The organism is Bacteroidota bacterium, assembly GCA_018266835.1.
Taxonomy (GTDB): Bacteria; Bacteroidota; Ignavibacteria; order Tepidaquicellales; family Tepidaquicellaceae; genus JAFDZO01.
In genome coordinates, this window is record JAFDZP010000001.1 from 57,672 (window position 1) to 115,342 (window position 57,671).

Consider the following 57,671-nt stretch of genomic DNA (forward strand, 5'->3'; position numbering starts at 1 on the left):
TAAAACTGAGCAAAAATTCGTCAAATTTACAAAAAAATAGTGGTAAAATAAAAACCCGACTAAAATCCGACTTTTTTTAAATACTGAAACAGCTAAACAAAAATGTTACAATAATGTTACTTTCATTTTAAAACCGGAGCGATGGAACGAAGGGATGTATAATATATGATAATTTTGGAAGTCGTAACTTTTGTTTGAGTAAATAATCCGACTATTTCCCGACTATTTTAAATAAAAAGACCTGACGGATTTTAATCCTGTCAGGTCAAATAAATAAAGTTACCTATTAGTAGGAAAGATTATGCCAGTATATATTTTTCTGCCATTCTGTAAGTCGGGCAGCCCATAGAGACGATTCGTTTATGGAATTCTTTAAGCTCTTTATCTTTGTGTTTGTCAAAGAACATCTGCTTAAGCTTTTTGAGGTATATTTTACCCAGTGTATAACTCAGATATCCCGGATCAAATGCTCCACGTTCGGCTTCCTGTCTAGCAGTTGTTTCAGGCATGAATGCGTTCTTCATAAAGAACTGAACTGCCTCCTCTATGGTCATCTTTTCGGTGTGCAGCCCGACTGCGACTAAGTAACGGCAGCAGCGGATAAGCGCTTCAATCAATTGAGCAAGTTTCATTTTGGGATCAAATGAATCGTAACCCATATCTGACATCATTTCTTCCGTATAATGAGCCCATCCTTCAACATAAGTGTAGCTCATGGAAATTTTAGCGAACCTGTTTGCATATTTATTTGAGTAAAGAAAATGTGTATAGTGTCCCGGGAAAGCTTCATGGATAGAGATCATTTTTAAAGTAGGGAAGTTGAAAAGAGTCATCCATTCCTCTGTCTTTTTTTCATCCCATTCTTTCTCAGGAAGGTTCACATAGTAGTAAGATTCATCCGATTTCTCAAAAGGTCCTGCTGTATCCATAGCAGCAAAACCGAAACCCATGTACTTTGGCATTTCAGTTACAATACAATTCATTTTTTCAGGGAACTCGATGATATCTCTTTCTTTTATGAATTCAATCAGGTCATTCAATGTTCCTGTTGTTTCTTCTACAAGTGTAGCAGCAGAAGGATGGTCTTCTTCAAGAACATATGGGTCCAGTCCAGGATGTTTTACATTAACAAGCTCGTTGTATTCATTAAGCAGACGGTGCAATTCCATTTCGCCCAGCTTCTTGATTTTATCAATAGGAAGGTCAATGTGTTCTTTAATGCTTAGCATCTTTTGAAATTTATCCTCTCCTAATCTGAAGTTATCATCTGCATTAGGAACCAATGTTTCTTCTATAAACCTAAGGTACTTTTCAATTGATTCAATAGCTGTTTTAGAAGCAGTATTGTATTTATCAATTAACTCTTCCGATACTTCACGTTTATTAATTTCAGCAGATAAATCATCCCTGAAAAACTGAACATACCCTTCAGTGAAAAGCTTGGCATATTTGCAATGAAGAGCTGCGCATTTGTGTTCAAGATTTTTCTGAGCGTTTTCAAACACCGTAGGAACTCCCCCAAGTAAATTGATTACTGATTGTAAACGTTCTTCAAAGGGTGCATAATCCCGGCTGATGTATTGTCCGATATTTCCTAAAGCGCCTGCATAAAACATTGGATTTTTTTTGTAACTCTGAAGTTCATCGTGCTCAAAAAAATATGATTCAAGTATCCATTTTATAAAATCAAATTCAAGAGGCTGGTCGCCTGATAATTCTTCCTTTTTAAAAGTAAGTAATTCATTGTATAGTTCACCGAATTCTTTCCTTACTGATTCGAGTTCTTCAATTGACAATGTTGATAGTTTGCCGTCATGCTCGTGAAGTCCTAATGAAGAAGCGTGAACGGGATCTTTCTCTAAGAAGGTATTAAATGCTTTATCTGAGAATTCCTGGAAATTGTTTGCCATTATATAGTAGTTTAAATCTCGGAGTATTCGCCGAGGTATAGTTTTTTGCTTTGGTTATGAATTTTACAATGTTCACCGACTAACGATTCGTGCAATATTGAATCAGTAATTGTAGTATGTGAATTAATTATGCTGTCTTTTATTTTACTGTCTTTGATGTGACAGTTATCGTTTATAGTTGCATAAGGACCTATGATGCTGTTTTCAATTTTAACATTTTCTCCTATGTAAACAGGTTCTATAATTTTTACGTCGCCGTCAAAGTTATATTTCTTACTCATCTTTGTAAGTAAGTAACGGTTGGTTTCCAGCATTGTTTCAGGTTTGCCGCAGTCAAGCCATCCTTCAATAGGATAAGTTATCATTTGTTCTTTCTGTGTTGATAGCATATATTCAAGCGCATCTGTTAGCTGATATTCACCTTTAACAGTGATTTCATTGTTGATAACATGTTCAAGCGCCTCGAACAGTTTATCAGAATTCTTTAAATAATAAATACCGGTAATAGCTTCATTGGAAGGGGATACTTCTTTTGATGCAGGTTTCTCTATGAAGCGTGTAATTAATCCTTCCTGATTCGTTTCTACAACTCCGAATCTTCGTGGGTCTTCTACTTTCTTAACAGCAATAACTGATTTATCAGTTGAAGTAAGTTCTTTTAAATTAACATCAAACAGAGTATCACCCAGGATTATAAGTGCGTCTTCATTTTTATCGAAGCCCGGTTTTGCTGAGTGAATTGCATGCCCCAGGCCTTTTGGTTCTTCCTGAATTAAAAATTTATAATTATAATCGAATGTCTTTTTTATATAGTGTTCAAATTTATCACCTAAGTATCCTGTTACAAATATTATTTCATCGACTAACTTTTCTTTTATGAGCTGGTCAACAACGAAATAAATCATCGGCTTGCCGGCAACATTTAATAAAACTTTTGGATTTGTAAGAGTAAACGGTTTAAGTCTTGTGCCAAAGCCTGCAACAGGTATTATTGCTTTCATATTTTATATGATTAAGATAGTAGTTTTTTAATTTCTTCAGAGGTAGAACTTAAAACTTCATCCAATCTTTTAATATCTTTTCCGCCGGCAGTTGCAAGCTGAGGTCTTCCGCCACCGCCACCGCCAAGCTGTTTTGCAGCATCACGGATAATGTTTCCGGCACTGAGTTTTTTATCACTTATTAAATTATCACTGACTGTACATACTAAATTTATTTTATCATCTAATATTGAAGCAAGCAGAGCAATTCCGTTCCTTAATTTTTTTCTGACTTCTTCACCAATGAGTTTAAATTCTTCACTGCTGTGTACGATTATTTTTGATACTAAAACTTTGCTTCCGTTTAATTCAGGAGCTTTATTAATTAATTCATCCAGTAACACAAATGCTTTTTCAAGATTTTGCTTCAACATCTGCTTATCAAGCTCTTTTTTCTCTTCGAGATATTTTTCTTTTAATTCATTTAATTTTAGTAAAATTGAACTATGCTCTTCAACGAGCTTTTTCATTAAATTTATATCTTTGAAATCAGAATCAATAATTTGTATCTGTAAGTTACCAACAATTGCATAATAAATTTGTGAGTAATTTTCAGGTAAAAAATCTAAAATGGAATAAAGTTCTTTATTCTTTTCATTCAGATAATCAATTATACTTTTTCCTGTTATTGCAAAAATTCTTCTGACCCCCGATGAAATACTTTCTTCTTTTATAATTTTGAAAAGGCCTATTTCACCTGTAGACTTTACGTGTGTACCACCGCAGAACTCAACACTGAAATCGGGATCAATTGTAACTACTCTTACTTCATCCCCATATTTTTCAGTAAATAATTTTTTTACATTTGGTATTTTATTGGCTTCTTCAATGGTCTTTATTTCCGTTTTGACAATAATATTTTGGGCGATTTTTTCATTAACCATATCCTCTATTTTCTTTATCTCCTCGGCTTCGACTTTCTTAAAATGGGGGAAATCGAATCTTAAATATTCATCACTAACTAGTGATCCCATTTGTTTAACTGTATCTCCTAAAGTTCTTTTTAATGCTTCATGCATTAAGTGAGTTGCAGAGTGATTACGTTCTATTGATTGTCGTCTATCATAATCTACTTTTACTTTCACATCAAACCCTTTTTTAAATTCATAAGGTCTATCAATTATCACACTATTTTGTAATGACTGTATTACGTTAAGAGTATCTTTATCTTCAGTAATAAGTTTTCCTGTATCCGAAATTTGGCCACCGGACTCCGCAAAAAATGGATTTTTCCATAAATATATTCTCATCTTTTGAGCTTCTTCCACGAGTACAGTTCCAAGTACATTTGTTGCAACTTCACTACCGTCATATTCCCATGGAACATATTTATAATCTATATTAATTTTATGTTCGTCTCCATCTGAAAATTGAAATTGCATAGTTAAGTCTTTCTGTGCTTTCCTTGACATATCTTTTTGCCTTTTCATAGCAAGGTTGAAGGCATCCATGTCAACTTCATAACCATTTTCTTTAGCCATGACTTGAGTTAAATCAACTGGAAAACCATAAGTATCATAAAGTTTAAATGCATCTTCTCCTGAAAATATTTTGTATCCTCCTAATTCTCTATTCACAACATCTTCAACTTGTTTGTGAATATTTCCCCTTAATATATTGTTGAATAACTCAATACCTCTATCAAGAGTAATATTAAAGCTATCTTCTTCTGCTTTTATTATTTTTTTTGAGTCCTCTTTCTTTTGTGCAACTTCTGGAAATATATATCCGAAGTTTTCTGCAACAGTATCAACAAGCTGCCATAAAATTGGTCTGTGAAAATCAAGCTTTCGGGCAAAGCGTGATGCTCTGCGTAAAATTCTTCTTAGTACATATCCTCTACCTTCATTTGAAGGAATTGCTCCGTCGCTTATTGCAAATACAAGTGTGCGTATATGGTCAGCTAAAATATTCATAGGAGAAATATTATCTCCCTCGTATTTTTTTCCTGTAAGTTCAGATATTTTATTTAATATTGGAGTGAAAACATCAGTCTCGTAATTTGATTTTTTCTTTTGCAGAGCGCGGCATACACGTTCAAATCCCATACCTGTATCAACATGTTTATTCGGAAGGGGAGTGAGAACACCGTTTTCATCTCTGTTATATTGGATGAATACATTGTTCCAGATTTCTATTACGTTTTCATTATCCGAATTTACATCGTTGGCAGTGCAGCCGTCTTCAGTCAGGTCAATGTGGATTTCAGAGCACGGACCGCATGGACCCGTGTCGCCCATTTCCCAGAAATTATCTTTTTCATCGAAGCGTAATATATGCGAAGGGTCTATGTCAGTTTCATTTTTCCAGATTTCATATGATTCGTCATCGTCTCTATAAACAGTTGCCCAGAGCCTGTCTTTCGGAATTCCCCATGTTTTTGTGAGAAGCTCCCATGACCATGTTAAAGCTTCTTTTTTATAATAGTCGCCGAACGACCAGTTGCCGAGCATTTCAAAAAATGTATGATGATAACCGTCAAATCCGACTTCTTCCAGGTCATTATGCTTACCGCCTGCACGGATACATTTTTGTGTATCGGCAGCGCGCTTATAGTCGCGGGTTCCTACTCCAAGGAAAACATCCTTGAACTGGTTCATACCTGCATTTGTGAACAGCAATGTAGGGTCGTCATAAGGCACGACAGAAGAAGATGGGACAATTTTATGGCCTCTATCTTCAAAAAACTTTAAAAACGAATCTCTGATTTCTTTAGATTTCAAGTGCTAAAATATTTAATATTTATCAAATTTACGTTTATTTCATTAAAGATTAAATGTAAAGAAAGGGGGATTTAATCAAAAATCAATAAAATAACGGGCTATAGCTGTTTTCCGGAATATTTACACTTCTTCTGCAAAATAAATCTTCCAAACGCACTTCTAAATAGATTGAATAAAACCTATATTTTTAATATATTTGTTACTTACTCAAATCTTATTCAAATTTAACGATTATGAATATCCCCAAAAATTTAAAATATACAAGCGATCACGAATGGGTTAACGTTGATGGCGCAGTTGCAACAATGGGTATCACAGATTTTGCTCAGGGCGAGCTTGGTGATATAATTTATCTTGATGTTACAGCAGCAGTCGGCGATGTGGTTAACGCCGGGGATGTATTGGGTACTATAGAAGCTGTGAAAACAGTTTCAGAAATTTTCAGCCCGATATCAGGTACAATTACGGATATAAACACAGGCATTAATGATGTCCCTTCAATAATTAATCAGGACCCTTATGAAAGAGGCTGGATGATTAAAATTGAACCATCAAATGCAGACGAGCTTGCCAACTTAATGGACAGCACATCTTATTCAGAAACAATCGGACAATAATTTTCATAGGTAAAACAGAAGATAAGAACAGATTAAGAGAAATTTTTTAAGATTTTATTTGGTTAGAGTTTATTTTGAAGCGAAGAGGAGTATTGTAAAATGAAGATTAATGTAGTAAACCTAAAAGACGGTGAACACAATTTTGACTTCCTCGAGAAGTTAGAAAATTTTAAATACGAAGGAATAACTCTTCCTTCAGCAATAGAAGTTAAAGCAGTTCTTTACAAATCCGCGGGACAGATAACCATAAAAGCTGATATCAAAGGTAAATATATTTTAACCTGCGACAGATGCGTTGAAGATTATGAGACGGAGTTTGAAATCCCGTTCTTCATGATTTACAAATTTGAACACGATGAAGAGCTTTTAAAAGAAAACGAAGATGATACAATAAAGTTTGTATCGCCTAAAACAGTTTTTATAAGTCTGGATGAAGATGTTGCAGAGTACATAATTCTTGCAGTGCCCATGAAACACGCTCCCGAAGAGATAAATGATGTCTGCACAAGGTGCGGAAGAGATATAAACGAGCTTTTCAAAAGAGAAGAGCCTGAAGAAGAAAAAGAAAATCCCGTATGGGAGAAACTCAAAAGTTTAAAAAATAAATAAAGTAATCATACTAAAATGCCAAATCCAAAGAAAAGACACTCAAAAACAAGAGGAAGAAAAAGAAGGACTCATTACAAAGCAACTGCGCCTTCAACAATGAAGTGCCCGAATTGCAGTGAGCCGAAAATGATGCACAGAGTTTGCTCAAATTGCGGATTTTATGACGGCAAGAGCATTGTATTGCCAAGAAAATAAGCTTACAACAGACTTCAGAAGACTTTAAATTTTTACATAAGATAAAATTCAGATAATAAACTTGTTATCTGAATTTTTATTTTTAAGAGACGGTTGTAAAAAATATTTCAGTCTAACCAAAATGGATACGTCAAGAGAGTCAAATACAAGTTCAAACAAAAAAGTTAGTGTAGTTGTAGATGCTATGGGAGGGGACTTTGCTCCCGTTAATGAAATTGCCGGCGCAATTATGGCCTGCAAAGACAGAGGTGATGAGCTTAGAATAATTCTTACAGGAAAAAAAGATGTTCTTGAAAAAGAATTGGCTAAGCAGGGCGGAAGTTCCAACATTGAAATTGTTCATGCAGATGAAGTTGTAACAATGGATGACTCTCCGACTGATGTTTATAAGTCAAAGCCCAATTCGTCAATAAACGTAGGGCTCGCTCTTTTAAAAGATAAGAAAGCAGATGCATTTGTAAGCGGCGGTAATACCGGCGCTGTGATGGCAGCAAGCACACTTAAGCTCGGAAGAATAAAAGGTGTAGGAAGACCTACTATCGGTTCAATTTTTCCTTCTAATAATTCCAAGACAATGGTGTTCGATGTAGGCGCTTCAGTTGACTGCAAGCCGATACATCTTAAAGAGTTCGCTATTATGGGAAAGATTTTTATGGAGAGGATTTATAATGTTAAAAATCCTACAGTAGGACTTTTAAGTGTCGGTGAAGAAAAAACAAAAGGCAACGAGTTAACATTTGAAGCTGCAGAGCTGCTTGAAAAAGCTGATGTGAATTTTGTAGGAAATGTTGAAGGAAGAGATGTACTCAACGGTAAAGTTGATATAATTGTTTGTGACGGATTTGTAGGAAATATAATTCTGAAATTTGCTGAGGGAGTTTTAGATCTGCTTAAAGCAAAGTTCAGAAGTTATGCAGATAAGAGTCTGATGAATAAGTTAAAGATGGGAATGATTCAGGGAACTATGCGAACTATCTTAAAAGATTTTGATTATCAGGAGTACGGCGGAGTTCCGTTGCTTGGTGTTGACGGAGTTTCGATTATCGGACATGGAAAATCCTCACCGCTTGCAATCAGGAATATGATTTACAGAGCAGAGGAAGTGGTTAGAAAAGATGTCTGCGGAAAGATAAGAGAAGAGATTAATAAATAAAACAGGAATTCAGTCAGTCCTTATAGACTTTAAAATACAAGTTTAAAATTTTATATTAACAACTACTAATAAACAACAATGGCAAAAGTACAATCATTTGCTGATAAAGCAAACAAAAAGAAACAAGGCGACTTAATTGTTATGTGCCCGGACACAGGCAAAGAAACAAAGATCGTAAACGTAAGACTTGTTGACGCTATTCCGAACGGAAAAGGCTCATTCAGATTCTTAGACAGAAACCAGAGAGTTTACGAGTCAACTTATAAACCATATAAAGGATAAGGAGCGAAAAATGTCAAAAGTATGCGCAGTAACAGGCAAAAGGCCGTTATCAGGGAACAATGTTTCTCACGCTAACAACAAATCAAAAAGAAGACAACTTCCGAATCTACAGGTTAAAAGAATCTGGGACGAAGAAGGAAAAAGATGGGTTAAGATGAGAGTTTCTGCAAGAGGTTTAAAAACTCTTGATAAAGCCGGCATCAAAACCGCTTAAGAAAAGCTCTTTTAACAATACGATTTTTTTAATGGTAAAGGCAAGCGTAATTATCCCTGCCCTTAATGAGGAAAAACTGATATCGAATGTATTAGGACAGTTTACCGATGAGGACATAAAGAAGTACAACTTAGAACTTATAGTCAGCGACGGGGGCAGCACAGATAAGACACTTGAAAAAGTGAAGAACTACGCCTGCAGTGTAATCGAACATAAAGAGAAAGTTAAACAGAACATCTCTCAGGGAAGAAATAATGGTGCATCCATTTCCCGGGGAGATGTTCTTATTTTTTTTAATGCCGATACAAGAATATCTGATAAAAAAAAGTTCTTTGAAAGAATATTTGAAGTTCTGAAGGATGATAAAATCGCAGCTATTGCCTGTCCGATATACGTCTTTCCGGAAGAAGAAAAATTATTCGATAAAGCTTTCCATACATTCTATAATAATTATGTTATAATGCTTAACAAATTTTTTATGGGAATGGGAAGAGGCGAGTGCCATATCGTTAAACGTGAGTTTTACGAGAAGGTCGCCGGTTACGATGAAAAGCTTTTTGCAGGAGAGGATTTTGATTTATACAAACGCCTGCGCAAGCACGGCAAGATTCATTTTATGAGGGATATTCCGATATTTGAATCTCCAAGGCGTTACAGAAAGTTTGGATATACAAGAGTTGTTTATGACTGGCTGAAGAATTCAATCTGGGTAACTCTTTTTCATAAGAGTTCAAGCAGTGAATGGGAAGCAGTACGTTGATGGAATAAGGTCTTTAAAGTTCTTAAGGTTTATAAAGTACAAAGTTTATAAGTTAAGAAGTTTGAAAACCATACACATAGACTTTATGAACTTTAAAAACTTTATTAACTTTTAACTAACACGAAGTGTTTCAGGTTCTTTATAAGTCAGAAGAAAAAGGATGCAAGGCAAGGCTTGGTGTGATAAACACTGACCATAGCGAAATCGAAACTCCTGTATTCATGCCGGTAGGGACTTTAGGCACTGTGAAAGCAATTGAGCAGCGTGAGCTTACCGAAATGGATGCGCGAATAATTCTTGGAAACACATATCATTTATATATGCGTCCCGGAATGGAAGTGATGAATGGTGCAAAAGGACTGCATAAGTTTATGAACTGGAACCGAAGTCTGTTAACAGACAGCGGGGGATTTCAGGTCTTTAGCTTATCAAAGATGAATAAGATTAGTGAGGAAGGTGTTCAGTTCTCCTCGCATTTGGACGGCTCGAAACACATGTTCAGTCCCGAAAAAGTTATTGAGATACAAAGAACAATCGGTTCTGATATAATGATGCCTTTAGATGAATGTATGCCTTATCCAGTTGAAAGAAGCAGAGCTGAGAAATCAATCGAGCTTACTTTACGCTGGGAAAAAAGATGTTTTGATGCTTATAAAAATTCTGAAGACCGATACGGTCACAGACAGTTTTTATTTTCGATTAATCAGGGCGGAACGTATAAGGATTTACGAAAGAGAACGATTGAAGAATTAGATAGTATAGATTTTGCAGGGAATGCCATCGGCGGACTTGCTGTCGGTGAAGAGAATGAGATAATGTACGAGATTACAGACTACTGCACCGATACAATGAGTGAGAATAAGCCGAGATATTTAATGGGAGTCGGAACTCCGATTGATCTGCTCGAGAGTGTTGAAAGAGGTGTCGATATGTTTGACTGTGTAATGCCTACAAGAAATGCAAGACACGGAAGGATTTTTACAACAACAGGCGAGATAAATATTAAAGGCGCCAAGTACAAAAATGACCACAGCTGTATAGATGAAGAGTGCAAGACATATACATCGGAAAATTTTTCATATGCATATTTAAGGCATTTATTTATTGCAGGAGAGATTCTGGGCTCGCAGTTAGCATCAATTCAGAATATAGGATTTTATCTCAACCTGATGCGAAACATAAGAACAGCAATAAAAGAAAAAAGATTTTTAGATTTTAAAAAAGAGTTTTTAGAGAAGTATAAAAGTAAAAGTGCTTAAATTAATTCTATTATATTCCGGAAGTGGATTAGAAACTATTTGGTTAATAAAATGGTTTTTTCTGGTTCCTTATGTATTACTTACAATAATTTATACCACACTTTACATTACAATTGAAAAGTTGGAAGAAAAACAAAATTCAAAATATAAAAAATAAATGAATCATTTAGTATTATTACAGGCAGCTCCCGGCGGCGATATGGGTTCTATAGTATCATCATTACTCCCGTTCGTTTTAATTATAGTTATATTTTATTTCTTAATATTAAGACCTCAGCAAAAGAAACAGAAAGAAAGAATGGCTTTATTGCAGTCACTTAAAAAAGGTGATAAAGTTATTACAAGCTCTGGAATTCACGGAACAGTTGAAGGACTTGAAGAAGCAACAGTATTAGTAAAGGTTGCAGAAAATATGAAATTGAAAATGGATAGAAGCGCAATTGCAACTATTGTTGGTGTTACAGATGTTGTACCTGCTAAAAAATAATAGCAAAGGTTTACAAAATGAAGCTGGTAAAAAATACAAATAAAAATAAGGTCAGTACTATTGAAGCAGCATTAAAAGATTATGCTGAAGGCAAAATAATTATAGTAACTGATGACGAAGACAGAGAGAATGAAGGCGATATGATTTTCTCAGCAGAGAAATCTACTCCTGACCATGTTAATTTCCTTGCAAAATACGGCAGAGGACTGGTATGTGTTCCTATGGAAGAAGACAGACTTGATGAATTGAATTTGAAAATGATGACAAACAATAACACTTCGCTTCATGCTACGCCTTTTACAATAAGCGTTGATTACAGAATAGGAACTACAACAGGAATTTCTACATCGGACAGAGATAAAACTATTAAGGCTTTAATTGACCCTGAAACAAATCCTGATGACTTGGGAAGACCGGGACATATTTTTCCTCTTAAAGCAACTAAAGGCGGTGTGCTTCGCAGAGCGGGACATACTGAAGCAGTTGTTGATATGAGCAAGCTTGCGGGACATTATCCTGCCGGAGTTCTTTGTGAAGTGATGAAAGATAACGGCGAGATGGCACGCATGAACGATTTGTTCGAAATTGCCGCAAAACATGATTTAAAAATTATTACAATTCGTGACCTTATAAAATACAGATTGAAAAGAGAAGTTTTAGTTGAGCGTATGGTAGATTCACATTTACCGTCGAGGTTTGGGGATTTTCAGATTATTCTTTACAGAAGCGTAGTTGATAATAAAGAACACGTTGCTATGGTCAAAGGAAAAATTGACAGCAGTAAACCTGTTCTTGTTAGAGTACATTCAGAGTGTTTAACGGGAGATATTTTCGGTTCACTCAGATGCGATTGCAGAGACCAGCTTACTCAGTCATTAAAAATTATTGAACGAAACGGCAACGGAGTTTTATTATATATGAGACAGGAAGGCAGAGGAATCGGTCTTCTCAATAAATTGAAAGCATACAATTTACAGGAGCAGGGAAGAGATACAGTTGAAGCAAACGAAGAGCTAGGCTTTAAGCCGGACTTAAGAGATTACGGAATCGGCGCGCAGATACTAAGAGATTTAGGAGTAAGAAAAATAAATCTTCTTACTAATAATCCTAAAAAAGTTGTCGGGTTAAATGCTTACGGTCTGGATATAGTAGAAAGAACTCCGATTGAAATAAAAGCTAATAAGACAAACGAGAATTATCTTAAGACAAAAAGAGACAAGATGGGGCATTTGATATTAGTTGATACAAAAGAAAAAAGAGTAAGAAAGAAAGTAAGATAAAAAATCCCATAGGGTAATTAAAATAATTTTTATAAGTAAAATTTTATGCAAAACTAACAATGAAATCTGAAATTATTTATCTGACAAGAAGCAGATTAGTGGAACTCGAAAACGAACTTAGAGAGTTAAAGACTAATGCAAGGAAAAGAATGGCTGAAAAGATTGCCGAGGCACGTTCACATGGAGATTTAAGCGAGAACGCTGAATACGATGCAGCAAAAGAAGAGCAAGGCCATCTTGAAATGAAGATTTCCAAGCTTGAAGAAATGCTTTCAAGAGCAAAGATTGTGGTTCCGGAAGAACTTGCTGAAGGCGAAGTTACAATTCTTTCAAGCGTGAAAGTCAAAGATAAATCTATCAACGAAGTGATAACTTATGTGTTGGTGTCACCTGAAGAAGCAGATTTCGAGCTGGATAAAATTTCAGTTACATCTCCGGTCGGAAGGTCTTTAATGGGAAAGAAAGTCGGTGATAAATTTGAAGTAGAAGTTCCTGTTGGAAAAGTTAAATACGAAATCTTAGAAATTCAAAAACCTGTTTAAAAAATGGCGCAAAGCAACTATGCCGGAGTAAAAGTCGGTATATTCGTATCGGTAGCATTAGTATTAACTATAGCAACATTATTCTGGGCCAAAGGCTCATGGTTCGGCGAACCCGAAAGAAAAATGTCTGTATTCTTTCATAAGATTGATGTGTTGAATGAAGGTGACCCTATGAACGTGAACGGTGTGAAGAAAGGTGTTGTATCAAAAATTGAACTCGTTGGTGATTCTGTGAGAATAGATTTCACGGTTGCTAAGTCTGTTAAGATAAGACAAGATTACAGAATAGAAGTTTCGATTCTTGCGCTTATGGGCGGTAATCAGTTAGCGCTTACTCCGGGAAAATCTCCAAATGAAATTAATTATGATGTACCTTTAAAGGGAACTGAAGGCGGAAGCATTGGTTCAATGATAAGCCAATTCCAGACTATAACAGATACTGTTCAGGGCTTGCTTGGAAAATTCGGAAGTTCCGTTGAGAAGGTAAATGTTATTATGAATGACTTGCATGAGGTAACAGGTGACCAGGGAATGAAGAGTAATTTAAGAATGACTATGAGCAACGTTGAGATGGCAACAAGAAATCTTAATGCTCTCATCAGTGAGAACAGAGGTTCGTTAAGAGGACTTACAACTAAAGTTGATAACACTATCGGAAATGTTGACAGTGTTATTTCAAAAAACAGCGGAGAGCTTAACGGAACAATTAAGAACATAAGAGCTATTACTGAGAAGGTTGACAGCTTAGTTGCAAATCTTGGATTGCTGGTATCTGATACTCAGCAGCAGAAGAATGCTGTAGGGAAGTTTATGTATGATGATAAATTTTATCAGAACATAAACGCTACGGTGAAGGAACTTGAAGCATTAATGAAGAAGATAAGAAAAGACGGTGTAAAGATTAATTTATTCTAAGAAGTATTAAATAAGATTTTGATTAAGTCTTATCACTGAAAAGTGATGAGGCTTTTTTTTGTCTAAATTATTTTATTAAAATCATTTTTTGTGAAGAAACGAATTTTGATTTTCCATTTGTGGCAGTCATTACATAAAAGTAAATCCCGCTCGAAAGCTTAAATTCATCTGCGTTAAAGTCACTCTCATAACTTCCTGAATTTAAATTATCGTTAACAAGTTGAGTAATTAACTTTCCGTTAATGTCATATACTGAAAGCTGAACAAAGCTCTTCGATTGAATATTGAATTTTATGTTTGTAGTTGGATTGAACGGATTCGGGTAATTCTGAAATAATTTAAAATTATCAGGTGTCGATGTTGAAATATTTTTAATCCCTACTATATCTCTGTTCTCATAGTAATAAATCCCGCCCTTTAGATTTCCAATAAATAAATCTTTATCTGTATCGGCATCTATATCAACAAATTCAGGACAAGTCTGCCCGAAGACATTTATGTTCTTATAATTTGTTGTTTGAAGCACAAAATTAGGTGAAGAAGCTGAACCCGCATTTAAATAAAACCAGATTGTCCCGGCGCGGTTTCCGATGAATAAATCGTAATCTCCGTCTCCGTCAATATCTGCAAATCGCGGAGTGCTGTCATCACCGACATCGATACTTGAATAAAAATCCGTGACGAATGCATAATGAGGAACCTGCGGAGTTCCTTCATTTCTGTAATAATAAATTTTTCCGTTTGAGTTACCTAAAAATAAATCCTTATCGCCGTCATTATCTATATCTACAAAAGTCGGAGTGCTTGCCTGACCAAGATTTGTTAAACCTAGTGCCTGCAGACCTGTACCCATATACTGAAAATTATAATTTTCAGGAGTGCCGATATTTTTAAAGTAATAAATTGAATCTTTATAATAAGTGCCGACGAGTAAATCCTGAGTACCGTTCCCGTCTAAATCAGCAAAGGCAGGTGATGCATTATAACCGGCTATTGATAAAGGAAGAGCTTCTGTAATAAGAGTGAATGCAGGAGAAGTTGCTGTTCCTGTATTTTTGAAATATTCAATCTGGCCTAAATCATTACCAATGAACAAATCTTTTTTGCCGTCATTATTTATATCCGTGAAAGCAATTTGTGAATTACTTCCTGCATCCACATTATTCAGATAATTATTCGACATTCTCTGATACGAAGGAACTGAGGCTGTACCTACATTTTTATAATATGTAAAATTATCTTTAGTCTGTGATAAGTATAAAACAGAAACAAACAAATCTTTCTTGCCATCATTATCTATATCAGTAAATCTCTGTGAATTGTAACCGAGAGAATAATAAGAATCAGGATGAGGATATGAAGAATCTGCAACAACCATATTAGGATTTGTTAACGTTCCGTCATTTCTTATTCGGTAAATTCCGTGTGAATACAAATCACCCCAGAATAAATCGTTAATGCCGCTTCCGTTCAGTGAAGCAAACTCTAACGCATTTGCTCCGTGACGCGGATTAAGAGCGGGGGATATTATTAAAAGATTCTGCCAGAAATCCGTTACATACTGAAAATTAAAATTCGTGGAAGTTCCTATGTTTTTATAAAATGTAACCTGACCCACTGCAGTTCCTGTGAAAAAATCTTTTGTTCCGTCATTATCAATATCGCAGAAGGTGGGAACACAGTTGGATTCCGAATAAACAACATCACCTGTGTTAGTATGCAGTTCAGGAATTTCTAAAACAAAATTTGGAGCGCCGGCTGTTCCTGTGTTGCGAAAAAACCGGACTGTCTGCGCTTCACCTCCCCCGAATAAATCAAAATCTCCGTCATTATCTATATCTACAAATGCGAACCAGTTTTTAATTGCTAAATCCTGAAATGACCGGGTTATTAGTTTAAAATTTGGTGAGGAAGATGTTCCGATGTTTGCATAATAATATAACAAGGTATCTCTGTCATACATGAAGAGATCTTTCTTGCCGTCGTTATCAATATCTATAAATTGAATACGCGCATTATCCATTCCTCCGTTGAAAGGTGCCATCGAAGTTCCTGTACTGACATTAAATGGAATGCCGTCAAACTTCTGCACCAAGTTTTGAGCAAAAAGGGAAGGGATGATTCCGAGAAAGAAAAGTATTAAAAGTTTTTTATTCAATTTAGTTTAGTCCTGTTCCGAATTTATATTTATCAGTAATTGTAACAGGAAGTTTCCCTTTGAAGTTTATCTCTCCCAGTATTGCTTTTATACCTGCGCGGATAGAACTCTCACTGTCTCCGTAAGCACAAACGTATGAATTAATTCCGGTAAATCCCTGAATGAGATAAGGGTTGCCGAATGAGATTACGATTACTTTTTTTCCTTTTGCAACTAATCCATTAATTAAGTCAAGCTGTGATTGCGGAAGTCCGACAGTTCCTGTCATAATTTTTACTTTTGCGTAAACAGGAATAATAATTGTTTCGAAATTATTGCTTACTGCATAATTGATAATTGAATCTCCATAGCTGAAATCTCCCATTAAATCATATGCAGTTACACTTCCAAAATAATTTTTTGATTTCGGAATAAATTCACTCATGAAAAAATCAGAGTTAGCTTTATCGTTTCCGTTGTTCATTGAAACAACCATAACTTTTTCAATCATGGCTTTGATGCTGAATGGAAGCGTTTTGTTATCATTTTTTACAAGAGTAATTGATTCATCCGCAATCTGTTGAGATAAATTCTGAGCATCGCTATTGTTAACAACCTGGGAAACTTTTGATACATCAACTAACTTATTATCAAAAAGCTTCAACCATTTTTTTGCGTTAAGAATTTTTGTGACTGAGCGGTCAATTCTTTCAACTGATATAGTTCCGCTGTTCACTGCATTTTCAATTGTAGAAATCGTAAGCTCTTCACCCTGAGGCATTAAGATTAAATCGATTCCGGCATTCACACACATTAAAGCAACCTGCTCGGTAGAAAAATGTTTTGTGATGCCCTGCATGTTCAAAGCATCTGTTACAATCAGTCCGTTAAAGCCAAGCTGATTTATCAAAACTCCGTCAACTACACTTTTAGATAACGATGCCGGTACTGTAACATCCTTTTCAATTTCAGGAAAAGCTAAGTGAGCAATCATAACTGACATTACACCGGAGCTTATTGCATTTTTAAAAGGAACAAGTTCAGTAGTCTCAAGTCTGTCTCTTCCATAATTTATAACAGGCAAATCGTTATGTGAATCTATATCGGTATCTCCGTGTCCCGGAAAGTGTTTTGCTGTTGCAATAATATTTCCGTCCTGCAGTCCTTTTATCATCGCATCACCCATTGTAGAAACAAGCTGCGGGTCTTCACCGAATGAACGGACATTTATAATTGGGTTAAGTGGATTATTGTTTACATCCATTACAGGTGAGTAGTTCTGATGGATTCCCATTGCCTTGCATTCCTTAGCGATTTGCAGTCCCATTTTATAAGCAAGTTCTGGATTTCTTGTAGCCCCGATTCCCATATTGCTGGGAAATAAACTGCCGTCATCGAGTCTCATCTTTGTGCCGCGTTCAAAATCAGCAGAGATAAGCAGAGGAGTTTGTGCCTGAGATTGTAAATCATTTATCAGTTCAGCTTCTTCGATGGAATTTCCCTTGAAGAAAATTACACCGCCGACTTTTTTATTCACAACTAAGTCTTGCAACCTTTTATATTCTTTATCGCTCTTTTCAAGCTTAAGTCCGAATGAATTTGTAACAATCATCTGCGCAATTTTTTCACGCAATGTCATTTCGCTAAGCTTTGTCTTTACCCATTCAGAATTATCAGTAAGCACGGGTAAATCTTTTTTCTGCGGATTTTCTGTTTGCTCAACAGGTTTTTCACTGGTAAAAAAAGTAAAAGAAAATAAAGACAGTATTACTAATACAGATGATTTTACAAATAGCATTCGCCTGAAAAATTTAATGTTTTAAAAAAGTTAATCAAAAATTTATTGATGCAATTTATTATTGTTTATCTTTGCTTAAATCACGTTCCATTTTTTCATTCATGTTCGTAAAATATTTCATAATTTCTATTGGTAATGGTAATATCAATGTCGAAGTTTTTTCCGCTGCAATTTCAGTCATTACTTGCAGGTATCTTAATTGAAGCGCAAAAGGATTGCTTCCAAGAATTCCTGCTGCTTCCGATAACTTAGCTGCGGACTGGAACTCACCTTCGGAGTTAATGATTTTTGCTCTCTTATCTCTTTCAGCTTCTGCCTGTCTGGACATTGCGCGTATCATTTCCTGCGGAAGGTCAACGTTCTTCAGCTCAACGTTCATAACTTTTACTCCCCATGGTTCGGTTTCTTTATCAATTAGTTCTTTTAACTTTGCATTGATAACATCTCTGTGTGAAAGCAGTTCATCCATTTCACTCTGCCCAAGAACACTTCTTAAAGTGGTCTGCGCAACAAGTGATGATGCGTACATAAAATCTTCAACCTGAATTATAGCTCTGTTCGGATCAGTAACACGAAGATAAACAACGGCATTTACTTTTACCGAAACGTTGTCTCTGGTGATAATATCCTGTGACGGAACATCAAGAGCAATGGTACGCAAGCTTACTCTCATCATTTTATCCAGCAATGGAATTAAAATAATAAGACCGGGGCCTTTAACTGCGGAGAATTTTCCCAAGCGAAAAATAACTGCGCGTTCGTATTCGTTCAGAACTCTGAATGAACGGACTATAATTATAAAAAATATAAATCCGATGAAGCCTACAAAGACCGTGAATACACTAAGTGCTGCGCTTCCCATTTTAATCTCCTTTTTTTAGTTTGATTGTTATATTGGATACAGGAAAAATTTGTTGCTGATTTGAACTTGTCTGGTCGTATAATTTTATCTTCTCCGAAATCTTTCTTTCTTCATTCAAATCAATTCTTTCTATTAACGGTATAAATTTCTCATCTGAGCTTTTCTTCTGAATTATCCAGTCCTTTAATCTGAATTTATAATCGTTGAGTATATCTTTTTCTTCAGTAAGATATGTTTCGTATTTAAACTCAGGAATTTTTGAATTTGAAATGCTGCTCATTTCATCCTTCTTGTCAATATGCATATATTTCAGAGAAGCTTCTATATAATCATCTATGGCTGCGCTCATGAATCAATCATTTGCATTTGCTCTTCTCTGAAAGCAATTAACTTTTTTTCTATCGGCTCAAACTCTTCAAAACCCATTAATTCCAGTCGTAATTTACTAACATCTTTGATGTTTCTTAAGTAGCCTGAATAGTGTTTTCTGAACTCGCGTGTTCCAAGTTTTTCACCTTTCAAATCCACAGCAAGTCTCAAATGCTCAATGCATATATTAACCTTTTCTTCTACAGTTGGTTCATCGGGTAGAACTCCGTGCTTCATGTAATAATGTGACTGATTGAATATCCACGGATTCGTTATTGCAGCCTGACCAATCATAACTGCATCACACTCATATGTTTCAAAGACAAATTTAACATCTTCAGGAGTTTTGATATTGCCATTCAATATAATCGGCATCTGAACCCCCGCATCTTTTATTCTTTTCACCCAGCTCCAGTCTGCCTCACCTTTATTTCCCTGATTACGCAGTCTGCAATGAACAGTCAATGCCTGTATACCGATATCTTCCAGCATTTTTGCAACGTCTATTATTACAATTGAATCTTTATCCCATCCAAGCCGTGTTTTTAATGTTACGGGTATGCTTACATTTTTTGAAACATTTTCTGCAATCTGTTTCATCTTCGGCAGATCTTTTAAAAGTCCTGCTCCTGCGCCACGCAGAGCAACATCTTTTACCCAGCAACCGCAGTTGATATCGATAAAATCGGGATTAACGCTTTCTGAAATCTTCGCTGCCTCTATTAACGCTTCATCTCTTCCTCCGAAAATCTGAATAGATAGCGGTCTCTCTTCCTTGTAGAAAAATAATTTATTGCGTGCCTTTACGGCATCGCGAATCAATCCTTCTGCAGAAATAAATTCAGTGTAAACGATATCGGCGCCAAGGCGTTTGCATATCAAACGGAACGGAGGCTCGCTTACATCTTCCATGGGAGCAAGCGCAATTTTTCCTATAAAATTCTTTTGAAATTCGTTCATATCAGGTGTAAATTAATTATTGTTTGGCTAATTAGAAATTGAATTATTTATAACAATCAAAACCAAAAAAGTCTTTAAAAAGTGCAGTTTTTCTGCGGAGTTATTTTGATACTTTTATATATGCTATATATAAAAAAATCTACGCTGCCAAAGTGCGGACTGGGACTGTTTTCAAGCGCCGATATTGCAAAAGGGGAGTACATAGTTGAATACAAAGGAGATATTTACACATGGAAAAAATGCATCGAGCGCGCTGCCGAAGAAGATAAAGCAGGATATGTTTTTTACGTTAATAGAAACTATTGTATAGACGCTTATGACTTTCCGCTTGAGCTTGCACGATATGCCAATGATGCTAAAGGTCTCAGAAGAAAAAAAGATGTTACAAATAACTGTGAGTACTTAATTAAAGGAAAGCGTGTATATATTGTTGCGAAGAAAAAACTGAAAGCCCACACAGAAATTTTAGCTCCGTATGGAAAAGATTACTGGGATGAGTTTGAAGAATGTGATGATGATAACTAAACAAATTAATTTTTAGGTATAAATTAAAAGGGAGCCATGAGCTCCCTTTTTTGTTTCTATTAATTAAAATTTTAATCACCTTTTTTATCATCCTTCTTTTGAGGAGGATCTTGCTTGGGCGGATCCTGTTTTGGAGGGTCCTGCTTCGGCGGATCTTGCTTTACCGGGGGCGGATCATTTTTTACCGGAGGAGGATCGTTCTTTACCGGCGGTGGATCATATTTAGGCGGATCATATTTCGGTGGATCATACTTTGGCGGATCATTCTTTACCGGCGGCGGATTATATTTCGGCGGATCATTCTTCACAGGTGGATTGTTCTTCGGTCCTTCCTGTTTTGGCGTTTCAGTCTTCGTAGTCGTTGTATTCTTTACCGGCGGCAAATTTTTTGCAGGCGGTTCAGTCTTTACACCTTCCTTAGTCGGATTGTTAACAGATGGTCCTGCAGTTTTAATTGTTGTCGTAGTATTGGTTGTCGTGGTATTTTTTACCGGTGGCTGCTTTATTTGCGGGTCCTTTGTTATATTACCATTTCCCGGATTAGAAACATTTTGCTTTGTAATATCATCAATCAATTTTACCGGATTAATTTCATTCTGCTGCTTTACAGGAGTTACTTTTACAGGTGTCTTTGGTCCGTTTGGATTTTTTGTAGGATTAGTATTATTTACTCCTGCAATCGTTCCTTCAGATTTAGTAGGAATGTTTATTACCTTAGGAGTTATCTGAGTATTAGTAACTTTGCTTATTTCATTTACATTCGGTCCATTGTATTTAATTTTCTGGTTGTTGGTTACTAATGTCTGTACATTTTTTATCTTTTCCGAATTATTAATAATTTCAATATTTCTTTCAGTGTCTACTTTTGGTTTTATAGGTATATGTTTTGTTATATCGTTTGTATTTACAACTGTCCAGTGAATAGGATTTGAAGTAAAATGACTGTTACAAACTATTAAGTGATGAGGATTTTGCCAGTAAACAACAGGGCAAGTGGGGTACCAGCTGCAATAGCTGCCTCCATAATAATTTCCGCAGTAACGCCATGTTACCCAGTTAGGTGCCCATCTTCCTCCCGGCATCCATACCCATCCTGCAAAGCTTGTCCACATCCATCTGCCATAATTATAACAATGATTTCCCCATCTGTAATCTGAAGCCCATACCCATCCTGCGCATGTGAATTCCCAATGACCATTGGTATATGGGTTCCAGTTTCTATCGCTGCATTCATTTGGCTGCCAGATATAAATTATCTTTTCAATTGTTTTTGTTTCGGTAACTGTTCTGACGGGTTCTATATTAGATGATGTAATATTTGTTGTAGGGACTTCTTCTATAAATGTATCGTCATCGTTTGCCGGCGCTTTGTTATTTGCTAATACTGTGTTATTATTTTCAGCAACGGGTTCGTTATCCTGGTTAGATACATTCTGGATATCAGGAGCATCGTTCTGAGTCTGTGTCGGATTTGTTAATTCTCTTATAAAATCTTTTTGCTTTACAGGAATCCATTTTCCCTGCGAAGTTAAATCGTTCTCAAACTTTTGTTTATAAACCTGATTGGAATCTAAAAGATTTTCTGTATAATCAATGCTGTCAACAATAGATTGGAAGTTCACATTGGGGTCTGTAGTTACAGTTGAGGGTGTGTTCTTTGTAAAAATTTTATAAGCGCCAACTGATATCGCCCCTGATAGCAGCGCTGCTGATAAAATCATTGCAAAGATTTTTTTGTTGAACATTTTGAAATCCTCTTTTTTAAATTTGGTATTTCTTAGACTCAATAATCTTAACTTTTGTTCCGTTGTAGCCGCCCTGATTATAAGACTAAGTTTACTCCAAATAGTTTAATAATTTTTACTCACTAAAAAGGGGAGTATTTATTTCTCCCCCTTTATAATTTACTTCGATTTTACTTTTTGCTTCCTTCATTTTTAGGTGCGCTTTCCTTTGTTGGCCCGCTGCTCTTTGGTCCGTTATTATTGCTTCCAGGACTTTTTGAAGGTCCGTTATTATTGCTTCCGGGACTTTTTGTTGGTCCGTTACTTTTTGTTGGTCCGTTGTGATTTCCGTTTCCTCTTGTGCCGTCAGGACTTCTTGTTGTATGTGTTCTGCCTGATTCTCCGTTTCTGCTCGTGCCGTCTCTGGTAATTTTAACTTTCTCCCTGTTTGGATTATAATTACCGTTTCTGGTTGTTTTTGTATTATCTATTTTCGGACCTGTTCCGTTATTTATTGTCCTCGTAATTTTTACTTTTTGCGGATATATCTTTTCACCGGATTCCTTGGAAATGTTATTAACTTCCGGTCCATTATATTTTATTTGCTTCTTTTCTGTAGAGTACGTATTGACTCCCTTTATTTTTTCCGAGTTCTTGAGAATATCAGCATTATTCTCGTTCTTTACAATTTTAGTCTTATCAATTTTTTTAGTGAAGTCTTTTTTATCGACAAATACCCAGTTCTTTGTCTTTGATTTGAACACATGGTTTCTTACCCAATGTCCGTGATGTCTCCAGTGTATTCTCGGACAGGTCGGATACCATCCGCAGTAATTGTTATGAGTTCTCCACATACACCAGTTCGGTGCCCAGACTCTTCCCGGAAGCCAGCACCATCCGTAGTAGCTTGACCAGTACCATCTTCCGTAGTTATAACAAGCCCATCCCCAGTCGTAATCAGATTCCCATATCCAGCCTCTCCATGTAAATACCCATCTGCCGTTGCTGTAGGGAGTCCAGTCCTGTTCAATATTTCTTGGTCGCCATATATAAATTATTTTTACAATGGTAGGGTCATCATCTTCCACAATTGTTGCATCATCACCGTTAACGTCTCGTATCAGATCTGCGCGGTTTATTTTTACCCACTCGCCCTGATTGGATAAACTATCAAAGTCGCGCTGATAAACTGTATTGGAATCGAGCAGATTTTCTTTTACATCTATGCTGTCTAAGATAACATCGTCATTATCCTGACCGCTTGGTATATCCTGTGGATAAATTTTATTTGTGGCAATAAATAAATTTACTGTCAAAAATAAAATTGCAGGAATAAATAATAAGAAATTCTTATTTTTTCGCATAATATTAGCTTTAAACTTAACCGATTTTTTCTTTACACTACAAAAAAATATTTTTGTTCCATTTTTGTCTAAAAATAAGACAAATGAAATTTAATTTGGTTTAAAGAAATAACATAAATATTAATATAAAAATTACCAAGTTAAATACAAGTGGAGAGGCGGGGAAAGTATAAATAAACGTTATTTTTGAGCAATAAAAAAAGGGAGCTGTTAGCTCCCTTTAATTAAAAATTATTATTTCTAAATTTATTACTTCATCAGTATCATTTTCTTCGTCTCTGAGTAAGCTCCGGCTTCTATTTTGTAGAAGTACATTCCGCTTGCAAGTGAGCTTCCGTCAAATTCATATGAATAATTTCCTTCTGTTGTAAGTGTTCCATTTATTAATGAAGCAACCATTTCTCCTCTCATATCATAAACTTTTAACGTTACGTTAGCAGTTTTTGGAATTGTGAAGTTAATTACTGTCGTAGGATTGAAAGGATTCGGATAATTCTGAGCAAGATTGAATTTCAACGGAGCAGAATTTGTATTTCCAATTCCTACTACATTTGTGATTGTGAAATCTGCATTTGAAATATCAAAGAATGCATTTGTTGCTGCCTTAACTTTTATTCTGCATGTTGAGTTCTGAATGTTTGGTAATGTTACTATTGCTGTTCCGATATTTGGAACACCTGATGCTAATGTTGTCGGGAATGTCTGTCCGCCGTCTGTCGAAAGCAAAATATTTACTGTTGCAGCACTTACAGGAGCAGCTGATGTATTTGCTACGTTCCAGGTTACTGTCTGCGGAATATGTGAATTCCATGTTACTGCAGTATTCGGTGAAGTAACTAAAAAAGGACCTGCAGTTGCAACAACGTTTATAGCTGTCATAGTGGCTGAGCCAACACCGCCGCCGCCTGCTTTATAATCTCTTGCAACTAATCTGAATACCATGCTTCTTGCATACGTAGGAAGCAGTTCTCCGATTGTATGGAAATTATTTACAACGTCATAAACTCTCGGGAACTGTCTCGTTCCTGATGTAACAGGATTAAATGATCTGAAAAGCGGTGCATTTCCTGTCGGTGCATTTGGACCGCCAGAAGGACCTAAATCATACTGCTCCCAGCAATATTTCAGCGGGTCGTTATCTGCATCTGTTGCGCTTCCAGTTAATTCAAAAGGTGTTGAAATAGGAATTGAAAATCCGCCCGTTGGTACAGATACAACCGGATTATGATTTCCTGTTGTTGTTGTTACAGGACATGCATTTCCTCCGCCAACACTTGTGTAAGCAATGATTTCATCTAAACTTTTTGCTACGAAATAAGGGTCACTATGAGGCTGAATATCATCTGCTCCGCAGATACCTGCATAAGCCATAATTGTTGTTCCGCTGCCCGGTTCGTAAGCAGTATTGTTATTTCTGTTACCGCCGCCGCAGCTTGATGTCACGCTGTTGAATGTATGATTACCGCCAAACTGATGTCCCATTTCGTGAGCAACGTAGTCAATATCGTACGGGTCACCGACCGGTGCGCCTGAGCCTGTTACGCCTCTTGCTTTATTTCCTGCCTGGCAAACGCATCCTAAGTATGCAACGCCGCCGCCGCCTGTTGAAAATACGTGGCCGATATCATAGTTTGCAGAACCGATTATATTATCGCATGTAGTCTGATTCTGACCAAGCATAGTATTTCCGTTATTGTTGGTATATGGGTCTGATGATGAGCTTGTATATACTACTGAACTGTTGTTATTTACCAATACCATTCTTACTGATACTTCGTTTTCATAAACTCCGTCAACTCTGTTCATTGACACTACGATAGCAGCCATGGCTGCATTCACTGTTCCTCCGAAGTAAGATGCATATTCGCCTGTGCAGGCTACAACTGTTCTGTAAGTTCTAAGCTGTCCTTCTGCAAGCATATCAGGATTATAAGGAGCTTGCTTTTTGTTATCAGTGTTCCAGTTATCGATAACTTCGCATGTCATTCTTTTATCTGTAACGAAATCAGATTTGAAGTAACTGATGTAGTTATAGTTGTCGCCTTTTGCATACGGGTCAATAAATACTGTACCGCTTTCTGAAAAAATCATAGCATGGAATCCAAGCGGAGTGAGATCAAATCTAACACTTGAGTACGGGTCGTCAATTCCTTGTCCGAGGTATGTTTTTATCTCAGGGAACTGAGCGGCTAAACCGTCTTCCATTATTGGTGAATCAACAAATTTAAATCTTAAATATGTACCGTTCGGCATAGGGAGCGAGATAACCGAATTTGAATTACTCGGACGGACATTTTTTTCCTGTGGTGCTGATTGTAAAACACTTTTTATATCGGAGATATTTAAAGTCAGTGTTCTGAACTTCAGGGGTTTAATAACTCGTTCGCCTGAACTTTGAATATTGGACTCCGCAATATCATTCCAATAATTTGCAGCATTAGCGCTTAGCGAGATCATAACCGAAAATACGATTACGAAGAAATAACGAGAGGTCATTTTTTAGTTTTAATTAATTTGTAAATTATTTCCTTCTGTGGTTTGAGGTGAATTATTTGAAAATAATGAATTTACCATAGGAAAACAAATGAATTACAGGGGAATTCACCGTATTATTTCTTTATAGTGTGAACAGGGAAAATTGAATAAAATTGCACCTTATTACCGCACCACAGCAAGCATGTCATTCCCGCCTTCATGGGAATGACATACAGGGCATTGCGGGAATGAAATACAGAGTGTGAGAACATCGAACAACAAAAAACGAATTTTATCCATTAATAAACTTCAGCAGTTCATCGTGCATCCATCCGTTGGAAGTAAGGACTCCACGCTCATAAATAGTTCTTTCACCATTTAAGTCAGTCATAAGACCGCCTGCTTCTTCAATGCAGATTTTTACAGGTGCGACATCGTAGGGGGAGACATGCGGGTCAAGCATAAACTCTGCTTTGCCTTCAATTACTAACGTATGGCCATAACAGTCACCGTAGCCTCTATCGTAGTAGGATTTATTTACAAGCTTAAGAAATTGTTCTTTATACGGGTGTTCAAGAATGTACTCAATGCCTCCATAAATGAAATACGATTTATCTATCGAGTTTATTTTGCTCACTTTCATTTTTTTCCCTGAGCAGTAACATCCGAGTCCTTTACCTGCATAAATTATCTTTTTCATAGCAGGAAGGGCAATTACACCAAGGATAACTTCTCCTTCGTACTCAAGAGCAAGCAGAGTGCCCCAGAAGGGAAAGTTGCGCATGAAGTTTTTTGTTCCGTCAATAGGGTCAATTATCCATTTGAAATCGGACTGCTTATCCTGCACTCCTGTTTCTTCAGCGAGGAAGCTGTGCTCGGGATATTTTTTTTTAATTTCGGAGATTAGGAATTTCTCGCATTTTTTATCCGCGATTGTAACAGGGGAGTTATCTTTTTTGTATTCGGGCTTGATGGTTTTTTTATAGTACTTAGTGGATATGCGGTTACATTCTTTGATTAAATCTACAGAGAAGCTTAGCAGTTTTTTTATGTGTTTTTCTTTCATCTGAGTTAAATTGTTATGGTTAAAAATTGAGTTTTATCAAATGAAATTCAAGTTAGATTAAAAAGTTTTACTTAATAATATCGTAACTTGCAATTTATAATCATTCGTTATACATCTGAATAGAATTTATACTTTAATAAAAGAAAGCTATTTTTCAGAATTGAAATATCTAATCCCAATATTATTTGCCATAGGTTCATTCATTTCCATTGTTCATTGGGTAAATAACTTTTCTTTATCGCCGGATTCCACTAACTATATTACTGCATCTGAAAATCTTGTAAAGCACGGTTCGTTGTTTGTTTATTCAAACTGGCCATCGCGCTCTTTTGAACCGCAGACTGAACCTTATACCGAGTACATGCCCGGCTTACCGGTATTTATGGCGCCGATGTTTTTGTTCACTGATAATCCCGATACAGTAATGATTGTGATGAATTCACTCAGTATAGTGTTAGTTTATTTCATAGTGCTTTTGCTGCTGAATCAGATAGGATTCAATTCATACTTTAAAATTTTATTTCTGCTGTATCTTACATTCTTTGAGCCGTTTAAATTTATATATAGTTACCTGTGGACGGAAACATTTTTTATTTTCTGGTCACTCCTTGCATTTTACTTTGCAGTAAAGCTTGTAAATGAAGATAATAAAAAGTATTGGGTGATAGGCTGCATTGCAGTTGCTTTCTCTGCGTTTATAAAAATGTACGGAGTGTTTAACTGCTCTTTTTTTATTTTACCTTTCATAATTCATAAGAAGAGATTTTCTAATCTGTTATTTTTTATTTTGATGTCGTCTGTATTCGTTGTAATTTGGTTTATAAGAAATGAGCTGACTTACGGGTACTTTACAAGTTCTCACAAATTATTGCAGAAGTTTTACACTTCAAATATTTTAAGATCGTTCAAATGGACATTGTATCTGCTTGGTAATGATAAACTTGCAAATATATGGGCATTGCTAATAGTAATTATAAGTACATCTCCATTATTTTTATACTTAAGAAAACGAATAAGCTATGAGAGGGATTTTCGGATTTGGAGTTTGCTTTTCATAGGAACATTAATAAACTTTTTGGGGATATATATTTTGTCATTGGTAAGCTCATTCGATTATCTTGAAAGCAGATTACTCGCACCCGTATACATATTATTCTTTTTTGTTTTCTTTATAAGTATAAAGATGCTGTATGAAAGTTTCAATGCTAGATTACCACAGGTGAAATATTTATTTGCAGCTGTACCGCTTCTGCTGTTCATTTTTAACTCTGCTTTTGTAAAACAAATTGATACAAAGATAGATGTCCATTATGCATGGGAGCATGATTTATGGAATGAAATTAACAGCAAAGGCATTGCAAATAACTCATCTCATTATATAACCGAGTTTAATTACATTCATCAGATATACGGAGATAAGCCTCAGAGAATTATTGTAAATGAAAATATGTTTATGAATATAGGATTCATGAATGAAATTACTTCCAAAGGTAAGGCTCCTTTTATAGTTTTAAGAAATAAAGAACTTCCGTATTTTTATTTTGAAAAGCTTCATAAATTTCTCGGTTATAAAAAAGCTGACTTACAGGAAAAGCATTTTTCAGTCTATATAAAAAGTTGAAAATCAATAAAGAGAAAATATTATTATTCATAGATAAGATTAAAGAGAAGTATGTAAAATTCTCGAAGTCTAAATTTATTTCACTTCTGAAAAAAAAACATACGGGAATAATTGCTCAGTCTGTTTTAGTAGTCGGATTTTTAATTTACGCTACGGGCAGCTCAGTACCAAGCAAAAGGACTATTCCCAATGTAAAAGATAATATGCCTAAATCAAGCGGTGATATTGTAACTCCGACTGAAGAAAAAAAACAAAACAAAACTGATTTTAATGAATATCTTAATTACCGTTCTTTTGAAACAGAAAACTATGTAGAAAACTTGCTGAGAAACTGGCCGCGGCTATTAGATCTTTTCACATCAAATTCAAACTTCAGACAGAATATAAAGGATATAGATTTAAACAGACTGGAAAAAGTCTCAGGTGAAATTAAAAAGACGAGATCATTTAGTCCCGGAAATGTTCAGGCGCTGGTTGATGAATACGGTGAAATGATAAAGCGAGAATGCAATTTCTATAAGCTTGACTGGCGTCTTGTCATTGCAATCATAAGGCAGGAGTCTTACTTCAATCCCGATGCAGTGTCTCATGCGGGAGCGCTTGGCTTTATGCAGATAATGCCGCGCACAGGTGTAGGATTACAGAATGAACTTGCCTTGCAGGATACACGCACTCCCCAGAACAATTTAATTGCGGGGATTTACTACTTCGCATCACTAGCTTCACAGTTCTCCGAGTTTGGTGATGAACGATACAAGTTTGCACTTGCTGCATATAATGCGGGTCTTGGAAGAGTTATCGATGCGTTAACGATTACTGATTACCTTGGTAAAGATTACAAGAAATGGGAGAATGTGAAAGAATCTTATCCGCTGCTATCATCAAAGAATGATTCACTTCATGCTCTTGTCTGGCCTGACAGAAAAAAACCTACTTACGGTGCGCTTGAAAACTGGAAAGAGCCGTATAATTATGTTGATGCAATCTGGTTTTACTTTAATGAGTATAAAAAATATTACGAGTCAAATCTTCCCGAAGAAAAGAAGACTTCAAACAAAAAATCTAAAAAGAAAAAGAAGTAACTATCATGACTGAAATAGAAAATGAATTTGAGAAAGTTAGGACTTGCGAAGACGCAAGAAAACTTTTCCCTGTAACTGAGCACTGTACATATCTTGATAATGCCCACTACTCCCATTACTCACTGGAAACAAGAAGAAGACTTATAAAAGCGGTAGACGGATTTACATTTACCAATGAAAATTTAAGCATGGTAAATTATCAGACTGCTGAGAGATTAAGAAAGAAATGCGGAGAACTTATCCACGCTAAGACAGAAGATATTTTCTTGACATCAAGCACAACTCACGGTCTCAATGTATTTGCAAACGGAATTGATTTGAACCCGGGAGATACTGTGATATTTGCAGATTCAGAATTTCCCGCAGTGCCATATCCATGGATGAATCAGGAAAAAATGCGGGGAATAAAATATGAAATGATTCCATCAGATAAAGGTAAAATAAAAGTTTCCGATATCGAAGACACTATTAAACGGACAAATGCAAAAGTGCTTACAATAAGCTCGGTTGAGTTTTTAGGATTCAGAAATGATCTTAAAACTATAAGTAAGATCTGCCATGATAACGGCTGCTATTTTGTAGTAGATGCAATACAGAGTGTAGGAGCTTGTCCCACCCACGTTGATGAATATAATATAGATTTTTTATCAGCGGGTTCACAGAAATGGATGATGTCTCCTGCAGGAGTCGGCTTTGCTTATATACCAGCTAACATTAGAGAGAAAGTTAAACCAAGTTATGTTGCCACAACAAGTATAAATTACGATTTCAAAAATTTCTTAAATTACAATCTTACATTCCGTGAAGATGCAATTGTTTATGAAAATTCTACATTGAATTGTCTTGGAATGATTGGCATGGAGTGCGCTGTTGAGTTATTTCTGAAAATAGGAGTTGAGAATATTTTCAATCACATATTAAAACTTCAGGATGTTTTCATACAAGAAATGGATGGAAGTAACTTTACAATAGAATGTGATTTAACTCCGATACACCGCTCAAACATATTGATTTTCTCCCATAAAGACTCTTCAAAAAATGAGATGATACAAAAAGATCTGGAGCATAAGAAAATTTATGTGGCATTAAGAGAAGGGTATCTGAGATTATCTGCTCACTTGTTTAACAATGAAGAAGATATTTTAAAGCTTACATCAGCATTGAAGGCATACTGATTACTCCGCCATTGCAAGTGAAACTGCGAAAATTTTATTTACACCTGCTTCGCGAAGAATTTTTATACATTCGTTTACAGTTGCTCCGGTGGTAATTACGTCATCCAAGAGAATAATATTCTTATCCTTTAACTCTACCTCAAAATTTCTGTTAAGAGTAAAAGCATCACACATATTCTTTTCTCTCTCGAGCAACGTGAGTTTCGTCTGGGATTTTGTGTAACGATGGCGTTTGATATAATCGAATTGAAGGGGGATTTGCAATTGCCCGCTCATTCCTTTTACAAGATACTCTGACTGGTTATATCCTCTTTCTCTTACTTTTGTTTTATGAAGTGGGACAGGGATTATGTAGTCGTAACTTACTTTTTGCTCATCAATTTCAAGCTTTACATATCCTGCTAAATGCTGACCCAAGAAAACTCCCAGATCTTTCATTCCGCTGTACTTCAGGTGATGAATTATTTTTTCAAAATCCGATTTCTGAGCGAAATCATAAAGCGTAAACGCGAAATCGGATTTAACTTTTCCTCTTAATTCATTCAGCTGACTTTTGGTAACTTTTTCGAGATTTGCAAGAGTGTCATCCAGAACAAACCTGTTTGAATTATCTTCCGGCAGATTGTTTTCAGAGACAATACAAACTCTCGGATACAAAAAATCAACTATGTCATTTATTATTTTCATTTACAATTTTCATTGTAAAAATTACTTCACAAGTTTTTTGTAACGGAATTTTTTTGGCTCTAAATTTCCAAGTCTCTTCTTTTTATTCTCTTCGTAATCACTGTAGCCGCCTTCAAAATTATAAACAACTCCATCACCTTCGTATGCAAGTATGTGCGTTGCAACTCTATCGAGGAACCACCTGTCATGCGATATAATAACTGCGCAGCCCGCAAAATCTTCCAGCGCTTCTTCCAATGCTCTCAGTGTATTCACGTCTATATCATTGGTAGGCTCATCGAGTAAGAGAACGTTACCTTCCTGCTTCAAAGCGATAGCAAGATGTAATCTGTTTCTTTCACCACCGGAAAGTGTTCCGCAAAGTTTTCCCTGGTCAGCTCCGCTGAAATTGAACTTAGCAACGTATGCTCTTGAGTTAAAAAGCTTTCCTGCAATTGTAATATTTTCATCTCCACCGGAAATAACTTCCCATACTGTTTTATTCGGGTCAATATCATCATGGCTTTGGTCAACGTATGCAGTCTTCACAGTATCACCGACTTCAAATGTTCCCGCATCAGCTTTCTCCATACCCTGAATAAGCTTGAACAAAGTAGTTTTACCTGCACCGTTCGGTCCGATAATGCCAACGATTCCGTTGGGTGGTAAGTTGAAATTCAGATTTTCAAACAATAATTTATCACCGTATGATTTTGCTACTCCGATAGCCTCAATAACTTTATTACCAAGTCTAGGTCCGTTTGGTATAAATAACTCAAGTTTCTCTTCCTTCTGCTTTACATCTTCATTTAACAATTTATCATAGGATTGCAGACGCGCCTTTGATTTCGCCTGTCTTGCTCTCGGAGACATCTTTACCCATTCAAGCTCACGCTCAAGAGTTTTTCTTCTTTTGCTTTCCTGTTTCTCTTCAAGTGCGAGTCGGTTAGATTTCTGTTCAAGCCATGAAGAGTAGTTTCCTTCCCATGGAATTCCTTCACCTCTATCTAATTCCAAAATCCACCCGGCAACATTATCAAGGAAGTATCTATCGTGAGTAATAGCGATAACAGTTCCGGGATATTGTTTCAAGTGCTGCTCAAGCCAGTCAACTGATTCAGCATCAAGATGGTTTGTCGGCTCATCAAGTAAAAGTATTTCAGGTTCCTGAAGTAGTAATCTGCACAATGCAACTCTTCTTCTTTCCCCTCCGGAAAGTGTTCCGACGATTCTATCTTCATCGGGACATCTTAAAGCATCCATAGCTCTCTCAAGTTTTGAATCAAGCTCCCATCCGTTTTTATGCTCTATCATTTCGGTAAGCTCGCCTTGTCTTTCAATAAGCTTAGTCATTGTATCATCGTCCATCGGCTCAGCAAATTTCATATTAAGCTCTTCGTATTCTTTCAGTATATCGGCAACTTCCTGAACGCCTTCCATCACGATTTCTTTTACAGTCTTTGTATCATCCAGCTCAGGCTCCTGTGAAAGGTAACCAATCTTATAATTTTTAGTGAAGTGAACTTCACCCATGAAGTTGGTTTCAATACCCGCTATTATTTTCAGCAGAGTAGATTTTCCTGAACCGTTAAGACCAATGATTCCAATCTTCGCTCCGTAAAAAAACGAAAGGTAAATATTGTTTAAAACTTTTTTTTGAGGCGGAAAAGTTTTGGAAACTCCCACCATGGAAAATATAATTTTGTTATCAGCCATTTATAAACTTTCTTTTGTATTTTACTTTAGAAGTGAACATTTAATATAGTGTATTTATATGGGAGAATTAATGCAGAAACTTTGATATAAATTCTTTAAATTTGTGAATTCAATTCATTTTCCAAATTACATTACCCCATGAAATATCTCTTACTTCTTTTAATATTATTTATTCCTGCTTTCACTTTCTCTCAGAACATTAATCTCAATGATTTAAATAATGACCGTACAGACTATTATAAGTCAAGAGGTATATTATTTGAAGCAGATAGCTTGATGCGGCTCGGATATGATATTGTTCTGAATGAAAAAGAGCAACAGCTTGACTGCTATTTAAAAGAACTTCAAAGAGATTATATAAGTAACTCAGGTGCTAAATTTCCTCCAGCGAACTATTTCTACAAATACAGAAATATGATTGACACGTCAATAATATACAAGATGTTTCAGAAAATGCCTAAAGGTGCAATGCTTCATATTCATTCGACGGCAATGGGTGATGCAGAGTGGCTTGTGAAAAATGCTTCGTATATGGATAACTGTTACTTCTATAATTCCGATGACGGTAATGAAACTTACGGCACCATGCATTTTTACGCGAATGGAAAAGCACCTGCAAACTGGGTATTAGTGAAGGAACTCAGAGATAAAGATCCTGATTTTGATAATAAGCTTTTAAAGCTTTTAACATTCAGCTCAGCCGATGAAGGCAGCGCAGTTATATGGGAAGATTTTGAAAAAATCTTTAACCGTATGTCAGGACTTATTGAATATCTTCCCGTTTATAAAGAGTACAAGAAAAATTCATTAGAGATCTTATTAAAAGATAACGTTCAGCATGTTGAGTTAAGAACAGGCATGCACGGCATCTATGATTTAGATAAAGAATACAGCTATCTTGATTTTGCAAAAATGTACACTGAAGTTTTAAGTGAATTACAGAAAAAGTATCCACACTTTACAAGTAAATTAATTTTCGCGGGGTGGAGAGGTAACACTCCCGGCGGAGTTATGGCTTACATCGATACAGCTTTTGCTATAAAGAAAAAATATCCGAACCTCTTAGTTGGCTTTGATTTAGTCGGCGAAGAAGATGCCGGACACACTACCGATTATTTCCTCAATGAATTCTTTAAGAAAGATTCACTGGAGAAAGTTTATAACTTATCGCTTCCGTTTTATTTTCACGACGGGGAAAGCACACTGCCAAGCGACTTAAATCTATATGATGCCATACTTCTCAAAACAAAACGCATAGGACACGGAGTTAATTTATTCAGATTTCCAATTCTTGAACAAATTGCAAAGAAAGAAAACATCTGCCTCGAAGTCTCACCATTAAGCAATCAGATATTAGGCTATGTGCAAAACCTCAGAATGCATCCTGCATCCGGTTATATTAATAAAGGAATTCCAGTCGCAATAAGTTCAGATGACCCGCAGATATTTAATTACAAAGGTCTTACGTACGATTTCTGGACTGCATACATGGCATGGGAGCTTGACCTGAAGCAAGTAAAGAAACTTGCTCTGAACTCCCTTATGTACTCTGCATTAGATAAGAGCGAATATGATACAGCTTTAAAATACTTCTTAGATGAATGGGATAAATGGGTGAATGAATTAGTGAAATAACTCTACTTACTCGCTTTGTTTGTAATATAAACACCTATGATAATCATAACCATTCCGCCGATATGCCACCAGGTTAAATGTTCATTATCAAGCAAGCCGAAGAACACTGCAACTATAGGAACAAGATAAGTAACTGAACTTGCAAAAATAGGTGAAGTCATCATAATGAGCTTGTTGTAAATCAATAATGCTACTGATGTTCCCAAAAAAGCAAGAGCAACAATTGAAATAAGAGAATCAGAATACTCTCCAATGTGCCCGAATATTTTACCGGGTAATCCTATGTAAATTATAATCGCAAGCGCTATTAATCCTATAAAGAAAAATGAAACTGATGTAAGCGTAAGCGCAGTGTACTTATCAAATTTATGTTTGATGAAGTTACCGTTGAGAGCATAACACATTGTTGCTCCAACTACGAAGAGTACGTAGAAGTTCATAGCTCCTAAATTTCCATCCTTATTAATAAAGCTAAGTCCTATAGAGCCAACAAATCCAATTATCAATCCTATAGTCTGAGCTAATACAATTCTGTGTTTAAAAAACAATCTTGCAATGAGTAATGTGAACAGGGGACTCAATGCATTCAAAATTCCCGAGAGGGAACTGGTGATTTGTGTCTGCGCAATCGCAAATAAAAGTGCCGGTATAAAGTTACCTACTAAACCAAGATATGTTACTTTTATGTATTCAATTTTCGGAAGCCTACCAATTCTTTTCATTGCTATTGGCATTAAAAATACCGCTGCGAAAAAAACTCTGAGTGATGCTACTTCTATAGGGTTAAATTGAACCAGTCCTTTTTTTATTAGTAAAAACGAACTTCCCCAAACAACTGCTAAAAAAGCGAGCATAAAGTACGGAGTGTACTTATGCTTTAATAATTTCTTCAATTTCCGTCCTTATCTGTCTTATTGTAATTTTTATGTTTTGAATCTTTCCAGAGAGTTTCAAGCCTCTCCTTAATTTCTTTTTCTTTGCCAAGCTCACCCGGCATATAGTATATTTTATCTTTTACTTCATCGGGTAAATACTGGTCATCAACAAAATGATTATCGAAGCTATGCGCATAGTTATACTCTTTACCGTAGTTCAGCTCTTTCATTAATTTAGTTGGAGCATTACGCAAATGCAGCGGCACCATTGTATCGGGATATCTATCGACATCTTCAAACGCTCTTTCAATAGCAGAATATGAAGCATTGCTCTTAGGTGCTGATGCAAGATAAACTGCCGTCTGTCCCATGATAATTCTTCCTTCGGGCATTCCGATAACATTGATTGCGTTGAAACAATTCATTGCCATAGTTAGAGCGTTAGGGTCTGCATTGCCGACATCTTCGCTTGCAAGTATAACCATTCTTCTGCAGATAAACTTCGGGTCCTCGCCGCCTTTAAGCATCTTTGCCATCCAGTATAAAGCAGCATCGGGGTCACTTCCCCTCATACTTTTTATGAAAGCTGATATTACATTGTAATGCTCTTCTGCATTCTTATCATATTTAATGTAGTTGGTCTGATAAGTCTCCTTAAGAATTTCATTCGTGAGAACTATCTTTCCGTTTGCATCGGGATATGTAAGCTTCACTGCTAGTTCAAGTCCGTTGAGCAAACGTCTGCCATCACCACCCGAAAGCTTTATTAAAAAATCCTTATCAGGAATTTCAATATTCATCTTACTCAGATATTCATCTTTCGTCAATGCCTTATCAATCATTTGGAGCAAATCACTCTTTGATAACTCTTCTAATACATACACCCTGCTTCGTGAGAGCAGGGGAGAGATGACTTCAAACGAAGGATTCTCCGTTGTTGCTCCTATTAATATAATGCTGCCTTTTTCTACGCTGTGCAGGAGCGAATCCTGCTGGGCTTTGTTAAACCTATGTATTTCATCAATGAATAGTATCGTCTTCTTGCGCGAGTATTTCAGGTTCTTCTCTGCTTCTTCAAGCACTGCGCGGACATCTTTTACTCCCGATGATACAGCAGAGAGCTGACTGAAATCAAGATTTACGAGATACGATATTAGAAGTGCAAGAGTTGTCTTTCCGGTTCCGGGGGGTCCCCATAAAATCATTGAAGAGATGTCATTCTTCTCAATCATAATCCGTATCGGTTTTCCGGGACCTATGAGATGCTTCTGACCGACGTAATCTTCAATTAAAGAAGGACGAAGTCTCTCCGCTAAAGGGAAATTTTCACTGTTTTGGGCACTATCGAATAAATCCATATTTTAAAAGTACCTTAAATAAATATGGAAATCAAGGGAAATAGAATTCAGAATAATAATAGTCACATTTTTGTTACATTTTTATTTTCTCGTTCCAATACAACAGAGTCAAACCTTAATTAAATTGTCACATTATTGTCACATTTTATTCAAACCTGATAGGTTTTCGAATCCTCCGGTCAAATTGTTTTTAAAGTAACATTATTGTCACATTTTCTTTTTAACTTTTTCACTATTTAAAAATTGAATAGTAACATTATTGTCACATTTTAATTTGTTAACCACCCCTGCCCCCTCCTTATTAAGGAGGGGGACTGTTGTACTCGTAACTCGTAACTCATAACTCATCCCGCTGAAGCGGGACTTCGCTTCGCTGCGTAACTCATAACTTCAAAGCTCCTCAAATATAACATACTCCATTTCCATTCTCAACCAAAACGTCCCTATTACTACTAATAGGGAAATATTTTTGATGTCTGAACTTTTTTAATTTGCTTTCGTAATTAAACGAAATTCTTTAACTTTAACCAAAATCCTATGAGATTTATATTATTAAATTTCATCTCTCTTTTTATTATTATGCTATTATTCGTAAAAGACAGTTCAGCAAATGACGATACTAAGCTTATCGCCAATTTTAATGTTACAACTGCTCCCGGCAAAAAGCTAAAAGTAAACGCTTATGCAGGCGGAGTGAAAATTGAAACCTGGAAACAAAACGAAGTGAAAGTTGAAGTTTACGGCAACGAAAATGCCGAAAATTATTTTACTTACACCGCTAACAGCGATGACGAAGGCGTCATTGTAAAGAGCGCAGTAAAATCGGATTTCTCCAACAAGAAAAATTTTAACATCAATATCGAATTCAAAATCTCAGTCCCTGAAAATTATAATGTTGATGTAGTAACAGGCGGCGGCGGAATTTCAATCGCAAATTTAACAGGCGATGTTTCCCTCAATACATCAGGCGGCGGAATAAAGCTTTCTAAAATTGTCGGCAATGTAACCGGCTCGACTTCAGGCGGAAATCTTAAGTATGATAACATCGTCGGCAATATCAACAGTTCAACATCAGGCGGAAATGTTAAGATTCTTAACTTCTTAGGAAATGTAAACGTATCGACTTCAGGCGGCAATATGGAACTTGAAGGAACTAACGGCTCTGTAGATGCTTCAACGTCAGGCGGTAACATTAAGCTTGTTTACGGCGGAAAAAATATGGGAATTGATCTGAATACATCAGCAGGAAATATAAACGTAAGAGTCCCTGAGGATTTTGATGCAGATGCAGACCTTTCCACTTCACTTGGTAATATAAATTCGGATTTTGCTAAGGTAGATAAAGAAATGATGTCGGCTAAACTGAAAGTAAGACTGAATAACGGCGGAAATGCTCTGAAATGCGTTACCTCTGCAGGGAATATTTCACTTACAAAATAATTTTAAAAGAATCGCCACAAAAGCTCTAAAACTCAAATTAACAGAAAATAATTCTAATAAATTTTAGTGATGTTTAGTGGGTTGGTGTTTTAGTGGCAGGAATAATTCGAATTACAAAAACTCAAATTAAAATTTTAGATATACGGTAGTACTCTTTAAGGTATGCCATTGATGTTCCAACCCATGAAACACCAATGGCATTTTTGTATATATAAAATTTTAAATGGCTAATCTGTAGTTTAGCTGATTCTCTTCACCTCTGTGCATCATAGCATTTAGTGAGTCAAGCGAATCGCTGTATCTCAACTTTGAACTGTAATCCGCTGTGAGGCATTTGCTTACTTCTCTTTTTATATTGATAAGAGGAGTATTAAGAGGAAATGCTTTTACGATTCCGTTGCAAGAAACTGTAAAAAAGTTCTTCTTGTCATTGAAATCATATGATATCTCTTTTACTTCCGCATTAAACGCCAATTCAGAAATAAAGTTAAGGATAGCAGCTTTCCTTCTTAATTGCATAAGAAGCAGAGGATTTTGTTTTAAGTTTTTCATATTTGTTGTGTTTGTTTTCATTGATACAAATTTACACAATTCCATTTACCCTATATTCTCATTTCATGAGAATTTTTCCGGGACTTTCATTCCCAACATTATCTGCTAAAATTATTAACAAGATAATTCAGAAAATCATTCCTCAGGTTTTCCTGCCTGTAGGATATTATCTCCCTTCCTTCTGCAAATATGACAATGCAGTCATCGGAAAGTTTATAGTTGAATTCGTACTTGACTATGTCAGTCAATATTGAGCTAAAAAAGTTCATACTACTTATAGGGCGATATATTGTTTGTTGTTCCATTACCTATTAAATTATGGTAATTATTCTTTCAACAAAAGAGAAAAATAAATACCCTAAATTATACAGGCAGAATAATTGATGTATTATATCAATGAACATTTAAAAAGAACTACGTATAATTACATCAAAGGGCGTGCCTAACTTGGAAAACGGGCTGAAATTGATGATTTTTGATTGGAAACGAACTATTTTGCAGAAATGCAAAAAAATATTTTGAAATGTATGACAAAGGAAAGATAGTACAGAAATATCGGATTTCTAAAAAAAGAAACCGGTAACTCGTTAATCGATTTGTGGAAAAATGTATTAGATATCCTCTAAAAGGTTATTAAGGAAGGTCTTGAGTTCCTTCAAATCACTCTTAAGCTGTTCTTTTTCCTCGTCTGACTCCGGTGTCGCATGCTGACTGGACGTGTCAAAAAGACTCAGCTCACCTTGGGCAGGGGATTTGACTGATTTAAGATTAGATGCTGCTGCTTCGCTGCGCTCGGCTTCGATAGCCTCATCGCTTGCAAAGGTTTTAAGCATTTTTTTAGCGCCTTCTACGGTGTATTTCTCATCGCGGAGGAGCTTCTTAATTTTAAGGATTAGCTGTATATCTTTGTTGGTGTATATCCTGTTTCCGGAAAGGTTTTTCGCGGGCTTTAGCTGTTCAAATTCAGTCTCCCAGTAGCGAAGCACGTACTGTTCAAGTTCGGTTATTTTAGAAACTTCACTGATTGAGTAGTAAAGCTTCTTCATTTGAAAGTTCTTTTTGACAGCCATAAGGGTATATTTATTAATCAGTTTAATCCGGTTACTCCGGTATTAAACCTGAAACAAATTTATAAAACCCTATACAATTTATCAAGCCCCTTAATATAACTTATATATTTTATTGCATACTAGGCTATTCTACCAAAACTTACGCAGGGGCATTTTATTTGCTTTAATCAATCTTTGTAAGTTCTTTCAGCTAAAATGTTTAGAAGGAATGATTTGAAATTTCTTATTTCGCATTGATGACTCAACACAAAAACTCTAAACTCACAAAAGACATAAAATAAAAATAGTTTTGTAAATTTATAAATCAGATAAACTTTCATCTAAATAGTTTCGTGTAATTTTGTGGCTTTGGTGTTTTCGTGGTAAATTCAACTCGCGAGAAAGGAAATCATTTGGTATTCTATTAAAATAAAATCTTCGCCATTTTTGTATAAGCTTGTAAAAATATGGATGTCGAAATTCTTGCGCGCTTACAGTTCGCATTCACCATTTCATTCCACTATATATATCCGCCTCTTAGCATCGGCCTCGGCGTAACTATGGCAGTTATGGAAGGCCTCTATTTAAAAACAAACAATAAAGAATACGAAATACTAACCAGGTTCTGGATTAAAATTTTTGCGCTCATTTTCGGAATAGGCGTGGCAACAGGTATTGTAATGGAGTTTGAGTTCGGCACTAACTGGGCGGCATACTCGCGTTACGTCGGAGATATCTTCGGCAGCGCTCTTGCAGCAGAGGGAATCTTTGCCTTTGCGCTGGAGTCCGGCTTTCTCGGAATACTTATTTTCGGATGGAATAAAGTCAGCCGCAAGGTACACTTTTTCTCGACGGTAATGGTGGCGCTCGGTTCAATTTTTTCAGCAATATGGATAGTAGTTGCCAACTCATGGCAGCAGACTCCCGCAGGTTATCATATAGTCGGCGAAGGAATGCACGTCCGCGCAGAGATAACTGATTTCTGGGCAATGGTATTCAATCCGTCATCGATGGAACGGCTCTCGCATACAATTATAGGAGCATTCCTTGCAGGCTCATTTTTAGTAATGAGCGTTCACGCATATTATATTTACAGAGGCAAGTTTGTTGAGATATCAAAGAAGGGATTTAAGGTCGCGCTTGTGATAGCGGCGCTTTCATCAATTGCGCAGTTAATTACGGGAAGTATATCAGCAGAGGGAGTTGCGAAAAATCAGCCGGCAAAGCTCGCTGCATTTGAAGGACACTTCGATAGTTTGAAAGTCGCCGATATGTTTTTATTCGGATGGGTAGATGCAAAGAATCAGAAAGTTTACGGATTGTCAGTGCCGAACGGACTGACGTTTTTAATCAATAAGGATTTTGCTACTCCCGTAAAGGGACTGAATTACTTTCCCGAAAACGAAAGACCTCCGCAGGTGAATTTGGTTTTTCAGACGTATCATATAATGATTACGATTGGCATGATGTTAATCGGTTTATCATTCCTTGCAGTTTTTTTATGGTGGAAGAAGAAGCTCTTTGAGAAAAAATGGCTCATGCTTGTATTTATATTTTCTGTGCTGCTTCCGCAGATAGCAAATCAGATGGGCTGGTACTCGGCAGAGATCGGCAGACAGCCGTGGGTTGTGTACGGATTGCTGAGAACATCAGACGCGCTTTCAAAATCAGTAACGGCTGAGCATGTATGGTTCTCGCTAATATTGTTTACACTCGTTTATGCTCTGCTATTTGTGCTGTTCATTTATTTACTGAATAAAAAAATCCAGCACGGGCTGACAGATTTTATTGAAAATGAGGGAGAGTATTCAAAGAGGGATAATCCAATAATCAGCAGGGAGGATTTGTGAATGAGGATAATTGGATTGCCGATATTATTTTTATTCTTTTTTTCCAATTCATTATTTGCTCAGAAAGCAAAGCAATATTATTATTATGAAAATAAAGATGTAGGAATAACATTATCAGCTGATAAAATTTCTGCTAAGTATACTGACTCAATTGTTTTTAAAGTAGTTTTAAAAAATATATCTGATGATGATATTCTATATTTAGAAAATGGCTATATAAGTGGAGGTGATAAGTATTCTGTATTCATTAATATCACGGCCGAATCTAATACAATTTTTGAAAAAGAAATGAAAAAGTTGGAATCGGGCGAAGAAAAAATCTATTATTTAACATTAAAAATTTCAAATTTAAAAGAGATAAGGAACTATGGTATTTTATGTGCCAATTTAAACATTCAATATATTACCGATATGAAGAGATTTAAAAAAATAAAAGATAACAAAAGAGTAAAATGGGTAAACGAAAATACAGTTGTAGTTACTACGGATATTATTAATTCAATGTCGGGATATTCTAATTTAGGAACTTTAAATATTTTGATGAGTGAATTCAAATAATTCGAAATAAAATGGAAACAATTGTCGGCATAGACTTACCAACGTGGTGGTATCTTGTAATCGGAGCGGTGTTTACTGGCTACACGATACTTGACGGATTCGATTTAGGCGCGGGAGCAGTGCATCTGTTCTTTAATAAAGAAGAGAGCAGACGCATTGCCCTCAATGCCATCGGTCCCGTATGGGACGGCAACGAAGTATGGCTCGTCATCGGCGGGGGAGCGTTGTTTGCAGGCTTTCCTGAAGTTTACGCATCGCTTTTCTCGGCGTTTTATATACCGTTCATGATATTTTTAGTCGGATTAATATTCAGAGCGATATCAATTGAGTTCCGCAGCAAAGAAAAAATGAAATGGTGGAGAAATTTATGGGATAGAAGCTACAGCATAGCAAGTATTGTAATAACGCTTCTTCTCGGAGTTTTGCTGGGTAATATAATTCAGGGAATAAAAATCGAGCAGGGATTTGTTTATCAGGGCACTTTTCTGGATTTATTAAATCCGTATGCTTTGGTAGTGGGAGTTACAACTCTATCATTATTCATGATGCACGGATGCATTTATCTTGTGATGAAAACTGAAAACAGATTATATGCTAAGCTGACAATTATGGTAAGGAATACTACCAATGCATTTATTGTTTTGTATCTGATTCTGACAGGATATACATTGTATCACGTTCCATACATGGCAAAGAAATTTCATGATGAGCCTGTTCTTTACATAGTGCCGTTCCTGACTATAGCCTGTGTAATCGGTTTGAAATTACTTGTAAAGCGCAGAAAATATTTTAAAGCATTCATTCTTTCATCACTTACAGCGATGTTATTATTGATAACCGTTGCGTTGAATTTATACCCTAACGTTTTGATATCTACCATTGACCCTGCTTATACTATAAATGTTTACAACGGCGCATCATCGGCAGCATCGTTAAAGATTATGTTATTAATGGCAGCCATTGGAGTTCCTATTGTCGCAGTATATACAACGTTTGTATTCTGGACTTTCAGAGGGAAGGTAAAGATGGATGAAACGAGTTATTGAATTTGGGAATGACCCCACCCTTCCCCTCCCCTTAGCAAGGGGAGGGCTTGAGCAGGGTGTTTTTCAGTTTTTCATCTTAATGAAATCTGAGGTGGAGTTACAGGTTTAACTAATAACATCCTGTGCAAGCCCCCTCCTTTTTCTAAGGAGGGGGTAGGGGGTGGTCAAAAAAGTATATAAACTTATGACAGTAAAAGAACATTACGATAATCACTTAGGAAATTTTTACGGCTGGATGCTGGGTGACTTTGACACTAACGAAGAAAAAATGCGAGAGTTCTTCGCAGGGCATGGGATTGCATCGCAGACGAATCAGATTGCATTGGACCTCGGCAGCGGGAACGGCATTCAGGCAGTTGCCCTTGCAAAGCTCGGTTACAAAGTAAAGGCAGTTGATTTCAATGAGCAATTATTAAATGAGCTGAACGAACATAAAAGCCAGTACGATATTGAAGTAATAAACTGCGAGGCGATAAATTATTTAAATTCGTTAAATAAAAAATTCTCGCTTATAACTTGTATGGGAGATACGATACTCCATCTTGAAAGCAGGGAATGGGTAAAAGAATTTATAAAGCTTTGTTATGAGAATTTAGAATCGGGTGGAAAATTAATCTTATCTTTCAGAGATTACACAACTGAATTAAAAGGGGATGCAAGATTTATTCCGGTTAAATCGGATGACACAAAAGTTATGACGTGCTTCCTGGAATACTCAGATGACTATGTAAAAGTTACTGATTTGCTTCATGAAAAAATAAACGGTGAGTGGATGCAGTTTGTAAGCTCATATAAAAAAACAAGAGTGCTGCCTGAGGAGATAGAACAATATCTGAACGATGCAGGATTTGAAATTGAATCGAATGAAAACTTGAACAGAATGATTTACGTTATAGCGAATCGTTTATAATTTATTACTACAGAAGTAATTTCAGTAACCCCGGCCTTCAGGCTGGGGTAGAGAATGTAGATAGAATAGCCCTTCAGGGCAAAACCTGCAAATTACTTTGACCCTAAAGGGTGGGGTTACTGTTTAGTGTTTCTTAAAAATAACATCCATATAACAAATAATTTTATATCTCAATGAAAACTATTTTAGTAATTTTATTTATTCTAGTTTCAGCTTCATTAATAAAATCACAAAATATGATGTCAGACCGGACAGTTTTTGAAAATTTTGTACTGGCAATAAACTCTCACGACGTAAATGTAATCAGCAATTACTTAACCGATGACCATGTCTTTACAGATGCTACGGGACTCCATTTTGATGGTAAGGATAATTTGAAAGCAGGCTGGGAGGCATATTTTAAGATGTTTCCGGACTATAAGATTGTAATCAACAGTTTTAATGATAAAGCAACGGTATGGCTTGCAGAGGGAACGGCCGAAGGAACTTATCAGGGTATTAGTACAGTCTCCGGTGATAATCGTTTTAAAATTCCTGCTGCATGGAAGGCAGTTATTGAAAACGGAAAAGTAAAATCATGGCAGATTTTTGCCGACACTAAAATTGTTAATGATATAATTTTCAAATACAGTTCTAAAACTTCAAATGAAGTTTCTGGCAATGAGAAGGTAACGGGATTCGGAGGAGTATTTATAAAATCCAAAGACCCTAAAGCTTTAGGCGAATGGTACAATAAATATCTCGGAACAACTTTCGGGAAAGAATCATATATGATGTTTGAATGGAGTGAAAGAGGAAATGCAAACTCCAAGGCTAGCACAACATTCGGAATCTTCAAAGAGAGTTCAAAATATTTTGACCCAAGCACTAAAGAGATGATGCTGAATTTCAGAGTTAAAAATCTGAAATCACTTTTAGAACGTTTAAAATCTGAGGGAGTAAATGTTATGGATAAATACGAGGAATATGATTACGGTAATTTCGGATGGATAATGGATATCGATGGAAATAAAATTGAGCTCTGGGAACCAAAAGAATAAGTTTTTCGAAACAAAGTTATTTATAAATTTTTATTTAAGATTATATATGCCGCTGGGTGAAATATTATATTACATGAAACCGATGAAGTTTGAGAGGGAAACTTCAAACTTAATAGAAGATATAGAAAAGGAAGCCTGGGAAGATATGTACGAGGCAATGCCGGAAGACTTTGCAAAAGATTTTGAATTTGATTTTATAAAATTAAAAAATATTTCCCTTTGTTCCTGTAAAAAAATACCGTTCGGACATTTTAATGCATCTCTGGGATTGGGATATCCTAATCCCGCGATTGAAGATGAGCTTGATTTCATATTGGAATATTATACACAAAAAAGAATTAACTCTTTTTACATTCACTGGTCGCCAAATTGCGCTCCCGCCGATTTTGAAAAAACAATGGCCGCAAAAGGACTTGCTGAAATAAGCGGATGGGACAGGATTGTGCGAGTGCCTGAAATCGTCAAAGGCAAAAAGAATAACAAGCTTGATATTTCAATTCCTCTTAATAAAAAATATAAAATTGAAGAAGTTACAGATAAAAATTCCAAAGAATGGTCGTCGTTTATTGATGAACTTTATGGACTACCTACATCTCCCTGGCTGCTGAATCTTGTCGGTCGTGAAGGCTGGTATCATTATATGCTTAAAGAGGGGACTAAGATAATTGCCGTACGAACCGCAAGAATTAAAGATAATACTGCATGGCTGGGAATTGACGCTCCTGTACCGGGAATTATGGTAAATGATTTCGAGCCTGACTTTGTTCTCTCTGCAAAAATAACGGAAGATTGTATTAAAAAGGGTGTGGAAATTATCTCGACTGTGATTGAAAAACACTCAGCTATACAGGATACAAAAGCATATTATTACTGGGATAAGCTCGGCTATAAAATTGCATACTACAGAAAAAATTACAGTATTAAAAAATAGTTGGTGCAACATTTTCTGAATCACAATCGTAATAATTTTCAAAACCAATCTTACCGCTCGCACCGATTGTGAATTTATTTTAAAATAAATTAAACACATTTGGATACATTACAATACAAACTCATTCAGTTACTATTTGCTTTACCGTCTTTTACATTAATATTTTTTATATATAAGGGCATCAGGGCAGGGTTACAAAATTCAGGTTATTCAACTGAATCACAAAAGAAAATTTCGTTATATTTTTTATCAGCAGTAACATTATGGATTATCTTTGTAAGCGTTTTATCATTAAAAGGATTTTTCCTTGACTTCTCGACAACTCCACCTAAAATATTTATAGTTTTAATAATACCTTTAATCACTACAATTTATTTTCTGATTTCAAAAAGAACCAATAAAATTTTAACTGCTGTTCCTGAGGAATGGCTTATTTATATTCAGTCATTCAGAATTATTGTAGAGATTTTATTGTGGATGCTTTTGCTGAACAATCTTTTACCTGTGCAGATGTCATTTGAAGGAAGGAACTTTGATATTATTGCGGGACTTACAGCTCCCGTTATTGCATACTTCTGTTATACAAAGAAAAAATGGAGCAGCACTGTTGCATTGGTATGGAATTTTATAGGATTGGCTTTGCTGCTTAACATAGTTATCATTGCGATACTTTCAATGCCGACTAAGTTAAGAGTATTTATGAACGAACCTTCGAATACAATTGTAGCGAATTTCCCGATTATATTTCTGCCCGCTATATTAGTCCCCGTTGCTTACGCTATTCATCTGTTTTCGATAAAGCAGATTTTATTGAAGAGAAAGGGCGTTGTGAGTTAATGGTAGCAAATTTATTATTAATTATTCATTACTAATTATTAATTGGCTTTAGCCGCGATATTCCACCCAGTTCTTATCCGTTTCGTAAAGTCTTATTGAGTAAAGTTTTGCTAAAGGTGAGACTGATTCAATAATCGGTTTCAATATTTCCCAGAATTTTTCAACCATGTGTTCTGTTGTGGGAATAATTCCTTTGAACATTTCCACATCATTTAAAAACTTATGGTCAACTTTATCTACTATTTCAACAAGCAGAATTTGTTTGAGGAGCTTTAAATCCATAAGGTAGCCGCTATCTTTATCCGGCTCACCGCAGAGAGTTACCTCTATATAATAGTTGTGTCCGTGAAAATTGTTGCATTTACCGAATATGTCTAAGTTCTTTTCAGCTGTAAAATTTGGATTTTCCAGCTTGTGAGATGATGAAAAATGTTCTTTTCTTGTAATATATACCATTTGTGCCGTAATTTGTTATTATTTAACAATATTGTGATATATAAAGAGAATTAAAATTCACTTTATTTGGTTTATATTTGTAACCACATGAAACCCTGACCGTTGTTTAACCGTCTCAAACTTAAAAGTAATCAATGTCGTTTTACATATAACTGTTAATTGAAACTATTTATATTTCTGTACGTTAATTTTCATAACCTAAATCCCATCTTTAAGTAAATGCAAATACACAGAAGATCTATTCACATTCTCGCATGCGTTCTAATACTATGCTCGGGAAAGATTTTTGCGCAGGATTCCATCAGTCTGAAGCAGGCAATAAATATTGCCTTCACTAATAACAGTCAGGTGACAACTTTGCAAAATTCTTATCAGAGCCAGCAGTATAATATAGATAATGCGAAAGGTTCATTATTCCCAACTTTGTCTTTGTCTGGCGGCTATAGCAGAAACATCTCCTCTACAAAAGGGGGAGTTATTATTGACCAAAACGGAATTCCAAGAACTGTTGATGCCTCTACAAACGGCAATAATACTTTTTCATTGGGACTGAATTCAGGTGTAACATTGTACAACGGCATGGCAAATTTCAGAAACGTAGATTTGCAGCAAGCGAACCTGGCATCTATTGTGTTAAATCTTGAGACGACGAAGAAGAATATCATGCTGACGGTAACATCAACATATATTGATATTCTTAAGAAGATGAGAATTGTTGTAGCGAACCAGGATAACTTACAGGTTTCACTCGACCAGCTTAACAGTGTAAAAGCTTATATGGAAGTCGGTAAAAAAACTCTGAGCGATGTTTATAAGCAGGATGTATTGGTAAGTCAGAATGAATTTAAACTTGAAGTATCTAAGAATGATGTAAACAAAGCAAAGGTTGATCTGCTTTTTGCGATGAATGATAATATTAACCGTGATTATAATGTAAGGCAGAATGATATTAATACAAATCTTTCTGTAGCAGACTTAAGAACTATTGTAGATAGAACTTCCAATATAACGGAGCTGGTAAACAGGGCAAAGACAAACAGATTTGAATACAAATTTGCAATGCAGCAAATAGAAATAAATGAGATAACTCTTGATATTGCAAAAAGGAATTTATACTTCCCGACAATTTCAGGTTCAGCTAATTATAACTGGAGCGGAGATGCAATAAGTAACATGGATGCAAACAAAGTTTTAACTCTTGGTATAAATTTAAGCTATCCTATATTCCAGGGATATACTACTAAAGTAAGAGAACAGATTGCAGAAGTTAACGTAAAACAAAAGAGAGAAGACTTAAGACAGCTTGAGCAGCAGATAACAAATGATGTTAAGAAAGCACATTACGATTTAGAGACTGCATATAAACAATATGAAATTCTTGAAAGAAGCTTAGTTTCTGCCCAGCAGGATGTGCTTTTATCACAGGAAAGTTATAAAGTCGGATTGAACACATTACTTGATGTTCAGACAGCTCAGAATAATCTTAACAGTATTTTAGTCAGCAGAATAACCGCCTTATACGATTTCATAACTGCGAAAGCAAGATTAGATTATTACACAGGCGAATTAAATTATTAAATAAAAATTAATTAATACACGGACTATGTCAGAAGCAAATCCACAAGTAAAGCCGGTACCGGTAGTTAAAAAAAGAAAAAGCAAGAAAAAGAAGTTTATTGTTTTCGGCGCAATATTCTTAGTTCTTGTAATTGTGATTGCAATAATTGCATCAAGCAAGAAAGAAAAAATCACTGAGGTACAGACTGAAAAAGCAAAGAAGCATAATATCACTCAGGTGGTAACGGCTACAGGAAAAATTCAGGCAGAAACAAAAGTTATCATCAGTTCTGAAGTCAGCGGTGAAATTGTATCGCTGCCATTCAAAGAAGGTGAAGAAGTTAAGAAAGGTGATTTAGTCGTTAAGATTAAGCAGGATGCTTATACACCTCAGCTTCAGGAGCAGAGTGCTCAGGTTAACGTTGCCGAAAGCAATCTTAAGATAAACAAAGTTACTGTTCAGAAAAACAAGCTTGAGTATGACAGAATACAGGAGCTGCAGAAAAAAGGTCTGGCATCTACAGCAGATCTTGATAATGCAAGATTAACTTATGAACAATCATTAGCACAGTTGAACAGCAACAGAGCAAGCATTAACTTATCAAAAACGGGACTTGCTAAAATAAAATATGATTTATCTAAGACAACATTATTCGCTCCAATGAGCGGAACAGTAACACAGTTAAATAATGAAGTCGGTGAAAAAGTACTTGGTACTAGCTTCAATCAGGGTACAGGAATTATGACAATTTCCGATTTATCTTCCATGGAATGCCAGATAGACGTAAGTGAAACAGACGTTACTTTAATTAACGTAGGTGATACTGCAAGAATTCAGGTTGATGCGTTTCCAAACAGAGTATTTTCAGGATATGTTTATGAAATTGCAAATACAGCAACCAGCAAAGGCTTAGGAACTCAGGAAGAAGTTGTAAACTTCCTTGTAAAAGTAAGAATAATAGATAAAGATAATGAGTTAAGACCGGGAATGAGCTGTACTGTTGACGTGGAAGTTGAAAAGAAAAATAACGTTATAGCAGTGCCGATTCAAAGCGTTACAGTCAGAGAAGATATGAATATGAATAACAGTCAGCTGGATGAGGATAATTCCAATCTGCAAAGAAAAGAAAATAAAAAAGATAAGAAGAACAAACCGCAGGAAATAGTATTTGTAGTTGAAAACGGAGTTGCAAAAAAGAAAAATGTTAAGACAGGTATCAGCGATGATACATATATAGAAATAACTGAAGGACTCAATGCTGATATGGAAGTCGTGAAAGGCAGTTACAAAGCAATCACAAAAGATTTAGAGGACAATGCTAAAGTTAAAGTTGATAACGAAGTGAAAATGAAAAAGAAAGAAGGCGAATAATTATTTCTAAACTGCCAATCAAAAAATGGAAACTGTAATAGAATTAAAAAATATTTTTAAAACATATATCATGGGCTCGGAAGATCTTACCGTGCTCAAAGGTGTGGATGTTACGATTCACAGGAATGAATATGTTGCTATCATGGGACCGTCAGGTTCGGGAAAGTCAACACTTATGAACATAATCGGCTGCTTGGATACTCCTACATCAGGTGAGTATATTCTCAGCGGAAACAATGTAAGTGAAATGGATGACCAGGAATTAGCAGAAGTCCGCAATAAAGAAATCGGGTTTGTGTTTCAGACCTTCAATCTTCTGGCAAGAATAGATGCATTAAGAAATGTAGAGCTTCCGTTGGTTTACTCAGGTATGGGTAAAGATGAAAGAATAGAAAAAGCTGAGAATGCTTTAATCAATGTTGGACTTGAAGACAGAATGACTCACAAACCGAATGAACTTTCCGGCGGACAAAGACAAAGAGTTGCTATTGCAAGAGCACTGGTAAATAATCCTGCAATTATACTTGCCGACGAACCGACCGGTAACCTTGATACACGCACAGGTGAGGAAATCATGGCTTTGTTCGAGACACTTCATGCAAACGGGAATACAATAATACTTGTAACACACGAAGAAGATATTGCAAAACATGCATACAGAATTATAAAAATAAGAGACGGTGAAATAGAATCTGATATGTTAAATCCTGATAAAGTTAAAAAGAAAGAAAAACCGGTTGAACAATCTTAATAAACGAAATTGAACCTACTTCTTGAAATAAAAGAAAGTTTTGTAATTGCCATTCAGGCAATAACTGCGAATAAACTTCGTTCAGTTCTTGCTGCCCTCGGAATAATTATTGGCATTACTGCAGTAACAATTATGCAGACGGCCATAGAGGGAATTAACCGTGCATTCAATAAAAGTATTGAAGCTGTTGGAGCAGATGTGTTGTATGTACAGAAGTTTGAGTGGTTCGGCAAAGAAGACTGGAATGTTTACAAGAACAGGAAAGATATCAAGATGGCTAATTTTGATTTTATTGAAAAAAATGTTCAGACTGCAGCTTCTTTATGCCCCAGCGCCGGTTCAATGAAAACTTTGAAGTATGGCGATTTATCATTGGAAAATGTTTTCGTAATAGGAACGACTGCAGAATATCAGGCAACACTCGGCGTAAACATGTCTGAAGGCAGATTCATGACTGAAAGGGAATCTGAAGGCGGATACCCTGTTGTTATGATAGGAGCTGATGTTAAGAAAGCATTCTTTGAGAATACTAATCCGATTGGTAAAGCAATTAAAATCGGTAATTATAATTTCAGGGTAATTGGAGTTGTTGAAAAGCAGGGAAGTCTGCTTGGAATGAGTTTTGACAACAGAGTTATAATTCCTATAGAATTGTTTTTCAAATTATACGGTACTAAGAGAAGTTTATCCATCAATGTAAAAGCTGCAGATATAAAAAACATGGATGAGACGAAGGAAGAAGTTGCAGCATTGATGAGAAAGACGAGGAAAATCCCTTTTGGAGGCAGAGATGACTTTGGTATTAACCAGCAGGAAGCTTTTAAGACTACCTATGAATCCTTAACAGGACTTATTAAAATAATCGGAACGATGATAACGATGCTTGCATTGATTGTAGGCTCGATAGGTATTGCGAATATTATGTTTGTGACTGTAAAAGAACGGACTAAAGAGATAGGCATACGTAAAGCCATCGGCGCAAAGCGGCGTTCAATAATGATGCAGTTCCTTATTGAGTCAGTTACAATCTGTCTGCTCGGGGGAATAATAGGGCTGCTCATTTCTTTACCGATTAGTTTTGCCATAGATGCATTTATTCTGCCGACTGCAATACCGGTCTGGATAGTAGTGCTTGCAATATTTATTTCAGTATTCTTCGGAGTGCTCTCCGGATTTTTCCCCGCATGGACTGCAGCAAAGATGGACCCTGTAGATGCGTTGAGATACGAGTAGAATAAAGTTTCAAGTTACAAGTTTCAAGTTTCAAGTTTCAAATTAAATCGAACAACTAATAACTAACTACCGCTGACAACAAGCAACTAACAACTGACAACTAAACAAAAATGGGTTTTTTTGAAAATATATTATTAGCATTAAATTCACTGAGGACGAACAAACTCCGCGCTATACTTACGTTGCTTGGAATTGTCATTGGTGTTTTTTCTATCATTGCCATTATGACACTGCTGAATGCGTTACAGGCAGGAATAGATACAGGCTTAAGTCAGTTGGGAAGCAATACTTTTCAGATTCAGAAATTCCCTGCAATACAGTTTGGTCCCGGTAATAATAAATTGAGAAACAGACCTGATATTACCTATGATGAAGGCGTAAGATTAAGAGAAAGAGCAACAGTTTACAAATACATGTCGCTTGAGTTTTACGAGTTTGCAAAAACATTTAAGTACGGAGCTGAAAGTACTAATCCGAATTTCACAATCGGAGGAGTTATACCCGATTTTCTTCCATGCAATGATTACTCAATAGCGGAAGGAAGATTTTTTACAAACACAGAAGTACAGAACTCAGCCCCTGTGTGTATAATAGGAATGGAAACCGTTGATAAACTTTTTAAACACGAAACCCCTATAGGAAAACAGATTCTTCTGGACGGAAAACAGTTTACCATAATTGGTATATATGCATCTAAAGGAGCGGGATTTGGCTCTACACAGGATAACTCTGCATTCGTTCCTATAACACGATTTATGGAGTTGTGGGGCACGCATGAAAAATCATGTAATATTGCTATTCAGGCGCCCAGTAAAGAAACATATAATGAGTGTCAGGAAAATGTAATGAGTGTTTTCAGAGTTATAAGAAAAGTAAAGCCTGGTGAACCTGATAACTTTGAAATCTTTTCTAATGAATCTTTGATGGGAACTGTGAACAGCTTTACCAAATACTTCAAATACGGCGCAGGCGTTATTTCGTTCATCTCACTCCTTGCCGCAGGTGTCGGCATTATGAATATCATGCTTGTATCTGTTACGGAACGTACTAAAGAAATCGGCATCCGAAAAGCTATAGGCGCAAAGAATACAATTATTCTCAGACAGTTTTTAATTGAAGCAGTTGTGCTTTGTTTAATAGGAGGAATTATAGGTATAGTAATGGGAATTGGCGTTGGAAACTTAGTTGGATTGTATCTGAATTCTCCGATTGTTATTCCGTATGACTGGGTTCTTATCGGACTTATTGTCTGCAGCGCTGTAGGTATTGGTTTCGGAATGTATCCTGCATATAAAGCCGCGCAGTTAAATCCGATTGATGCATTGAGATACGAATAATTTCAATTACGAATTTCAAATTACGAATTACGAGTTTTTAAGTATAAAAGAAAAAGCCCGCGAGAAAAAATTTTCTCACGGGCTTTTTTGTATTACAGTAATGGAAATTTTTTATAAAGCGAAACTGACAAGTACTTTAAAATTATTTCTTTCATGTTCATCAAGAATTAAGTTTGAGTCAGGCATGTTTTCAGATTTCTTTAATGCCGGTAACTGATGAAGCCATGTGGCAGTTACAAACCAGTTATCTGCACGGTAGCAAATATTGGGACCCAGGAATAATGCTGAGCTTTCAAGCCCTTTGCCGTCCGGTAAATAATTTAAGTTTGCTGCTTCAAATCCGAATGAGAAATTTTTACTCGCCTGATATGAACCGCCTAAAAATACTTCAAGCGCAAGTTCCTTTTCAGTTTTTTCCGGAAGTGGATTAAAGCCCCATTCATATTCAGCATTTAAGTTTAAAGCTAAAGTAAAATCTCTGCCAAGTTTTTTATCGAACAATAGTTTTGTTTCAAGCTCAACTTCTCTTGTGTTTAAAGTAAGTTCAACATAAGGAGCGAAGCCCATAAAATTTGTATATTTATTCGATACCTGGTAAATCCATTCAGAAGAAATTCCTTCGAATTCAAATTCAGTATCGTATGTATTCAATAATGAATTTTCTTTGGTTTCATTTTTAAAGTTTACATAGAATGCAGTCTGCAGTTTATCTGTTACACCGACTTCGTATTCAAATCTTGTATCAATTCTTGAGAAAAAATTTTCTCTGCCGACTCTGAAATTATTATGTAGTTCAAAGTCACGCATGTTTTTCTTTAATACATCTGTTGTGTATGTGTAAGGAAAAGGTCTTTCATCTGCCTTTAAATTAACGGTTAATAAAAAGAGGAAGACTAAAATTACTGAAGTTCTAAAAAAGTGCATTTGGGATTATATTTATAGGTTTGAAAATTTCTTATCTAAACTTAGTCTAAATAAGAATAAAGTTAAAGTGAGAAATTGAGCTATTTTAAGGAAAATTTGTTTTTAAAAGTTGTGTCAATGGAAAACAAATTATTTTTGCTTATTAATAGTAATAGGGATGGTATGATGGATTTATACGGAATGTATTGGTAAATTATACTGTGTTAATTTTATTCAATGTATAGGTCTTTGGTAAAAATGTTACAAGAATACGACTATTTTCGTTCTGAAGCTCTCCATAAAATGGGGACAAGTTCCGCATTTCCACGGAGGATGTGTTGCCCTTTCTTATCAAGTAGGGGAAGGAGGGATAACCAAACCCAACCTGTCAGGTTTGTAGTGATGAAATCCCTCAATATGAAAAATTAATTTTTATGTGATGAAAACGAAAAATAGTGACTTTCCTTTACGATGCTGAAGCCCCAAATAAAGTGGCATTTGCAACATGGAAAGTAGTTGTGTCTCCCCCTCCTTTACAAGGAGGGGGATTAAGGGGGTGGTTAATAAAACTCAACCTGATACGATTAAAACCTGTCAGTGTGTAGTTAGTAAATACGTCAAAAATCTGTCAATATGAGAAAACTAATTTGACCCTATAAATACGTTACAACGATGTGAATATTTTTCTTTGCGAAGCTGGAGCATCGCAACGAGGGGAAAGGGGAGATAATGTTTTACAATACCGGAGAAATCAAAATCAAAACAAAATTTTATATAAAGCCGCTATTGAAAAAACAATTTTTTAACTCAAAACTTACGAGGGGGCGTAAGTTTCGATATATGAAAAAACAAAGTTTATGATTGACAAAGAGAAGCGAAATCAAAATTATAAATTTTGCAATTTTAACTGCAATCAAAAATTTTTAATTTAAGTTCATTCAAAAAATTTATAACTCAAAACAAAATGGAATACAGAATAGAGCACGATACAATGGGCGAAGTAAAAGTGCCGGCTGATAAATACTGGGGAGCGCAGACTCAGAGATCAAAAGAAAATTTTACAATCGGCGGTAACTTAATGCCGAAAGAAGTTGTATATGCTTTTGCAATTTTGAAGAAAGCTGCAGCTATGGCTAATCATGAGTGCGGAGTTTTATCAGAAGATAAAATGAAATTGATAGGACAGGTATGCGATGAAATTCTTGCAGGTAAACTGGATGATGAGTTCCCATTGGTTGTATGGCAGACAGGTTCTGGTACGCAGTCAAACATGAACGTAAACGAAGTGATTGCAAACAGAGCTCATGTATTAAGCGGCGGGAAGCTTACGGATGAAAAGAAAGTTCTGCATCCCAATGATGACGTTAATAAATCACAATCCTCCAATGATACTTTCCCGACCGCAATGCACATTGCAGCATATAAAATTTTAATCGATAACACATTACCGAACACTGATAAACTTAGAAATACATTGCATGAGAAATCTGAGAAGTATATGAGTGTTGTAAAAATAGGAAGAACTCACTTAATGGATGCTACTCCATTAACATTAGGACAGGAATTTTCAGGATATGTTTCACAGCTTGAGCACGGAATGAAGACAATAAAAAATTCACTTGAACATTTATCTGAACTTGCACTCGGCGGTTCTGCAGTAGGTACAGGATTAAACGTCCCTAAAAATTACGATGTAATTGTTGCAAAACATATTGCCGAGCTTACAGGACTTCCGTTCAAAACTGCAAAAAATAAATTTGAGGCATTGGCTGCGCATGATGCAATTGTAGAATCATCGGGAGCATTAAAAACTCTTGCATGCAGCTTGATGAAAATTGCAAATGATGTGAGACTTCTTGCTTCGGGACCGCGCAGCGGAATAGGGGAGATTATCATTCCCGAAAACGAACCCGGTTCATCTATCATGCCCGGTAAAGTAAATCCCACACAGGCTGAAGCAATGACCATGGTATGTGCGCAGGTAGTCGGTAATGATATGGCAATTAACGTAGGTGGTATGACAGGACATTTTGAGTTGAATGTATTTAAGCCGGTTATGATTTTTAATTTTTTAAATTCAGCAAGACTACTTGGCGATGCATGTGATTCATTCGATAAGCATTGTGCAATCGGCATTGAACCTAATTATGCAAGGATAAATGTGCAGCTTGAAAATTCATTGATGCTTGTGACTGCACTGAATACACACATAGGTTATGAGAATGCAGCAAAGATTGCAAAGAAAGCGCATAAGGAAAATAAAACATTAAGAGAAGCAGCAATTGAATTAGGCTTATTGACGGATGCAGAATTTACAGCTAAAGTTGACCCGAAGAAAATGGTAGGGAACATATAAAGATAACATTGGGTTAAAACTATAGAGACATAATAAGATTAGTTTTTCGTATAGGGTAAATTTAAATGAATATCTACATACTATCATTTGTTCTAACTT

At 36.0% G+C, this 57,671-nt stretch carries 52 protein-coding genes; 32 read left to right on the plus strand and 20 right to left on the minus strand.

Annotated elements, in window-relative coordinates; genetic code table 11:
- Nucleotides 1-299: 299 nt before the first annotated feature.
- From JST55_00245 to alaS, 3 genes are read right to left on the minus strand one after another with little or no spacing between them, the layout of a single operon-like run.
- A complete protein-coding gene (locus JST55_00245) occupies nt 300-1,910 on the minus strand; it encodes a DUF885 domain-containing protein (GenBank protein ID MBS1491902.1) in 1,611 nt (536 codons plus the stop codon).
- An 11-nt stretch (nt 1,911-1,921) separates the two neighbouring features.
- Nucleotides 1,922-2,911, minus strand: coding sequence for an NTP transferase domain-containing protein (locus JST55_00250; protein ID MBS1491903.1), 990 nt, complete (start codon nt 2,909-2,911; stop codon nt 1,922-1,924).
- Between the two features lie 11 nt (nt 2,912-2,922).
- Complete coding sequence (gene alaS / locus JST55_00255; GenBank protein ID MBS1491904.1) at nt 2,923-5,673, minus strand: alanine--tRNA ligase; 2,751 nt, start codon at nt 5,671-5,673, stop codon at nt 2,923-2,925.
- A gap of 233 nt (nt 5,674-5,906) precedes the next feature.
- On the opposite strand from alaS, the gene gcvH reads away from it, so the two are divergent.
- The 12 genes from gcvH (at nt 5,907) to JST55_00315 (ending at nt 13,986) form a co-directional block, all read left to right on the plus strand.
- On the plus strand, nt 5,907-6,290 hold the full coding sequence (gene gcvH / locus JST55_00260; protein ID MBS1491905.1) for a glycine cleavage system protein GcvH: 384 nt from the start codon (nt 5,907-5,909) through the stop codon (nt 6,288-6,290).
- Nucleotides 6,291-6,389: 99 nt separating this feature from the next.
- A complete protein-coding gene (locus tag JST55_00265) occupies nt 6,390-6,899 on the plus strand; it encodes a DUF177 domain-containing protein (GenBank protein MBS1491906.1) in 510 nt (169 codons plus the stop codon).
- A gap of 15 nt (nt 6,900-6,914) precedes the next feature.
- Nucleotides 6,915-7,094, plus strand: coding sequence for a 50S ribosomal protein L32 (rpmF, locus tag JST55_00270; protein MBS1491907.1), 180 nt, complete (start codon nt 6,915-6,917; stop codon nt 7,092-7,094).
- Nucleotides 7,095-7,215: 121 nt separating this feature from the next.
- Complete coding sequence (gene plsX / locus JST55_00275) at nt 7,216-8,247, plus strand: phosphate acyltransferase PlsX (GenBank protein ID MBS1491908.1); 1,032 nt, start codon at nt 7,216-7,218, stop codon at nt 8,245-8,247.
- 78 nt (nt 8,248-8,325) lie between these two features.
- Nucleotides 8,326-8,529, plus strand: coding sequence for a hypothetical protein (locus JST55_00280; GenBank protein MBS1491909.1), 204 nt, complete (start codon nt 8,326-8,328; stop codon nt 8,527-8,529).
- Nucleotides 8,530-8,539: 10 nt separating this feature from the next.
- Nucleotides 8,540-8,743: a 50S ribosomal protein L28 gene (gene rpmB, locus JST55_00285; GenBank protein ID MBS1491910.1), complete on the plus strand. Its 204-nt coding sequence runs from the start codon at nt 8,540-8,542 to the stop codon at nt 8,741-8,743.
- A 31-nt stretch (nt 8,744-8,774) separates the two neighbouring features.
- On the plus strand, nt 8,775-9,503 hold the full coding sequence (locus JST55_00290; GenBank protein MBS1491911.1) for a glycosyltransferase: 729 nt from the start codon (nt 8,775-8,777) through the stop codon (nt 9,501-9,503).
- A gap of 125 nt (nt 9,504-9,628) precedes the next feature.
- Nucleotides 9,629-10,762, plus strand: a complete 1,134-nt coding sequence (gene tgt, locus JST55_00295; protein MBS1491912.1) for a tRNA guanosine(34) transglycosylase Tgt — start codon at nt 9,629-9,631, stop codon at nt 10,760-10,762.
- 157 nt (nt 10,763-10,919) lie between these two features.
- A complete protein-coding gene (gene yajC / locus JST55_00300; GenBank protein MBS1491913.1) occupies nt 10,920-11,249 on the plus strand; it encodes a preprotein translocase subunit YajC in 330 nt (109 codons plus the stop codon).
- Between the two features lie 17 nt (nt 11,250-11,266).
- Complete coding sequence (locus JST55_00305) at nt 11,267-12,529, plus strand: bifunctional 3,4-dihydroxy-2-butanone-4-phosphate synthase/GTP cyclohydrolase II (GenBank protein ID MBS1491914.1); 1,263 nt, start codon at nt 11,267-11,269, stop codon at nt 12,527-12,529.
- 59 nt (nt 12,530-12,588) lie between these two features.
- Nucleotides 12,589-13,071 carry a transcription elongation factor GreA gene (greA, locus tag JST55_00310; protein ID MBS1491915.1) on the plus strand — a complete coding sequence of 161 codons (483 nt, stop codon included), beginning with the start codon at nt 12,589-12,591 and terminating at the stop codon, nt 13,069-13,071.
- Between the two features lie 3 nt (nt 13,072-13,074).
- Nucleotides 13,075-13,986 carry an MCE family protein gene (locus JST55_00315; GenBank protein MBS1491916.1) on the plus strand — a complete coding sequence of 304 codons (912 nt, stop codon included), beginning with the start codon at nt 13,075-13,077 and terminating at the stop codon, nt 13,984-13,986.
- Nucleotides 13,987-14,053: 67 nt separating this feature from the next.
- Here the strand turns inward: JST55_00315 and JST55_00320 are convergent, their stop codons facing one another.
- From JST55_00320 to dusB, 5 genes are read right to left on the minus strand one after another with little or no spacing between them, the layout of a single operon-like run.
- Nucleotides 14,054-16,144, minus strand: a complete 2,091-nt coding sequence (locus tag JST55_00320) for a T9SS type A sorting domain-containing protein (protein MBS1491917.1) — start codon at nt 16,142-16,144, stop codon at nt 14,054-14,056.
- Between the two features lies 1 nt (nt 16,145).
- Nucleotides 16,146-17,921, minus strand: coding sequence for a glycoside hydrolase family 3 C-terminal domain-containing protein (locus JST55_00325; protein MBS1491918.1), 1,776 nt, complete (start codon nt 17,919-17,921; stop codon nt 16,146-16,148).
- A gap of 58 nt (nt 17,922-17,979) precedes the next feature.
- Complete coding sequence (locus tag JST55_00330) at nt 17,980-18,783, minus strand: slipin family protein (GenBank protein MBS1491919.1); 804 nt, start codon at nt 18,781-18,783, stop codon at nt 17,980-17,982.
- Nucleotide 18,784: 1 nt separating this feature from the next.
- A complete protein-coding gene (locus JST55_00335) occupies nt 18,785-19,132 on the minus strand; it encodes a hypothetical protein (GenBank protein MBS1491920.1) in 348 nt (115 codons plus the stop codon).
- Complete coding sequence (dusB, locus tag JST55_00340; GenBank protein ID MBS1491921.1) at nt 19,129-20,112, minus strand: tRNA dihydrouridine synthase DusB; 984 nt, start codon at nt 20,110-20,112, stop codon at nt 19,129-19,131. The genes JST55_00335 and dusB overlap by 4 nt, the downstream gene beginning before the upstream one ends.
- A 120-nt stretch (nt 20,113-20,232) precedes the next feature.
- Between dusB and JST55_00345 the strand changes: the two genes are divergently transcribed.
- Entirely contained in the window at nt 20,233-20,637 is a 405-nt protein-coding gene (locus JST55_00345; protein ID MBS1491922.1) for an SET domain-containing protein-lysine N-methyltransferase, read from the plus strand.
- A gap of 71 nt (nt 20,638-20,708) precedes the next feature.
- Here JST55_00345 and JST55_00350 read toward each other — a convergent pair whose 3' ends face one another.
- The 4 genes from JST55_00350 to JST55_00365 all read right to left on the minus strand — a co-directional run bounded on the left by JST55_00350 (nt 20,709) and on the right by JST55_00365 (nt 27,266).
- A complete protein-coding gene (locus JST55_00350; protein ID MBS1491923.1) occupies nt 20,709-22,382 on the minus strand; it encodes a hypothetical protein in 1,674 nt (557 codons plus the stop codon).
- A gap of 170 nt (nt 22,383-22,552) precedes the next feature.
- The gene (locus tag JST55_00355) at nt 22,553-23,725 is read right to left on the minus strand and encodes a hypothetical protein (protein MBS1491924.1); all 1,173 of its coding nucleotides are present in this window, start codon (nt 23,723-23,725) and stop codon (nt 22,553-22,555) included.
- Nucleotides 23,726-23,974: 249 nt separating this feature from the next.
- Nucleotides 23,975-26,221: a T9SS type A sorting domain-containing protein gene (locus tag JST55_00360; GenBank protein ID MBS1491925.1), complete on the minus strand. Its 2,247-nt coding sequence runs from the start codon at nt 26,219-26,221 to the stop codon at nt 23,975-23,977.
- Nucleotides 26,222-26,492: 271 nt separating this feature from the next.
- Nucleotides 26,493-27,266, minus strand: coding sequence for a hypothetical protein (locus tag JST55_00365; GenBank protein MBS1491926.1), 774 nt, complete (start codon nt 27,264-27,266; stop codon nt 26,493-26,495).
- A gap of 160 nt (nt 27,267-27,426) precedes the next feature.
- On the opposite strand from JST55_00365, the gene JST55_00370 reads away from it, so the two are divergent.
- Genes JST55_00370 through JST55_00380 form a run of 3 tightly spaced genes read left to right on the plus strand, consistent with a single transcriptional unit; the run spans nt 27,427 to nt 31,144 of the window.
- On the plus strand, nt 27,427-28,887 hold the full coding sequence (locus JST55_00370; protein ID MBS1491927.1) for a hypothetical protein: 1,461 nt from the start codon (nt 27,427-27,429) through the stop codon (nt 28,885-28,887).
- Nucleotides 28,884-29,969, plus strand: a complete 1,086-nt coding sequence (locus JST55_00375; GenBank protein ID MBS1491928.1) for a transglycosylase SLT domain-containing protein — start codon at nt 28,884-28,886, stop codon at nt 29,967-29,969. The genes JST55_00370 and JST55_00375 overlap by 4 nt, the downstream gene beginning before the upstream one ends.
- A gap of 5 nt (nt 29,970-29,974) precedes the next feature.
- Nucleotides 29,975-31,144 (plus strand): aminotransferase class V-fold PLP-dependent enzyme, encoded by a 1,170-nt coding sequence (locus JST55_00380; protein ID MBS1491929.1) that lies wholly within the window; start codon nt 29,975-29,977, stop codon nt 31,142-31,144.
- On the opposite strand, the gene JST55_00385 is transcribed toward JST55_00380, so the two are convergent.
- Together JST55_00385 and ettA are read right to left on the minus strand one after the other, a co-directional pair.
- Nucleotides 31,145-31,831, minus strand: a complete 687-nt coding sequence (locus JST55_00385) for a ComF family protein (GenBank protein MBS1491930.1) — start codon at nt 31,829-31,831, stop codon at nt 31,145-31,147.
- Nucleotides 31,832-31,852: 21 nt separating this feature from the next.
- Nucleotides 31,853-33,526 (minus strand): energy-dependent translational throttle protein EttA, encoded by a 1,674-nt coding sequence (gene ettA / locus JST55_00390; protein ID MBS1491931.1) that lies wholly within the window; start codon nt 33,524-33,526, stop codon nt 31,853-31,855.
- A 138-nt stretch (nt 33,527-33,664) separates the two neighbouring features.
- Between ettA and JST55_00395 the strand changes: the two genes are divergently transcribed.
- The gene (locus tag JST55_00395) at nt 33,665-35,161 is read left to right on the plus strand and encodes a hypothetical protein (protein ID MBS1491932.1); all 1,497 of its coding nucleotides are present in this window, start codon (nt 33,665-33,667) and stop codon (nt 35,159-35,161) included.
- Between the two features lie 2 nt (nt 35,162-35,163).
- Here the strand turns inward: JST55_00395 and JST55_00400 are convergent, their stop codons facing one another.
- The gene (locus tag JST55_00400; protein MBS1491933.1) at nt 35,164-36,054 is read right to left on the minus strand and encodes a DMT family transporter; all 891 of its coding nucleotides are present in this window, start codon (nt 36,052-36,054) and stop codon (nt 35,164-35,166) included.
- A complete protein-coding gene (locus tag JST55_00405) occupies nt 36,051-37,394 on the minus strand; it encodes a replication-associated recombination protein A (protein ID MBS1491934.1) in 1,344 nt (447 codons plus the stop codon). The genes JST55_00400 and JST55_00405 overlap by 4 nt, the downstream gene beginning before the upstream one ends.
- Nucleotides 37,395-37,931: 537 nt before the next feature.
- Between JST55_00405 and JST55_00410 the strand changes: the two genes are divergently transcribed.
- Entirely contained in the window at nt 37,932-38,834 is a 903-nt protein-coding gene (locus JST55_00410) for a DUF4097 family beta strand repeat protein (protein ID MBS1491935.1), read from the plus strand.
- A gap of 219 nt (nt 38,835-39,053) precedes the next feature.
- Here the strand turns inward: JST55_00410 and JST55_00415 are convergent, their stop codons facing one another.
- Entirely contained in the window at nt 39,054-39,386 is a 333-nt protein-coding gene (locus JST55_00415) for a hypothetical protein (protein MBS1491936.1), read from the minus strand.
- 65 nt (nt 39,387-39,451) lie between these two features.
- Here JST55_00415 and JST55_00420 point away from each other — a divergent pair, with 65 nt between their 5' ends.
- Complete coding sequence (locus JST55_00420; GenBank protein ID MBS1491937.1) at nt 39,452-39,640, plus strand: hypothetical protein; 189 nt, start codon at nt 39,452-39,454, stop codon at nt 39,638-39,640.
- Nucleotides 39,641-39,997: 357 nt separating this feature from the next.
- Here the strand turns inward: JST55_00420 and JST55_00425 are convergent, their stop codons facing one another.
- On the minus strand, nt 39,998-40,456 hold the full coding sequence (locus tag JST55_00425; GenBank protein ID MBS1491938.1) for a MerR family transcriptional regulator: 459 nt from the start codon (nt 40,454-40,456) through the stop codon (nt 39,998-40,000).
- Nucleotides 40,457-40,902: 446 nt separating this feature from the next.
- Between JST55_00425 and JST55_00430 the strand changes: the two genes are divergently transcribed.
- From JST55_00430 to JST55_00460, 7 genes are all read left to right on the plus strand, one after another.
- The gene (locus tag JST55_00430; protein MBS1491939.1) at nt 40,903-42,285 is read left to right on the plus strand and encodes a cytochrome ubiquinol oxidase subunit I; all 1,383 of its coding nucleotides are present in this window, start codon (nt 40,903-40,905) and stop codon (nt 42,283-42,285) included.
- A complete protein-coding gene (locus tag JST55_00435) occupies nt 42,286-42,843 on the plus strand; it encodes a hypothetical protein (protein ID MBS1491940.1) in 558 nt (185 codons plus the stop codon).
- An 11-nt stretch (nt 42,844-42,854) separates the two neighbouring features.
- Nucleotides 42,855-43,889, plus strand: coding sequence for a cytochrome d ubiquinol oxidase subunit II (gene cydB / locus JST55_00440; protein ID MBS1491941.1), 1,035 nt, complete (start codon nt 42,855-42,857; stop codon nt 43,887-43,889).
- Between the two features lie 184 nt (nt 43,890-44,073).
- Entirely contained in the window at nt 44,074-44,799 is a 726-nt protein-coding gene (locus JST55_00445; GenBank protein MBS1491942.1) for a class I SAM-dependent methyltransferase, read from the plus strand.
- 173 nt (nt 44,800-44,972) lie between these two features.
- Entirely contained in the window at nt 44,973-45,839 is an 867-nt protein-coding gene (locus JST55_00450) for a nuclear transport factor 2 family protein (GenBank protein MBS1491943.1), read from the plus strand.
- A gap of 46 nt (nt 45,840-45,885) precedes the next feature.
- Complete coding sequence (locus JST55_00455; GenBank protein ID MBS1491944.1) at nt 45,886-46,770, plus strand: hypothetical protein; 885 nt, start codon at nt 45,886-45,888, stop codon at nt 46,768-46,770.
- Between the two features lie 99 nt (nt 46,771-46,869).
- Complete coding sequence (locus JST55_00460; GenBank protein MBS1491945.1) at nt 46,870-47,607, plus strand: hypothetical protein; 738 nt, start codon at nt 46,870-46,872, stop codon at nt 47,605-47,607.
- A 48-nt stretch (nt 47,608-47,655) separates the two neighbouring features.
- Here the strand turns inward: JST55_00460 and JST55_00465 are convergent, their stop codons facing one another.
- On the minus strand, nt 47,656-48,063 hold the full coding sequence (locus JST55_00465) for a 6-carboxytetrahydropterin synthase (GenBank protein MBS1491946.1): 408 nt from the start codon (nt 48,061-48,063) through the stop codon (nt 47,656-47,658).
- Between the two features lie 219 nt (nt 48,064-48,282).
- Here JST55_00465 and JST55_00470 point away from each other — a divergent pair, with 219 nt between their 5' ends.
- The 5 genes from JST55_00470 to JST55_00490 all read left to right on the plus strand — a co-directional run bounded on the left by JST55_00470 (nt 48,283) and on the right by JST55_00490 (nt 54,313).
- Nucleotides 48,283-49,641, plus strand: coding sequence for a TolC family protein (locus tag JST55_00470; GenBank protein MBS1491947.1), 1,359 nt, complete (start codon nt 48,283-48,285; stop codon nt 49,639-49,641).
- A 25-nt stretch (nt 49,642-49,666) separates the two neighbouring features.
- On the plus strand, nt 49,667-50,992 hold the full coding sequence (locus JST55_00475; protein ID MBS1491948.1) for an efflux RND transporter periplasmic adaptor subunit: 1,326 nt from the start codon (nt 49,667-49,669) through the stop codon (nt 50,990-50,992).
- Between the two features lie 25 nt (nt 50,993-51,017).
- Nucleotides 51,018-51,743, plus strand: a complete 726-nt coding sequence (locus JST55_00480; GenBank protein ID MBS1491949.1) for an ABC transporter ATP-binding protein — start codon at nt 51,018-51,020, stop codon at nt 51,741-51,743.
- Nucleotides 51,744-51,752: 9 nt separating this feature from the next.
- On the plus strand, nt 51,753-52,976 hold the full coding sequence (locus tag JST55_00485; protein ID MBS1491950.1) for an ABC transporter permease: 1,224 nt from the start codon (nt 51,753-51,755) through the stop codon (nt 52,974-52,976).
- Between the two features lie 110 nt (nt 52,977-53,086).
- Nucleotides 53,087-54,313: an ABC transporter permease gene (locus JST55_00490; GenBank protein ID MBS1491951.1), complete on the plus strand. Its 1,227-nt coding sequence runs from the start codon at nt 53,087-53,089 to the stop codon at nt 54,311-54,313.
- A gap of 111 nt (nt 54,314-54,424) precedes the next feature.
- On the opposite strand, the gene JST55_00495 is transcribed toward JST55_00490, so the two are convergent.
- Complete coding sequence (locus tag JST55_00495) at nt 54,425-55,237, minus strand: hypothetical protein (protein ID MBS1491952.1); 813 nt, start codon at nt 55,235-55,237, stop codon at nt 54,425-54,427.
- A 943-nt stretch (nt 55,238-56,180) separates the two neighbouring features.
- On the opposite strand from JST55_00495, the gene fumC reads away from it, so the two are divergent.
- Entirely contained in the window at nt 56,181-57,572 is a 1,392-nt protein-coding gene (gene fumC, locus JST55_00500; GenBank protein ID MBS1491953.1) for a class II fumarate hydratase, read from the plus strand.
- Nucleotides 57,573-57,671: the final 99 nt, after the last annotated feature.

Excerpts from the sequence above, each read along its gene's own strand:
- JST55_00245 (MBS1491902.1), bottom strand. The coding sequence starts at position 1,910 with ATGGCAAACAATTTCCAGGAATTCTCAGATAAAGCATTTAATACCTTC.
- JST55_00250 (MBS1491903.1), bottom strand. The coding sequence starts at position 2,911 with ATGAAAGCAATAATACCTGTTGCAGGCTTTGGCACAAGACTTAAACCG.
- gcvH (MBS1491905.1), top strand. The coding sequence starts at position 5,907 with ATGAATATCCCCAAAAATTTAAAATATACAAGCGATCACGAATGGGTT.
- JST55_00265 (MBS1491906.1), top strand. The coding sequence starts at position 6,390 with ATGAAGATTAATGTAGTAAACCTAAAAGACGGTGAACACAATTTTGAC.
- rpmF (MBS1491907.1), top strand. The coding sequence starts at position 6,915 with ATGCCAAATCCAAAGAAAAGACACTCAAAAACAAGAGGAAGAAAAAGA.
- plsX (MBS1491908.1), top strand. The coding sequence starts at position 7,216 with ATGGATACGTCAAGAGAGTCAAATACAAGTTCAAACAAAAAAGTTAGT.
- JST55_00280 (MBS1491909.1), top strand. The coding sequence starts at position 8,326 with ATGGCAAAAGTACAATCATTTGCTGATAAAGCAAACAAAAAGAAACAA.
- rpmB (MBS1491910.1), top strand. The coding sequence starts at position 8,540 with ATGTCAAAAGTATGCGCAGTAACAGGCAAAAGGCCGTTATCAGGGAAC.
- JST55_00290 (MBS1491911.1), top strand. The coding sequence starts at position 8,775 with ATGGTAAAGGCAAGCGTAATTATCCCTGCCCTTAATGAGGAAAAACTG.
- yajC (MBS1491913.1), top strand. The coding sequence starts at position 10,920 with ATGAATCATTTAGTATTATTACAGGCAGCTCCCGGCGGCGATATGGGT.
- JST55_00305 (MBS1491914.1), top strand. The coding sequence starts at position 11,267 with ATGAAGCTGGTAAAAAATACAAATAAAAATAAGGTCAGTACTATTGAA.
- greA (MBS1491915.1), top strand. The coding sequence starts at position 12,589 with ATGAAATCTGAAATTATTTATCTGACAAGAAGCAGATTAGTGGAACTC.
- JST55_00315 (MBS1491916.1), top strand. The coding sequence starts at position 13,075 with ATGGCGCAAAGCAACTATGCCGGAGTAAAAGTCGGTATATTCGTATCG.
- JST55_00325 (MBS1491918.1), bottom strand. The coding sequence starts at position 17,921 with ATGCTATTTGTAAAATCATCTGTATTAGTAATACTGTCTTTATTTTCT.
- JST55_00330 (MBS1491919.1), bottom strand. The coding sequence starts at position 18,783 with ATGGGAAGCGCAGCACTTAGTGTATTCACGGTCTTTGTAGGCTTCATC.
- JST55_00335 (MBS1491920.1), bottom strand. The coding sequence starts at position 19,132 with ATGAGCGCAGCCATAGATGATTATATAGAAGCTTCTCTGAAATATATG.
- dusB (MBS1491921.1), bottom strand. The coding sequence starts at position 20,112 with ATGAACGAATTTCAAAAGAATTTTATAGGAAAAATTGCGCTTGCTCCC.
- JST55_00345 (MBS1491922.1), top strand. The coding sequence starts at position 20,233 with ATGCTATATATAAAAAAATCTACGCTGCCAAAGTGCGGACTGGGACTG.
- JST55_00350 (MBS1491923.1), bottom strand. The coding sequence starts at position 22,382 with ATGTTCAACAAAAAAATCTTTGCAATGATTTTATCAGCAGCGCTGCTA.
- JST55_00355 (MBS1491924.1), bottom strand. The coding sequence starts at position 23,725 with ATGCGAAAAAATAAGAATTTCTTATTATTTATTCCTGCAATTTTATTT.
- JST55_00360 (MBS1491925.1), bottom strand. The coding sequence starts at position 26,221 with ATGACCTCTCGTTATTTCTTCGTAATCGTATTTTCGGTTATGATCTCG.
- JST55_00365 (MBS1491926.1), bottom strand. The coding sequence starts at position 27,266 with ATGAAAGAAAAACACATAAAAAAACTGCTAAGCTTCTCTGTAGATTTA.
- JST55_00380 (MBS1491929.1), top strand. The coding sequence starts at position 29,975 with ATGACTGAAATAGAAAATGAATTTGAGAAAGTTAGGACTTGCGAAGAC.
- JST55_00385 (MBS1491930.1), bottom strand. The coding sequence starts at position 31,831 with ATGAAAATAATAAATGACATAGTTGATTTTTTGTATCCGAGAGTTTGT.
- ettA (MBS1491931.1), bottom strand. The coding sequence starts at position 33,526 with ATGGCTGATAACAAAATTATATTTTCCATGGTGGGAGTTTCCAAAACT.
- JST55_00395 (MBS1491932.1), top strand. The coding sequence starts at position 33,665 with ATGAAATATCTCTTACTTCTTTTAATATTATTTATTCCTGCTTTCACT.
- JST55_00405 (MBS1491934.1), bottom strand. The coding sequence starts at position 37,394 with ATGGATTTATTCGATAGTGCCCAAAACAGTGAAAATTTCCCTTTAGCG.
- JST55_00410 (MBS1491935.1), top strand. The coding sequence starts at position 37,932 with ATGAGATTTATATTATTAAATTTCATCTCTCTTTTTATTATTATGCTA.
- JST55_00415 (MBS1491936.1), bottom strand. The coding sequence starts at position 39,386 with ATGAAAAACTTAAAACAAAATCCTCTGCTTCTTATGCAATTAAGAAGG.
- JST55_00420 (MBS1491937.1), top strand. The coding sequence starts at position 39,452 with ATGAGAATTTTTCCGGGACTTTCATTCCCAACATTATCTGCTAAAATT.
- JST55_00425 (MBS1491938.1), bottom strand. The coding sequence starts at position 40,456 with ATGGCTGTCAAAAAGAACTTTCAAATGAAGAAGCTTTACTACTCAATC.
- JST55_00430 (MBS1491939.1), top strand. The coding sequence starts at position 40,903 with ATGGATGTCGAAATTCTTGCGCGCTTACAGTTCGCATTCACCATTTCA.
- JST55_00435 (MBS1491940.1), top strand. The coding sequence starts at position 42,286 with ATGAGGATAATTGGATTGCCGATATTATTTTTATTCTTTTTTTCCAAT.
- cydB (MBS1491941.1), top strand. The coding sequence starts at position 42,855 with ATGGAAACAATTGTCGGCATAGACTTACCAACGTGGTGGTATCTTGTA.
- JST55_00445 (MBS1491942.1), top strand. The coding sequence starts at position 44,074 with ATGACAGTAAAAGAACATTACGATAATCACTTAGGAAATTTTTACGGC.
- JST55_00450 (MBS1491943.1), top strand. The coding sequence starts at position 44,973 with ATGAAAACTATTTTAGTAATTTTATTTATTCTAGTTTCAGCTTCATTA.
- JST55_00455 (MBS1491944.1), top strand. The coding sequence starts at position 45,886 with ATGCCGCTGGGTGAAATATTATATTACATGAAACCGATGAAGTTTGAG.
- JST55_00465 (MBS1491946.1), bottom strand. The coding sequence starts at position 48,063 with ATGGTATATATTACAAGAAAAGAACATTTTTCATCATCTCACAAGCTG.
- JST55_00470 (MBS1491947.1), top strand. The coding sequence starts at position 48,283 with ATGCAAATACACAGAAGATCTATTCACATTCTCGCATGCGTTCTAATA.
- JST55_00475 (MBS1491948.1), top strand. The coding sequence starts at position 49,667 with ATGTCAGAAGCAAATCCACAAGTAAAGCCGGTACCGGTAGTTAAAAAA.
- JST55_00480 (MBS1491949.1), top strand. The coding sequence starts at position 51,018 with ATGGAAACTGTAATAGAATTAAAAAATATTTTTAAAACATATATCATG.
- JST55_00490 (MBS1491951.1), top strand. The coding sequence starts at position 53,087 with ATGGGTTTTTTTGAAAATATATTATTAGCATTAAATTCACTGAGGACG.
- JST55_00495 (MBS1491952.1), bottom strand. The coding sequence starts at position 55,237 with ATGCACTTTTTTAGAACTTCAGTAATTTTAGTCTTCCTCTTTTTATTA.
- fumC (MBS1491953.1), top strand. The coding sequence starts at position 56,181 with ATGGAATACAGAATAGAGCACGATACAATGGGCGAAGTAAAAGTGCCG.